At 66.6% G+C, this 57,671-nt stretch carries 39 protein-coding genes and 1 pseudogene (1 of these 40 running past the window's edge); 29 read left to right on the top strand and 11 right to left on the bottom strand.

Features of this window, described 5'->3' with window-relative positions:
- A protein-coding gene (locus DIE16_RS14770; protein WP_124892543.1) for a phosphocholine-specific phospholipase C crosses the window boundary here: on the bottom strand, positions 1–43 show its start. It extends 2,102 nt beyond the left edge of the window; the window shows 43 of its 2,145 coding nt (coding positions 1–43); its start codon is at positions 41–43; its stop codon lies beyond the left edge, outside the window.
- A 315-nt stretch (positions 44–358) separates the two neighbouring features.
- Complete coding sequence (gene pdxY / locus DIE16_RS14765) at positions 359–1,219, bottom strand: pyridoxal kinase PdxY (RefSeq protein ID WP_044849114.1); 861 nt, start codon at positions 1,217–1,219, stop codon at positions 359–361.
- 174 nt (positions 1,220–1,393) lie between these two features.
- On the opposite strand from pdxY, the gene DIE16_RS14760 reads away from it, so the two are divergent.
- On the top strand, positions 1,394–2,455 hold the full coding sequence (locus DIE16_RS14760) for an alpha/beta fold hydrolase (RefSeq protein ID WP_124487407.1): 1,062 nt from the start codon (positions 1,394–1,396) through the stop codon (positions 2,453–2,455).
- Positions 2,456–2,497: 42 nt separating this feature from the next.
- Here the strand turns inward: DIE16_RS14760 and DIE16_RS14755 are convergent, their stop codons facing one another.
- Complete coding sequence (locus tag DIE16_RS14755) at positions 2,498–3,496, bottom strand: LLM class flavin-dependent oxidoreductase (protein WP_124487406.1); 999 nt, start codon at positions 3,494–3,496, stop codon at positions 2,498–2,500.
- A gap of 658 nt (positions 3,497–4,154) precedes the next feature.
- Here DIE16_RS14755 and hpnI point away from each other — a divergent pair.
- The 16 genes from hpnI (at position 4,155) to DIE16_RS14665 (ending at position 22,377) form a co-directional block, all read left to right on the top strand.
- Entirely contained in the window at positions 4,155–5,330 is a 1,176-nt protein-coding gene (hpnI, locus tag DIE16_RS14750; protein WP_124521343.1) for a bacteriohopanetetrol glucosamine biosynthesis glycosyltransferase HpnI, read from the top strand.
- 167 nt (positions 5,331–5,497) lie between these two features.
- Positions 5,498–6,940, top strand: a complete 1,443-nt coding sequence (hpnJ, locus tag DIE16_RS14745) for a hopanoid biosynthesis associated radical SAM protein HpnJ (protein ID WP_308234889.1) — start codon at positions 5,498–5,500, stop codon at positions 6,938–6,940.
- Between the two features lie 3 nt (positions 6,941–6,943).
- The gene (gene hpnK / locus DIE16_RS14740; protein WP_124487405.1) at positions 6,944–7,828 is read left to right on the top strand and encodes a hopanoid biosynthesis-associated protein HpnK; all 885 of its coding nucleotides are present in this window, start codon (positions 6,944–6,946) and stop codon (positions 7,826–7,828) included.
- Complete coding sequence (locus DIE16_RS14735; RefSeq protein WP_124892541.1) at positions 7,825–8,865, top strand: lysylphosphatidylglycerol synthase domain-containing protein; 1,041 nt, start codon at positions 7,825–7,827, stop codon at positions 8,863–8,865. Before hpnK ends, DIE16_RS14735 begins: the two co-directional genes overlap by 4 nt.
- An 88-nt stretch (positions 8,866–8,953) precedes the next feature.
- Positions 8,954–9,511 carry a lipoprotein gene (locus DIE16_RS14730; protein ID WP_044849120.1) on the top strand — a complete coding sequence of 186 codons (558 nt, stop codon included), beginning with the start codon at positions 8,954–8,956 and terminating at the stop codon, positions 9,509–9,511.
- Between the two features lie 265 nt (positions 9,512–9,776).
- Positions 9,777–10,466, top strand: coding sequence for an ABC transporter permease (locus DIE16_RS14725; RefSeq protein WP_124892539.1), 690 nt, complete (start codon positions 9,777–9,779; stop codon positions 10,464–10,466).
- Positions 10,463–11,176, top strand: coding sequence for an ABC transporter permease (locus tag DIE16_RS14720; protein WP_044849122.1), 714 nt, complete (start codon positions 10,463–10,465; stop codon positions 11,174–11,176). The genes DIE16_RS14725 and DIE16_RS14720 overlap by 4 nt, the downstream gene beginning before the upstream one ends.
- Before the next feature lie 20 nt (positions 11,177–11,196).
- Positions 11,197–11,997: an ABC transporter ATP-binding protein gene (locus tag DIE16_RS14715; RefSeq protein WP_124487404.1), complete on the top strand. Its 801-nt coding sequence runs from the start codon at positions 11,197–11,199 to the stop codon at positions 11,995–11,997.
- Positions 11,998–12,016: 19 nt separating this feature from the next.
- On the top strand, positions 12,017–13,060 hold the full coding sequence (locus DIE16_RS14710; RefSeq protein ID WP_059815947.1) for a GlxA family transcriptional regulator: 1,044 nt from the start codon (positions 12,017–12,019) through the stop codon (positions 13,058–13,060).
- A gap of 954 nt (positions 13,061–14,014) precedes the next feature.
- A complete protein-coding gene (locus DIE16_RS14700) occupies positions 14,015–15,247 on the top strand; it encodes an aspartate aminotransferase family protein (RefSeq protein ID WP_044849125.1) in 1,233 nt (410 codons plus the stop codon).
- A 30-nt stretch (positions 15,248–15,277) separates the two neighbouring features.
- The gene (gene aruF, locus DIE16_RS14695; RefSeq protein ID WP_044849126.1) at positions 15,278–16,330 is read left to right on the top strand and encodes an arginine/ornithine succinyltransferase subunit alpha; all 1,053 of its coding nucleotides are present in this window, start codon (positions 15,278–15,280) and stop codon (positions 16,328–16,330) included.
- Positions 16,327–17,358 (top strand): arginine N-succinyltransferase, encoded by a 1,032-nt coding sequence (astA, locus tag DIE16_RS14690; RefSeq protein ID WP_124521337.1) that lies wholly within the window; start codon positions 16,327–16,329, stop codon positions 17,356–17,358. Before aruF ends, astA begins: the two co-directional genes overlap by 4 nt.
- A 7-nt stretch (positions 17,359–17,365) precedes the next feature.
- A complete protein-coding gene (astD, locus tag DIE16_RS14685) occupies positions 17,366–18,829 on the top strand; it encodes a succinylglutamate-semialdehyde dehydrogenase (protein ID WP_124892537.1) in 1,464 nt (487 codons plus the stop codon).
- Between the two features lie 14 nt (positions 18,830–18,843).
- Positions 18,844–20,184 carry an N-succinylarginine dihydrolase gene (astB, locus tag DIE16_RS14680; RefSeq protein WP_044849129.1) on the top strand — a complete coding sequence of 447 codons (1,341 nt, stop codon included), beginning with the start codon at positions 18,844–18,846 and terminating at the stop codon, positions 20,182–20,184.
- Complete coding sequence (astE, locus tag DIE16_RS14675; RefSeq protein ID WP_124892535.1) at positions 20,168–21,226, top strand: succinylglutamate desuccinylase; 1,059 nt, start codon at positions 20,168–20,170, stop codon at positions 21,224–21,226. The genes astB and astE overlap by 17 nt, the downstream gene beginning before the upstream one ends.
- A 356-nt stretch (positions 21,227–21,582) precedes the next feature.
- Entirely contained in the window at positions 21,583–22,377 is a 795-nt protein-coding gene (locus tag DIE16_RS14665) for an ABC transporter substrate-binding protein (RefSeq protein ID WP_124573255.1), read from the top strand.
- A gap of 78 nt (positions 22,378–22,455) precedes the next feature.
- Here DIE16_RS14665 and DIE16_RS14660 read toward each other — a convergent pair whose 3' ends face one another.
- Together DIE16_RS14660 and cdpA are read right to left on the bottom strand one after the other, a co-directional pair.
- Positions 22,456–23,967: an HDOD domain-containing protein gene (locus DIE16_RS14660; protein ID WP_124892533.1), complete on the bottom strand. Its 1,512-nt coding sequence runs from the start codon at positions 23,965–23,967 to the stop codon at positions 22,456–22,458.
- 27 nt (positions 23,968–23,994) lie between these two features.
- A complete protein-coding gene (gene cdpA / locus DIE16_RS14655) occupies positions 23,995–25,734 on the bottom strand; it encodes a cyclic di-GMP phosphodiesterase CdpA (RefSeq protein ID WP_193759872.1) in 1,740 nt (579 codons plus the stop codon).
- A gap of 279 nt (positions 25,735–26,013) precedes the next feature.
- Between cdpA and DIE16_RS14650 the strand changes: the two genes are divergently transcribed.
- The gene (locus tag DIE16_RS14650) at positions 26,014–26,565 is read left to right on the top strand and encodes a peroxiredoxin (protein ID WP_124487396.1); all 552 of its coding nucleotides are present in this window, start codon (positions 26,014–26,016) and stop codon (positions 26,563–26,565) included.
- A gap of 107 nt (positions 26,566–26,672) precedes the next feature.
- On the opposite strand, the gene DIE16_RS14645 is transcribed toward DIE16_RS14650, so the two are convergent.
- Positions 26,673–27,302 carry an SDR family oxidoreductase gene (locus DIE16_RS14645; RefSeq protein WP_124487395.1) on the bottom strand — a complete coding sequence of 210 codons (630 nt, stop codon included), beginning with the start codon at positions 27,300–27,302 and terminating at the stop codon, positions 26,673–26,675.
- A gap of 252 nt (positions 27,303–27,554) precedes the next feature.
- On the opposite strand from DIE16_RS14645, the gene DIE16_RS14640 reads away from it, so the two are divergent.
- On the top strand, positions 27,555–29,075 hold the full coding sequence (locus DIE16_RS14640; protein WP_124892531.1) for an NYN domain-containing protein: 1,521 nt from the start codon (positions 27,555–27,557) through the stop codon (positions 29,073–29,075).
- Between the two features lie 104 nt (positions 29,076–29,179).
- Here the strand turns inward: DIE16_RS14640 and DIE16_RS14635 are convergent, their stop codons facing one another.
- The 5 genes from DIE16_RS14635 to DIE16_RS14615 all read right to left on the bottom strand — a co-directional run bounded on the left by DIE16_RS14635 (position 29,180) and on the right by DIE16_RS14615 (position 38,691).
- Complete coding sequence (locus tag DIE16_RS14635) at positions 29,180–29,563, bottom strand: VOC family protein (protein WP_409362226.1); 384 nt, start codon at positions 29,561–29,563, stop codon at positions 29,180–29,182.
- A gap of 114 nt (positions 29,564–29,677) precedes the next feature.
- A complete protein-coding gene (locus DIE16_RS14630; protein WP_124892530.1) occupies positions 29,678–32,986 on the bottom strand; it encodes an efflux RND transporter permease subunit in 3,309 nt (1,102 codons plus the stop codon).
- Positions 32,987–33,090: 104 nt separating this feature from the next.
- Positions 33,091–36,210, bottom strand: a complete 3,120-nt coding sequence (locus tag DIE16_RS14625; protein WP_044848932.1) for an MdtB/MuxB family multidrug efflux RND transporter permease subunit — start codon at positions 36,208–36,210, stop codon at positions 33,091–33,093.
- A gap of 15 nt (positions 36,211–36,225) precedes the next feature.
- The gene (locus DIE16_RS14620) at positions 36,226–37,593 is read right to left on the bottom strand and encodes an MdtA/MuxA family multidrug efflux RND transporter periplasmic adaptor subunit (protein ID WP_124892528.1); all 1,368 of its coding nucleotides are present in this window, start codon (positions 37,591–37,593) and stop codon (positions 36,226–36,228) included.
- A gap of 273 nt (positions 37,594–37,866) precedes the next feature.
- Complete coding sequence (locus tag DIE16_RS14615; RefSeq protein WP_124487387.1) at positions 37,867–38,691, bottom strand: IclR family transcriptional regulator; 825 nt, start codon at positions 38,689–38,691, stop codon at positions 37,867–37,869.
- 728 nt (positions 38,692–39,419) lie between these two features.
- Here DIE16_RS14615 and DIE16_RS14610 point away from each other — a divergent pair.
- The 10 genes and pseudogenes from DIE16_RS14610 to DIE16_RS14565 all read left to right on the top strand — a co-directional run.
- Positions 39,420–40,988 carry a multicopper oxidase family protein gene (locus DIE16_RS14610; protein WP_124892526.1) on the top strand — a complete coding sequence of 523 codons (1,569 nt, stop codon included), beginning with the start codon at positions 39,420–39,422 and terminating at the stop codon, positions 40,986–40,988.
- A gap of 43 nt (positions 40,989–41,031) precedes the next feature.
- On the top strand, positions 41,032–42,606 hold the full coding sequence (locus tag DIE16_RS14605) for a multicopper oxidase family protein (RefSeq protein ID WP_124892592.1): 1,575 nt from the start codon (positions 41,032–41,034) through the stop codon (positions 42,604–42,606).
- A gap of 17 nt (positions 42,607–42,623) precedes the next feature.
- Complete coding sequence (locus DIE16_RS14600) at positions 42,624–51,017, top strand: Ig-like domain-containing protein (RefSeq protein ID WP_185735470.1); 8,394 nt, start codon at positions 42,624–42,626, stop codon at positions 51,015–51,017.
- On the top strand, positions 51,014–51,532 hold the full coding sequence (locus tag DIE16_RS14595; RefSeq protein WP_260434389.1) for a hypothetical protein: 519 nt from the start codon (positions 51,014–51,016) through the stop codon (positions 51,530–51,532). The genes DIE16_RS14600 and DIE16_RS14595 overlap by 4 nt, the downstream gene beginning before the upstream one ends.
- Before the next feature lie 42 nt (positions 51,533–51,574).
- A complete protein-coding gene (locus DIE16_RS14590; RefSeq protein WP_124892525.1) occupies positions 51,575–52,399 on the top strand; it encodes an outer membrane lipoprotein-sorting protein in 825 nt (274 codons plus the stop codon).
- Between the two features lie 27 nt (positions 52,400–52,426).
- Entirely contained in the window at positions 52,427–53,245 is an 819-nt protein-coding gene (locus DIE16_RS14585) for a hypothetical protein (protein ID WP_124892523.1), read from the top strand.
- On the top strand, positions 53,242–54,960 hold the full coding sequence (locus DIE16_RS14580; protein WP_185735469.1) for a c-type cytochrome: 1,719 nt from the start codon (positions 53,242–53,244) through the stop codon (positions 54,958–54,960). Before DIE16_RS14585 ends, DIE16_RS14580 begins: the two co-directional genes overlap by 4 nt.
- Before the next feature lie 154 nt (positions 54,961–55,114).
- Positions 55,115–56,500, top strand: a complete 1,386-nt coding sequence (locus DIE16_RS14575) for a cytochrome C (RefSeq protein ID WP_260434388.1) — start codon at positions 55,115–55,117, stop codon at positions 56,498–56,500.
- A gap of 43 nt (positions 56,501–56,543) precedes the next feature.
- Positions 56,544–57,224 (top strand): cytochrome c, encoded by a 681-nt coding sequence (locus DIE16_RS14570; RefSeq protein ID WP_124892521.1) that lies wholly within the window; start codon positions 56,544–56,546, stop codon positions 57,222–57,224.
- 183 nt (positions 57,225–57,407) lie between these two features.
- Positions 57,408–57,671, top strand: a pseudogene (locus DIE16_RS14565) (c-type cytochrome biogenesis protein CcsB); the annotation flags it as partial.

Raw genomic sequence — 57,671 nt, 5'->3', positions numbered from 1 at the left:
CGGCGGCGACGCGCAGGAAGTCACGACGGTTCGATCGGGTCATGGTCGTTATCGTGCGTTAAAGGGGGGAGCCGGTTGGCGGGACATGCGGAAAATGGACGCGCCCCGTGGCGCAGGATGCGGCTGCGCCGGGTCGTGCCGCCGCGAGCATAGCGAGAAATCGGTGTCATTCATGTGAAGTCCGGAAACGTTTGCAGGCGCGGCGTTGAACGGACAACGGCCGACGGTTGCGGTGCAACGGGCAGCGGGGACGCGGATAGCGGGATAGCGGACAGCGGGACAGCAGGACAGCAGGACAGCAGGACAGCAGGACAGCAGATGGCGCTTGACGCGCGCCGGCGATGCGGATGCAGCGGCGTCAGGCGTCCGTCACCCACGCGCCGAACCATTCGCTCGGGCGCGCGATTTCGTCCTGCGCGGCGACGAGTTCGAGCTCGTAGCGGCGTGCGTCGTAGGTTGCCTTCACGACCGCGTGCACCGCCGCGAGCGTGTGCTCGAACGCGGCGCGCACCGAGTCGCCGCGCAACCGGCGCGCGACGAAAATGGCGCTGGTGAGGTCGCCGACACCGACCGGATGGCGCGGAAACGCATACAGCGGGCGCTGGCCGATCCACGCTTCGGTCTCGGTGACGGCGAGCATGTTGAAGCGGTCGGCCGGGCTGCTGCGGTCGTGCAGGTGCTTGACGAGGATGATTTTCGGCCCGCGGCGGATCAGCGCGCGGCACGCGTCGACGGCTTCGGCGACGGTCTCGATGCGCCGCCCGGCGAGCTTCTGCAGCTCGGTGTGGTTCGGCGACATGCCGTCCGCGAGCGCCGGCATCTCCGCGACGATGAATTCCTCGACGCCGGGTTCGGGGCGGATGCCGCCCGTCTGGCCCATCGCCGGATCGCAGAAGTACCACGCGTTCGGGTTCATCGCCTTCACCGAGCGCACGATCTCGACCGTCGCGCGCGCCTGCGCCGGCGAGCCGACGAAGCCGGACAGTACCGCGTCGCAGCGCTTGAGGGCGCCGATCGCGGCGACGCCGTCGACCAGCTGCTCCATCTTCGCGGCGTCGATCGCGCTGCCGGCCCAGTGGCCGTACTGCATGTGATTCGACAGCTGGACGGTGTTGAGCGGCCAGACGTTGACGCCGAGGCGCTGCATCGGGAACACGGCCGCGCTGTTGCCGGCGTGTCCGTAGATGACGTGCGACTGAATGCTGAGGACGTTTTTCATGAGCGTTCGCCTGCAGGCGTTTCAGGGTCTCGTCACACGATACCCGAGTTCGTCGCGTGCGCGGAAGTCGCTCGGCCGACGAGTGTTGCGCGCCGTCGTCAGCCCGACCGCGTAGAATCGCGGGGCGTGAAGCCGCCCGGCTGACCGCGTGCATTTCCCATTACCGTGAGCGCCATGCCTTCGAATTGCAAGATGTTCTCCCTCGCGCGCGCGGCCGTGCTCGGCGCGGGCGTCGCCGCCGCATGCGCGACGTCGGTCGCGGTCGCCGTCCCGGCACCGGCCGGCAACGACGGGCCCGCGTACGGCCCTCGCCTGGAAGGCTTCGCCTATCCGGAGCCGGTGCATCGCTACGCGTTCGTGTCACAGCGCGACACCCTCGAGATGATGTACATGGACGTGCAGCCGGCGCACCCGAACGGCCGCACCGTCGTGCTGCTGCACGGGAAGAACTTCTGCGCGGCGACCTGGGAAGACACGATCGGCGTGCTGAGTCGCGCCGGCTATCGCGTGATCGCGCCGGACCAGATCGGCTTCTGCAAGTCGTCGAAGCCCGAGCGCTACCAGTACAGCTTCCAGCAGCTCGCGCGCAACACGCATGCGCTGCTCGAGTCGGTCGGCGTGAAATCGGCGACGATCGTCGGCCATTCGACGGGCGGGATGCTCGCGATGCGTTACGCGCTGATGTACCCGAAGGCGACCGAGCAGCTCGTGCTGGTGAACCCGATCGGCCTCGAGGACTGGAAGGCGCTCGGCGTGCCGCCGCTGTCGGTCGACTACTGGTACGCACGCGAGCAGAAGACGACGGCGGACGGCATCCGCCGTTACGAGCAGGCGACCTACTACGCGGGCAAGTGGGCGCCGTCCTACGAGCGCTGGGTGCAGATGCTCGCCGGCATGTATCGCGGCCCGGGCCGCGACGCGGTCGCGTGGAACTCGGCGCTGATCTACGACATGATCCTCACGCAGCCGGTGGTCTACGAACTCGGCGCGATACGCGTGCCGACGCTGCTGCTGATCGGCGACAAGGACACGACCGCGATCGGCAAGGACGTGGCGCCGCCGGACGTGCACGCGAAGCTCGGCCGTTACCCGGAACTCGCGAAACGCACGCAGGCGGCGATTCCCGGCGCGCAGCTCGTCGAATTCCCGGCGCTCGGGCACGCGCCACAGATCCAGGATCCGGACGCGTTCCACAAGGCGCTGCTCGACGGGATGGGGGCGGTGCACCCGCAGTGACGCGCAGGCGGGCGCACCCGCCTGGGTGGGCCGCCCGCCGGGTCAGCGGGTTTCGTTCGCGAGTTCGTCGCGGATCTGCGCGGCCAGCTCGAACGAGCGCACGCGCGCGGCGTGATCGTAGATCTGCGCGGTGATGATCACCTCGTTAGCGCCGGTTTGCGCGATCCGGTCGCGCAGCTTGTCGCGCACCGTGTCGCGCGAGCCGACGGCCGCGAACGACAGCGCATGCGCGACGTTCGCGAGTTCGAACTCGCTCGCCTCGAGCGCGTCGACGGGCGGCGGCAGCTTGCCGGGCGTGCCGCGGCGCAGGTTGATGAACTGCTGCTGCAGCGACGTGAAGAGGCGCCGCGCCTCGTCGTCGGTATCGGCCGCGAACACGTTGACGCCGACCATCGCATGCGGCTTCGGCCACGCGGCCGACGGCCGGTACTGCGCGCGATAGACTTCGAGCGCGCGCATCAGGTAGTCCGGCGCGAAGTGCGACGCGAACGCGAACGGCAGCCCGAGCATCGCGGCGAGTTGCGCGCTGAAGAGGCTCGAACCGAGCAGCCACACGGGCACGTCCAGCCCCGCGCCGGGCACCGCGCGCACGCGCTGGCCGGGCACCGGTTCCGCGAAGTAGCGCTGCAGCTCGGCGACGTCGTCCGGAAACGAGTCGGCGCTGCCGATCAGGTCGCGGCGCAGCGCACGCGACGTGGTCTGGTCGGTGCCGGGCGCGCGGCCGAGCCCGAGGTCGATGCGCCCCGGATACAGCGACGCGAGCGTGCCGAACTGCTCGGCGATCACGAGCGGCGCATGGTTCGGCAGCATGATCCCGCCCGAGCCGACGCGGATCGTCTTCGTCGCTCCCGCCACGTGGCCGATCACGACGGCCGTCGCCGCGCTCGCGATGCCGGGCATGTTGTGATGTTCGGCGAGCCAGTAGCGCCGGTAGCCGAGGCGCTCCGCGTGCTGCGCGAGATCGACGGTGTTGCGGAACGCCTGCGCGGCGTCTGCGCCGGCGGGAATGGGGGCGAGATCGAGTACGGAAAACGGAATCATCGGGTGGCCTTCGGAAGGGAGGGGCGCGGTGATGCGGATGCGCAACAGATGGCGATGATTTTGCCAAAGGGTTCCGGAACGCGCTGGCGTTCCGGAACGCGCTGGCGACGCGCGGATACCCATGCGCCTTTCAGGGGCGCAAGGTGGCGCGGGCAACTGTTGCAAAAATCAATCTAATCGCCGAATAATTACCGATCTTTACGGCGATTGGGCATGTCTTCGCATCGACATACAAATTTCCACGAAACGTTTGATTTTCAAGACTGCAATCCGCCTGCAAAGTGCTTACGCTAACGTGAACGAGGTGGCACCGGAATGGTTCCCCGGCCGCACAGCTTTGCCGAAATCGCAGTAGTCCGTTTCGCGTGGTGCCAAGCGCGGGGTGGCGCGGGCTGCTAAAATCCGGCGCCTGTCCATGTTGTGCCGACGGTAGCCATTAGAATCTTCCCGCATCCCGTCCGGGCATCGCGCGAGGATGTGCCACGCGATGCCGGGCATGGCCGCTTTCGGGGAAATGGGCCGTGCCTCCCCATTACACAGACGCTGCTGGAACAAGGAGTCGGGTCGTGCCCGCGTTCGTTGCTGTCGGAATACCCAATCACGTTCAACCCGGTTCGATCGGTCGGCAGGGCGCCCGCGTCGCCGGAGGGCGTCGCGCATGACCCCGACCGTCACGCTGCTCGACTGGCTCCTGACCGTGTTCACGCTGGCTGCGGCCGGCTATGCGTTCGTCGCGGCGTTCGCGCCGCGCCCGCGCACGCCGCGCACCGCCGCACGCGACGGTTTCGAGCCCGTCAGCGTGCTCAAGCCGCTGTGCGGCGCCGAGCCGCACCTGTACGAGAACCTCGCGACGTTCTGCGAACAGCGCCACCCGCGCCATGAAGTGCTGTTCGGGGTCGCGTCGGCATCCGATCCGGCGGTCGCCGTGGTCGAGCGGCTGCGCGCCGATTATCCGGAATGCGACATCACGCTCGTGATCGACGCGCGCGTGCACGGCAAGAACCTGAAGGTCAGCAACCTGATCAATCTCGCCGAACGCGCGAAGTACGGCCGCATCGTGATCGCGGACAGCGACATCGCGGTGAAGCCGGACTATCTGGAGCGCGTGACGGCGCCGCTCGCCGACGCGTCGGTCGGGGTCGTCACGTGCCTGTATCATGCGCGCAGCGTCGGCGGGTTCTGGACGCGGATCGGCGCGCAGTTCGTCGATGCGTGGTTCGCGCCGTCGGTACGGATCACGCACCTCGGCCGCTCGAGCCGCTTCGGCTTCGGCGCGACGCTGGCGCTCACGCGCGACACGCTCGAGCGGATCGGCGGTTTTCTCGCGTTGAAGGACGAGCTGGCCGACGACTTCTGGCTGGCCGAGCTGCCGCGCCGCCTCGGGCGGCGCACCGTGCTGTCCGAGGTCGAGGTCGCGACCGACGTGATCGAGCCGTCGTTCGGGCCGCTCTGGCACCGCGAGACGCGCTGGCTGCGCACGATCCGTTCGCTGAACCCGGCCGGCTTCGCGTTCCTGTTCATCACGTTTACCGCGCCGTGGCTCGCGATCGGCGCGGCGCTCGCGCTGCGTCTCGACGGCACCATCGCCGGCACGCTGGCGGGTGGCGCGGCCGTGGTGGGCGCGTTCGGGCGGCTGGTGCTGCACGCGCGCGGCGAGGACGGCTGGCGCGCGTTCTGGCGCGACCTGCCGCTCGTCGCGGTGCGCGACACGCTGCTCGCGCTCGAATGGCTCGCGGCCGTGTTCGGCACGCACGTCGTGTGGCGCGGCGCGCGGATGACGGTCGTCGGCGGCGAACGAGCGACGGTGATCGTGGAGGGCGGGGACGGCCGCTGACGTACGTTCCCCGAAGGGAACCGGCGATGCGCCCGGTCCCGATCGAACCCGGCCCGAAGGCCGAGACGCGTTGCGCGGCCACGCCGCGCGACGCGACATGACAGAGAGGCGGGCGCCGGCAGGGCGGCCCGCGGTTGATTGACTGAATCGTTGAAACGAATCGAACTATGCAGGCTACCGGAGCATTCATGAAAACGCTGTTCTTGCAGGCCCCTTCGTATGACGGCTTCGACGGCGGAGCCGGCTCGCGCTATCAGGCGAAGCGCGAAATCCGTTCCTTCTGGTACCCGACGTGGCTCGCGCAGCCGGCCGCGCTCGTGCCGGGCAGCCGCGTCGTCGACGCGCCGGCCGACGGCCTGTCGGTCGAGGAAACGCTGAAGATCGCCAACGACTACGATCTCGTGATCATCCACACGAGCACGCCGTCGTTCCCGACCGACGCGATGTTCGCGCAGGATCTGAAGAAGATGAAGCCGTCGATGCTGGTCGGCATGGTGGGCGCGAAGGTGATGGTCGATCCGCACAACTCGCTCACGGCGAGCGACGCGATCGACTTCGTGTGCCGCGAGGAATTCGACTACACCTGCAAGGAAATCGCCGAAGGCAAGCCGTTCCCCGAGATCAAGGGCTTGAGCTGGCGCGCGAAGGACGGCTCGATCGAGCACAACGAAGCGCGTCCGATCCTCGAGAACATGGACGAACTGCCGTTCGTCGCGCCCGTCTACAAGCGCGACCTGAAGATCGACAACTACTTCATCGGCTACCTGAACTACCCGTACGTGTCGATCTACACGGGCCGCGGCTGCAAGTCGCGCTGCACGTTCTGCCTGTGGCCGCAGACGGTCAGCGGCCATCGCTACCGCACGCGCTCGGTCGAGAACGTGCTCGCGGAAGCGAAGTGGATCCGCGACAACATGCCGGAAGTGAAGGAGCTGATGTTCGACGACGACACCTTCACCGACGACCTGCCGCGCGCCGAAGCGATCGCCATCGGCCTGGGCAAGCTCGGCATGACGTGGTCGTGCAACGCGAAGGCGAACGTGCCGTACAAGTCGCTGAAGATCATGAAGGAAAACGGCCTGCGCCTGCTGCTGGTCGGCTTCGAATCCGGCGACGACCAGATCCTCGTGAACATCAAGAAGGGCGTGCGCACCGATTTCGCGCGCCGCTTCAGCGCGGACTGCAAGAAGCTCGGGATCAAGATCCACGGCACCTTCATCCTCGGCCTGCCGGGCGAGACGCAGGACACCATCAAGAAGACGATCGAGTACGCGAAGGAAATCAATCCGCACACGATCCAGGTGTCGCTCGCCGCGCCGTATCCGGGCACGACGCTTTACAAGCAGGCCGTCGAGAACGGCTGGATGGAAGAGAACAAGACCATCAACCTGGTCAGCAAGGAAGGCGTGCAGCTCGCGGCGATCGGCTATCCGCACCTGTCGCGCGACGAGATCTATCACCATCTCGAGCAGTTCTATCGCCAGTTCTACTTCCGCCCGTCGAAGATCTGGGAGATCGTCCGCGAGATGCTGACGAGCTGGGACATGATGAAGCGTCGCTTGCGCGAAGGCGTCGAGTTCTTCCGCTTCCTGCGCGCGCACGAGGCCTGATTCGTGGCGACGCAGCGGGCGGCGCGGGCGCTGATCTTCACCGCGGACGACTTCGGGCTGCATCCGCGCGTCAACGCGGCGGTCGAGCGCGCGCATCGCGACGGCGTGCTGAACGCCGCGAGCCTGATGGTCGGTGCGCCCGCGGCGCAGGACGCGATCGAACGCGCGCGGCGCCTGCCGTCGCTCGCGGTCGGCCTGCATCTCGTCCTCGCGGACGGGCCGGCCACGCTGCCCGCACATGACATACCCGCGCTCGTCGGCCGCGACGGGCGCTTCGGCGATGCGATGGCGAAGGACGGCTGCCGCTTCTTCTTCCTGCCGCACGTGCGTGCGCAGCTGCGCCGCGAGATCCGCGCGCAGTTCGACGCGTTCGCGGCGAGCGGCCTGCCGCTCGACCACGTGAACGCGCACAAGCATTTCCACCTGCATCCGACCGTGCTGTCGATGATCATCGAGATCGGCCGCGACTACGGGCTGCGTGCGGTGCGGCTGCCGTACGAAACGCGCGCGCCCGCGCTGCTCAAGCCGTGGATCGCGCTGGTGCGCGCCCGGCTCGACCGTGCGGGGCTCGCGCACAACGACTACGTGGTCGGCATCGAGCATACGGGCGCGATGGACGAGCGCGTGCTGCTCGACGCGCTCGCGGCGCTGCCGCCCGGGGTCGGCGAGATCTACTGTCATCCGGCGGAAGCCGGCGACGGCCCGATCACGCCGACGATGGCCGCTTACCGGCCGGTCGACGAACTGGATGCGCTGCTGTCGCCGCGCGTCGCGGCCGCGCTGAAGGCCGCGGGCGTCGCGACCGGCGGTTTTGCCGACGTGTTCGGCCAGCCGGCGGCGCGGCGCGGCACGCACGCGTCGCGCGAAGCGGGGGCGCAGCCGTCATGACCAAGTGGATCAAATGGCTCGGCTGGCCGATCGGCATCGGGATCCTGCTCGCGCTCGGGCTGCACGAAGGCATCGGCGACGTGACGCGGATGCTCGAGCGCGCCGGCTTCGCGCTGCTGTGGCTCGTGCCGTTCCATGCGCTGCCGCTGCTGCTCGACGCGTATGCGTGGCACCAGCTGCTCGACCGGCGCGCGTCGCTGTCGTTCCTGTGGTGGGTCGCGACCGTGCGTGAAGCGGTGAACCGGCTGCTGCCGGTCGTCGGGATCGGCGGCGAGCTGGTCGGGATCCGGATGGCGCGCTGGCAGGTGCCCGACGCGAGCCGCGTGACCGCGTCGGTGATCGTCGAGGTGCTGGTGACGATCGTCGTCCAGTATGCGTTCGCGGCGCTCGGCCTCGTGCTGCTGCTCGCGACGACGCACGACATGGGCGGCGGCACGATCGGCCTCGCGCTGCTGCTGACCCTGCCGCTGCCGGTGCTCGGCGTCGTGCTGATGCGGCGCGGCGGGGTCTTCCATGCGATCGAGCGGTTCGCGGGGCGCCTGCTCGGCGATTCGCACCGGTTGCTGCAGGGCGTCGACGGCCGCCGCCTCGATGGCGACATCGACGCGCTGATGTCGCGCACGCCGCTGCTGTTCAGTGCGTTCTTCTGGCAGTTGTCGGGCTACGTGCTCGGCGCGCTCGAAATTTACTGGGCGCTCGCGCTGCTCGGTCATCCGGTCTCGATCGGCGGCGCGATCGCGATCGAGGCGATGACGCAGGCCGTGCGCCATGCGGCGTTCATGGTGCCGGGCGGGCTCGGCGTGCAGGAGGCGACCGTCGTGCTGCTCGCGCAGATGTTCGGCGTCGATCGCGAGACGGCGCTGTCGCTCGCGCTGGTCAAGCGCGGCCGCGAGGTGCTGTTCGGCTGTCTCGCGCTCGGGTCGTGGCAACTGGCCGAGCTGGTGCGCACGCGCCGCCGGATCAAGGCGGTGCCGGCCGGGCCGCGCGCCCCGCAAGCGGGCCGCGAGGCCCAGGTGCAAACCGAAACGACGCATTGATCACGAGACGGGCCGCGCGGTCCGTCTCGCGCTTTTGGCGTTGCGCGGGTATCCTTGCCGCGTGTTTTCTCGACGCGCATTTCTTCCGATGATCTTCCGTTTCCGGCTGCTTCCCGTCACGATGCTGGCCGCCGCGCTGGCGCTGACCGGCTGCGACGACAAGCAAGGCAATCTCGACGTGCAACGTATCAGGGACTTCTTCAACGCGATCAAGCCGGCGCCGCTGCTGCTCAAGGGGCTGAAGGCCGGCGTCTCGACCGAAGCCGACGTGCGCGCCACGATGGGCAAGCCCGAGACCGAGCGCGCGTTCACCGACGGCTCGAAGCGCCTGGAATACCCGCGTGGCCCGATGGGCAACCAGACCTGGTTCGTCGACCTCGACCCGGGCGGGTACTACACGGGCGCGACGCAGGTGCTGACCGCCGAGAACTTCGCGAAGGTGCGCCCGGGGATGACCGAGGACGAGGTGCGCCGCCTGCTCGGCAAGCCGGGCGACGTCGCGCAGTATCCGCTGAAGCCCGAGACCGTATGGAGCTGGCGCTGGCTCGAGGACGGCGTCAACACCGACGCGTTCTTCAACGTCCATTTCGGCCCGGACGGGCTTGTCTATACGACTTCGCGCTCCGACATCCTGAAAGGGCGCTGAACCCGCGTCCGGCGCTATATCGAAAAAGCGACCGGAAAATTGCAAAAAGTCCGCTTCCCTGCGTGTCATCCGACTGTCAGGAAGCGGCTTTTTTCCTTTTGAAACAGCGCGGTAGGCCGTGCCTGCAAATGGTGGGATGAATTGCTGCGACGCAGCAATCGCGCGCACGGTGATTTGAGGCAAACAATTTCGCTTGCGACTATCCGCGTCAGCCCGGCGCCGGACAGTGAGCGCGCCGGTGTTCACATCAACACTGGAGACGCGCGTGTTCCTTTACGGCTTTGGTCCTGTCCTCTGGGCCGGCACCGTGCAGACCATCGAGCTGTCGGTGCTGTCGCTCGCCGCTGCGGTGGCGCTGGGGCTGATCGGCGCGGTGGCGAAGCTGTCGCACAACCGGGTGCTGCGAGCGGTCGCGACCGGTTATACGACGCTGATCCGCTCGGTGCCCGATCTCGTCCTGATGCTGCTGTTGTTCTACAGCATCCAGATCTGGCTGAACCAGTTCACCGACCTCGTCGGCTGGGACCAGATCGACATCGACCCGTTCGTCGCCGGCGTGCTGACGCTCGGCTTCATCTACGGCGCGTACTTCACCGAGACGTTCCGCGGTGCGTTCCTGTCGGTGCCGCGCGGCCAGCTCGAGGCCGGCTCGGCGTACGGGATGAACGGGCTGCGCGTGTTCGTGCGGATCATGTTTCCGCAGATGATGCGCTTCGCGCTGCCTGGCATCGGCAACAACTGGCAGGTGCTCGTGAAGGCGACCGCGCTGGTGTCGATCATCGGTCTCGCGGACGTCGTGAAGGCGGCGCAGGACGCGGGCAAGAGCACGTTCAACATGTTCTTCTTCATCCTCGTTGCGGCGCTGATCTACCTCGCGATCACGACCGTTTCCAACCTCGTGCTGATCCAGCTCGAGAAACGTTATTCCACGGGCGTGCGCCACGCAGAACTATGATCGAGATCCTCCAGGAATTCGGCCAGGCGTTCCTTTACTGGGACGGCCAGCGCCTCTCCGGCCTTGCGGTGACGCTGTGGCTGCTCGTCGCGTCGATTTCGCTCGGCTTCGTGTGCGCGGTGCCGCTCGCGGTCGCACGCGTGTCGAAGAAGAAGTGGCTGTCGATGCCGGTGCGGTTCTACACGTACGTGTTCCGCGGCACGCCGCTCTACGTGCAGCTGCTGTTGCTGTACACGGGCATGTACAGCCTCGAGTTCGTGCGCTCGCACTCGCTGCTCGACGCGTTCTTCCGCAGCGGCTTCAACTGCGCGATCCTCGCGTTCGCGCTGAACACCTGCGCGTACACGACCGAGATCTTCGCGGGTGCGATTCGTGCGATTCCGCACGGCGAGGTCGAGGCGGCGCGTGCGTACGGGATGTCGCCGTTCACGATGTACCGCCGGGTGATCCTGCCGTCGGCGCTGCGCCGTGCGCTGCCGCTGTACAGCAACGAGGTGATCCTGATGCTGCACGCGACCACCGTTGCGTTCACGGCGACCGTGCCCGACATCCTGAAGGTCGCGCGTGACGCCAATTCCGCGACGTACATGGCGTTCCAGTCGTTCGGGATCGCCGCACTGATCTATCTTGCGGTATCGTTCGCACTCGTCGCGGCATTTCGCCGGGCGGAGCGCCACTGGCTCGCGTATCTCGCGGCCGGCCGTCATTGATTTCATTCGAGGAGAGCCAGATGGCCGAGATCACTCAAACGAGCGCGTCCGCTTCCACCAAGCTTGCCGCGGTCGACATTCACAAGCGCTATGGCGACAACGAGGTGCTCAAGGGCGTGTCGCTGAACGCGAAGGCCGGCGACGTCATCAGCATCATCGGCGCCAGCGGTTCGGGCAAGAGCACGTTCCTGCGCTGCATCAATTTTCTCGAGCGGCCGAATGCGGGGCAGATCGTCGTCGACGGCGAGGCCGTGCGCACCAGGACCGACCGCGCCGGTGCGCTCGAGGTGGCCGATCACAAGCAGCTGCAGCGCATCCGCACCAAGCTCGCGATGGTGTTCCAGCACTTCAATCTGTGGGCGCACATGAACGTGCTCGAGAACGTGATGGAAGCGCCGGTGCACGTGCTCGGCATTGCGAAGAAGGAAGCCGAGGAGCGTGCGCGCGAGTACCTGGAGAAGGTCGGTTTGCCGCCGCGCGTCGAGAAGCAGTATCCGTCGCATTTGTCGGGTGGCCAGCAGCAGCGTGTCGCGATCGCGCGGGCGCTGGCGATGCATCCGGACGTGATGCTGTTCGACGAGCCGACGTCGGCGCTCGATCCGGAGCTCGTCGGTGAGGTGCTGAAGGTGATGCAGAAGCTGGCCGAGGAGGGCCGCACGATGATCGTCGTCACGCACGAGATGGGTTTCGCGCGCAACGTGTCGAATCACGTGATGTTCCTGCATCAGGGGCGGACCGAGGAAGAGGGTGATCCGAAGGAGGTGCTGGTGCGTCCGCAGAGCGAGCGTCTGAAGCAGTTCCTGTCGGGTAGCCTCAAGTAACGCGAAGGGCGTTTCATACGTGGTACCGGTGTCTCGTCCCGCAGGCGCCACCCGCACGACGCAGGTGGCGATCGTTGCATTGCCGCCCGTGTCGATGTCGGGTGTGGGTCCGATCGTCGATGCGTTGCATCTCGCGAACGAGATCGACGGGCGCTTGCTGTATCGCTGGCAGGTGTGTTCGTGGGATGGGCGGCCGGTGCCGCTCGCCGGCGGCGCGCAGTGGCATGCCGATGCGGCGTTCAACGATGCGATCGCGTGCGACTGGCTGATCGTCGTGTCGGAGCGGTTTCAGCAGTTTGCCGACTATCGGTTGTTTCTCGCGAGTCTCGCGCGGGTGGGGCAGCGCACGCCGGTCGTCACGGGGATTCACCACGGCGTGTGGTGGCTCGCGATGGCCGGGCAGCTTTCCGGATATCGCGTGAGCGTGAACTGGGAGACGTATCAGCAGTTCGCCGAACAGTTCGAGCGGTCGATCGTCACGCAGCAGATCTTCGAGATCGATCGCGATCGGGCGACCTGTGCGGGCGGGCAGGCGACCGTCGATTTCATGCTGGCCATGATCGGCCGGGAACACGGGGCGGACCTGGGTGAGCGCATTGCCGACGCGCTCGGGGCCGGCACGCTGCGCAGCGGCGAGGAGCGGCAGCGGATTCCTTTTGTCACCGCGCCCGGTGAGCGGCATCCTCGGCTGAACGATGCGTTGCTTTTGATGGAAGCCAATGTCGAGGATCCTTTGACGACCGATGAGATCGCCGGGCTCGTCGGCGTGTCGCGGCGGCAGCTCGAGCGGCTCTTTCGGCAGTATCTCGGGGCGATGCCCTCCAAGTATTACCTCAATCTCCGGTTGCTCAAGGCTCGCACGCAGTTGCAGCGGACCAGCAAGTCGGTCGTTCAGGTGAGCCTCGCCTGTGGGTTTTCTTCTGCTGCGCACTTTTCTAATGCGTACCGCGAAAGGTTTGGGGTCACGCCTCGGGAGGATCGGAGAGCCTGGCTCGAGAAGCAGACCGGCGGTGGTAGTGAACCTCGCGGGGGCGCGCTTGTTGAGCGGGGTGCTAAGGATTGATTCTGTTTTTTTTATGGTGCGCTTGCGTTTGACGTGAAGCACCTGTGATCGTGTCGGTCTATTAGCGTCGCCCCTGCGCGGGGCGGCGGTTACTTTTCTTTGTCTTGCCAAAGAAAAGTAACCAAAAGAAAGGCGCCCGGATAACGCATGACTTCCCGGTGCCGTAGTCCACCAGGTGGCCCTCGCCTAAGTGTCCGCGCCAGTCGGGAACCCGGAGTGGTTCGAGCAATGGTTCTGACACCACTCCCTACGCAACGGAGCGGTATACCGCCCGCTAGCTCCATCCTCGCTATGCTCGGCTGCAAGGTTCTTCGGCCGCATTCATGCGCCCGCGCCACGCATGGACACCCACTGATCAGTTCCCCAAATCAGTGAGGGGCCGCTGTACCACAACGACGATTTCAATTTATTGAATTCATGCGTCGCTTGCCGCAATTGTGCAAATCAATCGACCGACAGCTTTGCGAAGCGGGACGTGTGGACCTATCGACCGAGCGAAGCGAGGGCGGAGCTAGCGGGCGGTATACCACTCCGCGGGGTGGTGAGTGGTGTCAGAACCATTGCTCGAACCACTCCGGGTTCCCGACTGGCGCGGACACTTAGGCGAGGGCCACCTGGTGGACTACGGCACCGGGAAGTCATGCGTTATCCGGGCGCCTTTCTTTTGGTTACTTTTCTTTGGCAAGACAAAGAAAAGTAACCGCCGCCCCGCGCAGGGGCGACGCTAATAGACCGACACGATCACAGGTGCTTCACGCCAAACGGCGAGCGCACCGCCAAAAAACCGCGAAACAGCAACCAAGCACAAAACGCCACGCCCCCCGCCGGGGACAGGCAAAATAAAGCGCCCTATCCGCTTCCGATAGAACCCGTCGCAATTCCGCAAGACGCTTGCGTCACCCTTACCTAAACTTGATCCTGTTGAACCCTCTTACGAAACCGAAAGGAACGACCATGACGACCTCGACCGTGACCCGCCAGACATTCGACGAAGTGATGGTGCCGGTATTCTCCCCCGCGCCGTTCGTGCCGGACCGTGCAGAGGGCTCGCGCGTGTGGGACACGGCCGGCCGCGAATACGTGGATTTCGCCTGCGGCATCGCCGTCACGTCGCTCGGCCACGGCCACCCGGAACTGCTGAAGGTCCTGGACGAACAAGGCCGCAAGCTCTGGCACATCGGCAACGGCTACACGAACGAGCCGGTGCTGCGCCTCGCGAAGCGCCTCGAAGCGCTGACCTTCGCCGACCGCGCATTCTTCGCGAACTCGGGCGCGGAAGCGAACGAAGCCGCCCTCAAGCTCGCGCGCCGCGTCGCATTCGACCGCCACGGCGCCGACAAGTACGAAATCGTGTCGTTCGTCCAGTCGTTCCACGGCCGTACGTTCTTCACGGTCAGCGTCGGCGGCCAGCCGAAATACTCGGAAGGCTTCGGCCCGGTGCCGGAAGGCATCAAGCACCTGCCGTTCAACGACATCGAAGCGGCCAAGGCCGCGATCGGCCCGCAAACCTGCGCGGTGATCGTCGAGCCGGTGCAGGGCGAAGGCGGCGTGATCCCGGCCGATCCGGCCTTCCTGAAGGCACTGCGCGAAGCGTGCGACGCCAACGACGCAGTGCTGATCTTCGACGAAGTGCAGACGGGCGTCGGCCGCACGGGCCAGTTCTACGCATACATGGACACGGGCGTCACGCCGGACATCCTCACGACCGCGAAGGCACTCGGCAACGGTTTCCCGATCGGCGCGATGCTGACGACGAACGAACTGGCCGCCCACTTCAAGGTCGGCGTGCACGGCACGACGTACGGCGGCAACCCGCTCGCGTCGGCGATCGCGGACAAGGTCGTCGAGCTGATCGGCGACCCGGCGCTGCTGGAAGGCGTGCGCGAACGCAGCGTGCGCCTGAAAGGCGCGCTGGAACGCATCAACGCACGCTTCGGCATCTTCAAGGACATTCGCGGCAAGGGCCTGCTGGTCGGCGCGGAACTCACCGCCGCATTCGACGGCCGCGCGAAGGACTTCGTCACCGCCGCCGCCGAGAACGGCCTGATCATGCTGATCGCGGGCCCGAACGTGCTGCGCTTCGTCCCGTCGCTCGTGATCCCGTTCGACCTGCTCGACGAAGGCGTTAAGCGCTTCGAGAAGGCAGTCGAGCAGGTGCTCGCGGCCCAGGAAGCCACCGCGCGCTGATCGGCGCGCCCATCGCAGACAGGAACGACGATGCTATTTGTTCGCCCCGGCAAACTCACGGATCTCGATGCGCTCGCGCACATGGCGCGCACCGCGCAGCCGGTCCTGCACTCGCTGCCGCACGATCGCGCGGCGCTCGAAGCGCGCGTGGCGCTCTCCGAGGATTCGTTTCGCGCGGACGTCGACTTCGCCGGCGAGGAGTTCTATCTCTTCGTGCTCGAGGATTCGTCGACGGGCAAGCTGCTCGGCACGGCGAGCATCGTGGCCGCGGCCGGCTACTCGGAACCGTTCTACGCATTCCGCAACGATGCACTGATCCACGCGTCGCGCGAGCTGCACGTGAACCGCAAGATCCACGCGCTCACGATGTCGCACGAGCTGACCGGCAAGAGCCGGCTGGCGGGCTTCTACGTCGATCCGTCGCTGCGCGGCGACGCGGCCGCGCACCTGATCTCGCGTGCGCGGATGATGTACATCGCCGCGAACCGCCGCCGCTTCACGCCGGAAGTGTTCACGCTGCTGCTCGGCGTGAGCGACAGCACGGGCGCATCGCCGTTCTGGGAAGCGGTGGGCCGCAAGTTCTTCGGCCGCAACTTCACCGACGTCGACATCGCGTCGGGCGGCCGCAGCCGCACGTTCATCGCGGAAGTGATGCCGGCGTATCCGCTCTACGTGCCGCTGCTGCCGGAAGCTGCGCAGCGCGTGCTCGGCGAGCCGAACGAAACGGCGCTGCTCGCGTACGACATCCATCTCGAGGAAGGCTTCGAGCCGGACCGCTTCGTCGACATCTTCGACGCGGGCCCCGTGCTGACCGCGCAGGTCGACCGCACCGCATGCGTGAAGCACGGCGCGGAGCGCACGGTGCGCGAAGCCGCGCATCAGCAGGGCGACGTCGCGTACATGGTGTCGACCGGCAGCGGCGAATCGTTCCGCTGCGTACTGGCCGACCTGCCGGGCGATACGGCCGACGCGCCGCTCGCCGGCGACGTGCGCGCGGCGCTCGATGTGAAGGATGGTGATGTCGTGCGCTGCGTGCCGCTGCACCGCCGCGACGATGAAGACATGAAGGGAGACGCAGCATGATCGTCGTTCGGGTCGTACAAACGGGCGACGTCGACGCGCTCGTGTCGCTCGCTAAGGAAACCGGGCCGGGCCTGACCACGTTCAAGCCCGATCGCGACGCGCTCGCCGCGCGCATCGAACGCACGCGCCGCACGCTCGACGGCGAGGCCGCGCCGGGCGAAGCCGGCTACTTCTTCGTGATGGAAGAATCGAAGACGGGCGACATCGCGGGCGTGTGCGGGATCGAGACGCAGGTCGGCCTCGAACAGCCGTTCTACAACTATCGCGTGAGCACGGTCGTGCACGCGAGCCAGGAGCTCGGCGTGTGGACACGGATGTCCGCGCTGAACATCTCGCACGACCTGACGGGCTACGCGGAAGTGTGCTCGTTGTTCCTGAGCCCGCGTTACCGCACGGGCGGCGTCGGCGGCCTGCTGTCGCGCTCGCGCTTCATGTTCATCGCGCAGTTCCGCGAACGCTTCCCGGAACGCATCTGCGCGGAACTGCGCGGCCACTTCGACGAGGACGGAACGTCGCCGTTCTGGCGCGCGGTCGGTTCGCACTTCTACCAGATCGATTTCAACGCGGCGGACTACCTCAGCTCGCACGGCCGCAAGTCGTTCCTCGCGGAACTGATGCCGCGCTATCCGGTGTACGTCGACCTGCTGCCGCAGGACGCGCAGGACGCGGTCGGCCTCACGCACCGCGACACGCTGCCGGCCCGCAAGATGCTCGAGGCCGAAGGGCTGCGCTACCAGAACCACGTCGACATCTTCGACGCGGGCCCGGTGCTCGAATGCCACATCAATGACCTGCGCACGGTGCGCGAGAGCGTCGTCGTGCCGGTCGCGATCGGCGTGCCCGACGTGCGGGAAGATATGCCGAAGTCGCTCGTATCGAACACGTCGCTCGGCGATTTCCGCGTCGGCGTCGCGCCGGGCGTGGTCGTGAACGGGTCGTTCGTGCTGTCGGCCGACGATGCCGCCGCGCTCGACGTGAAGGCTGGCGATCCGGTCCGCGTGCTGCCGCTCAAAGTCAAACAGGGATAAACGAATCATGACGGAACTCTTCATCGACGGCGCCTGGGTCGCAGGCTCGGGCCCCGTCTTCGCTTCGCGCAACCCGGGCACCGACGCGATTGCATGGCAGGGCGAAAGCGCGTCGGCGGCCGACGTCGACCGCGCGGTCGCGAGCGCGCGCCGCGCGTTCGCCGGCTGGTCGGCGCTCGACTTCGAAGCGCGCTGCGAAATCGTCAAGCGCTTCGCCGCGCTGCTCACCGAACGCAAGGAAGCGATCGCGACCGCGATCGGCCGCGAGACCGGCAAGCCGCTGTGGGAAGCCCGTACCGAAGTCGCGGCGATGGCCGCGAAGGTCGGCATCTCGATCCAGGCCTACCAGGAACGCACCGGCGAGAAGCGCCAGGACATGGCCGACGGCGTCGCGGTGCTGCGCCATCGCCCGCACGGCGTCGTCGCGGTGTTCGGCCCGTACAACTTTCCCGGCCACTTGCCGAACGGTCATATCGTGCCGGCGCTGATCGCGGGCAACACGGTCGTGTTCAAACCGTCGGAGCTCGCCCCGGGCGTCGCGCGCGCGACGGTCGAGGTGTGGCAGGAAGCCGGGTTGCCGGCCGGCGTGCTGAACCTCGTGCCGGGCGAGAAGGACACGGGCATCGCGCTCGCGAATCACCGGCAGATCGACGGGCTGTTCTTCACCGGCAGCTCGGATACCGGCACGCTGCTGCACAAGCAGTTCGGCGGCCGTCCGGAAATCGTGCTCGCGCTCGAGATGGGCGGCAACAACCCGCTCGTGATCGGCGAAGTCGAGGACGTCGACGCGGCCGTGCATCACACGATCCAGTCGGCGTTCCTGTCGGCCGGCCAGCGCTGCACGTGCGCACGCCGCATCTTCGTGCCGCAGGGCGCGTTCGGCGACCGCTTCCTCGCACGCTTCGCCGACGTCACGTCGAAGATCACGGCCGACGTGTTCGACGCCGATCCGCAGCCGTTCATGGGCGCGGTGATCTCGGCACGCGCGGCCGCCAAGCTCGTCGACGCGCAGTCGCGCCTGATCGCGCAGGGCGCGCAGCCGATCATCGCGATGACGCAGCGCGATCCGCGCCTGGGCTTCGTGAACGCGTCGATCATCGACGTGACCGGCGTGGCGAACCTGCCCGACGAAGAGCACTTCGGCCCGCTCGCGCAGATCGTCCGCTACGCGACGTTCGACGAAGCGATCGAGCGCGCGAACGACACGGCGTTCGGCCTGTCGGCCGGCCTGCTCGCCGACGACGCCAACGCATGGGACCACTTCCGCCGCACGATTCGTGCGGGGATCGTCAACTGGAACCGCCCGACCAACGGCGCATCGTCCGCCGCGCCGTTCGGCGGTACGGGCCGCTCGGGCAACCATCGGCCGAGCGCGTACTACGCGGCCGACTATTGCGCGTATCCGATGGCGTCGGTGGAAAGCACCCAACTGACCTTGCCCGCGAGCCTGTCGCCGGGCCTGCATTTCTGATCGAGGGAACGACGATGAACGCACAAGAAGCCAATTTCGACGGACTCGTCGGCCCGACCCACAACTACGCCGGGCTGTCGTTCGGCAACGTGGCGTCGCTCAACAACGAGAAGTCGGCCGCGAATCCGAAGGCCGCCGCGAAGCAGGGGTTGCGCAAGATGAAGCAGCTCGCGGATCTCGGCTTCGCGCAAGGCGTGCTGCCGCCGCAGGAGCGCCCGTCGCTGCGCCTGCTGCGCGAGCTCGGCTTCTCCGGCAAGGACGCGGACGTGATCGCGAAGGCCGCGAAGCAGGCGCCCGAGCTGCTCGCCGCGGCGAGCTCGGCGTCGGCGATGTGGACCGCGAACGCGGCGACCGTCAGCCCGTCGGCCGACACGAGCGACGGCCGCGTGCACTTCACGCCGGCCAACCTGTGCAGCAAGCTGCATCGCGCGATCGAGCACGAAGCGACGCGCCGCACGCTGTCGACGCTGTTCGCCGATCCCGCGCACTTCGCGGTGCACGAGGCGCTGACGGGCACGCCGGCACTCGGCGACGAGGGCGCGGCCAACCATACGCGCTTTTGCGCCGAATACGGCCTGCCCGGCGTCGAGTTCTTCGTGTACGGCCGCGCGGAATACCGCCGCGGCGTGGAGCCGAAGCGCTTCCCGGCGCGCCAGACCTTCGAGGCGAGCCGCGCGGTTGCGCATCGCCACGGTCTCGCCGAAACGGCGACGGTCTATGCGCAGCAGGATCCGGACGTGATCGATGCAGGCGTGTTCCACAATGACGTGATCTCGGTCGGCAACCGCGACACGCTGTTCACGCACGAGCGCGCGTTCGTCAACAAGCAGGCGATCTACGACACGCTGACGGCCACGCTCGACGCGCGCGGCGCGCGGCTGAACGTGATCGAGGTGCCCGATGCGGCCGTGAGCGTGAACGATGCGGTCACGTCGTACCTGTTCAACAGCCAGCTGCTGTCGCGCGCGGACGGCTCCCAGGTGCTCGTCGTGCCGCAGGAATGCCGCGAGAACGCGAACGTTGCCGCCTATCTCGACCAGCTCGCGGCCGGCAACGGCCCGATCCGCGACGTGCTCGTGTTCGACCTGCGCGAAAGCATGAAGAACGGCGGCGGCCCGGCTTGCCTGCGCCTGCGCGTCGTGCTGAACGACGCCGAGCGTGCGGCCGTCACGTCGAACGTGTGGATCAACGACACGCTGTTCGCGTCGCTCGACGCGTGGATCGAAAAGCACTACCGCGACCGTCTCGCACCGGAAGACCTCGCCGATCCGACGCTGCTCGACGAATCGCGCACGGCGCTCGACGAGCTCACGCAGATCCTGCGCGTCGGGTCGCTGTATGACTTCCAGCGCTGAGTCCCGCGTGCCGGCCGCCGTGCTGCTCGACGACTTCCTCGCGTTCACGCTCGCGGGCGACGCGCCGGCCGTGAAGGTCGGCACGTGCGCGAACGGCGCGGTGCGCTGGCATTGGCTCGGCGACGGGCTGCTCGCGCTCGAGCCGGTAGCGGATGAAGCGGGCGCTGCGGCGCGTGCGAGCGTGCTGGTGTCGGCCGGCGTGCATGGCGACGAGACCGCGCCGATCGAGCTGCTGTCGATGCTCGTGCGCGATCTCGCGGCGGGCACGTTGCCGCTCGCGTGCCGCCTGCTCGTCGTGCTCGGCAACGTGCCGGCGATGCGCGCGGGCGCACGCTATCTCGACGACGACCTGAACCGCCTGTTCAGCGGCCGTCACGCACAAGTGCCCGCGAGCCGCGAAGCGCCGCGCGCGGTGCAGCTCGAAGCGGCGGCCGCCGCGTTCTTCGCGGCCGCGCCGGCCGGCAGCGCGCGCTGGCACGTCGACATGCACACGGCGATCCGCGCATCGGTGTTCGAACAGTTCGCGCTGCTGCCGCACACGGGCACGCCGCCTGCCCGCAAGATGGTCGAATGGCTCGGCGATGCGCGCATCGCGGCCGTGCTGCTGCATACCGCGAAGGGCAACACGTATTCGCATTACACGGCCGAGCACTGCGGCGCGCTCGCGTGCACGCTCGAACTCGGCAAGGTGCGGCCGTTCGGCCAGAACGACCTGTCGCGCTTCGCGCCGGCGGACCGTGCGGTGCGCAGGCTCGTGTCGGGTGCGCCGCGCGACGTCGACGCCGCGTTGCCGCGCGTGTTCACCGTGATCGACCAGATCACGAAGCAGAGCGATGCGCTCGAGCTGTTCGTCGCGGCCGACGTCGCGAATTTCACCGCGTTCGCGCGCGGCACGGTACTCGCGCAGGACGGCGACTACCGCTACACGGTGCAGCACGACGAGGAGCGCATCGTGTTTCCGAATCCGGCCGTGAAGCCGGGCCTGCGCGCGGGCCTGCTCGTGGTCGATACGACGCGCGAGACGCTGGCCGCACTCGTCTGATCCAAGGCCGGTGGCGCGTGGCTGCGGGGGCCGCGGCACGCGCATCGTCCGGCCACATTTCCCTTTTTTGCAATCGACGCCCGCATGCCGCGCGGATGGCCCGTGCGGCGCGCTTGCGTATTTGCGACATCGTCTTGCAAGTTCGACGGCGCATCCTGCCGTCATCGTGCACGCAGCGCAGCATCGCGGGCCGGCGGCCGCTTTGCCGTGCCGGGCCGCGCGGATTGGTACAATCGCGGCCTTGCGGCTGTTGCGCCGCATCAAGGCGCGGCATCGGCATTGGCGTCGTCATCCGACCCTGCGATGATGCATGCGCCCGTAGTTCCGGAACATTCGAGTATCGAGGAGAACACCTGATGAAGTTGGATTGGCGTAAAGTGGCCGCGCACGCGGTAGTGGCGGCATCGGCCGTGGCGGCAGGCAGCGCGATGGCAGCGGATCTGAAGGAGATCCGGTTCGGCGTCGAGGCCTCGTACGCGCCGTTCGAATACAAGACGCCCGACGGCAAGCTGACCGGCTTCGACATCGACATCGGCAACGCGGTGTGCGCGAAGCTGAAGACGAAGTGCGTGTGGGTCGAGAACGACTTCGACGGCCTGATCCCCGCGCTGCAGGCGCGCAAGTTCGACGCGATCAACTCGGACATGACGATCACCGACCAGCGCAAGCACGCGATCGCGTTCACCGATTCGATCTACACGATCCCGAACCAGCTGATCGCGAAGCAGGGCAGCGGCCTGCAGCCGACCCCGCAAGCACTGAAGGGCAAGCGAGTCGGCGTGCTGCAGGGCACGATCCAGGAAGCGTACGCGAAGAAGAAGTGGGCGCCGGCCGGCGTCGAAGTCGTGCCGTACCAGACGCAGGATCTGGCCTACGCCGACCTGAAGTCGGGCCGTCTCGACGCGGCGTTCCAGGATTCGGAGGCGGGCTCGAAGGGCTTCCTGTCGAAGCCGCAAGGCCAGGGCTTCGGCTTCGCCGGCGGCACGGTCAGCGATGCCGAGATCCTCGGTTCGGGCGTCGGCTTCGGTCTGCGCAAGAACGACGCGGCGCTGAAGACCGCGCTCGATCAGGCGCTGAAGGAACTGAAGGCCGACGGCACGATCGACAACCTCGCGAAGAAGTACTTCAGCGTGCCGGTCACGCTCAAGTAAGCATTTCGATCCGTCTTGCATGCAGCCGGCCGCTTTTGCGGCCGGTTTGCTTTTGGGGCGCCGCCCGCATCACGCTGATTACGCTGGAAAGAACCGCCCCAGTTCGCGCGCGAGTTCGTTGAGCACGCTCATCTCCTGCTGCGTGATCTTGCGCGCCGGCTGCGCGCCGGCCCAGTCGCCGTACAGCAGGCCGACCGTTTTCGCGCCGACGCGCACCGGCAGCAGCACGAACGCGCGCGTGTCCGGAAGCGCGTCGAGATACCACGCGGGCAGGCGCTTCACCATCTTCGGGTCCTGCGCCTGCTCGATGAAGATGCCGACCGAGTTCGTGATCGCGAGATGGAATACGTCCGGCTCGAAGCGCTCGTCGAAGCACAGCCGGTCGAGCGCCGCATCGACGCCCGGGCCGAAGCCGAGACGCGCGGCGAACGCGCCGTCTTCCCGGCGCACGAACATCACGGTGCGCGTGAACGCGAGGCCCGCGAGCAGGCTTTCCGACGCGAGCGCGAGCACCGGCGTCAGCACGTGCTCGGACGGCAGCGCGCGCAGGTCCGCGAGACCGGCCTCGAGGCATGCCTCGGGATCGGGCTGCGCCCGCGCGATCGCGTCGGCGTTCGCGCGCAGCTCGACGATCTCGCGCATCACGGTGTCGCTCGCTTCCTCGGATGCGAGCCGCTCGGCGATCGCCACCAGCGCGTCGGCGTCGATGTCCAGCTCCTGGCTGTAGTGCTGCGCGAGCACCGCGATGTGCGCGTCGCGCTGCGGCCCCGCGGGCATCGCGAGCGCACCGGCGACATCGGTCGAGCAGCGGCTCACCGCGCGCAGCCAGCGTACGCGGCCGGGGCTGTCGTCGGCGCACGCGTCGCGGGAGCGCTGGCGGTCGGGGTCGTCCTCGTCCTCGTCGAGGCTCGCGGCATGCGCGGTACTGCCGTCGCCGTCGGCCATCCCGGCGCGGATCACGTCGGGCAGCCGCCAGTTCGCGGCGGCCTCGAGACCGATCTCGTCGAAGCCGACGCCGAGCACGTCGATGCACGCGGCCGCATCGTCGCCGTCCAGCTCGGCGGCGCGACGGCGGATCCGGTCCCATTCGCTGTCGAGATAGCAGACCACCAGCAGCTTGCCGACCTGGCGCATCAGCGTGCAGACGACGGCTTCCTCGCCGCCGCGCAGCTCCGCATGCTCGGTGAGCTTGCGGGCGACGCAGCCGGACAGCAGCGCGCGGTTCAGCTCGAGCTTCGCGTCGATGCGGCGCGGCGTGCTGTGGTGGAAGTGGTCGACGAGCTTCAGCCCGACGACCAGATGGCCGACCGTGTCCATGCCGAGCACCATCAGCGCCCGCGTGACGGTCGTGATGTTGCCGCCGAACGCCATGTACATCGCGGAATTGGCGAGCCGCAGGACTTTCTGCGTGAGCGCGAAATCCGACAGCACGACGCGCACGAGCGCGGTGAAGTCGAGGTCGTCGTTCTTCATCGCGGCCATCGTCGCGCGCAGCGACTCCGACAGCAGCGGGAAGTCGCCCCGTTCGTTCATCCGGGCCCACAGCTTGTCGAGCAGCGCCGTGCGGGGCAGGTGTGCGGTGATTGACATACGGATCTATCCGGTTCGCCGCGCGCGTCAGGCGGCGTGCAGGCGCAGCTGCTGCGCCTCGAAGCGCCGTGCGAGTTCCTCGGACGGCAGCGCCTGGCACACGAGCCAGCCCTGGATGTGGTTGCAGCCCATCTCGGTCAGCAGTTCGCGTTGCGCCTCGGTCTCGACGCCTTCCGCGACGAGCTCGAGATCGAGCGTCTGCGCGAGGCCGACCACCGCCGACACGATCGCGCGGTCGTTGCGCGACGTCAGCAGGTTCTCGACGAAGCTGCGGTCGATCTTCAGCTTCGCGAGCGGGAAGCGCTGCAGGTAGGCGAGGCTCGAATAGCCGGTGCCGAAATCGTCGATCGCGAAGCGGATGCCGAGCTCGGTCAGCTCCTCGAGCAGCCCCTTTGCCTGCACGGGGTCGTGCATCAGCAGGCTTTCGGTGATTTCCAGCACGATGCGGCGCGGATCGATGCCCGTCAGCGCGATCGCCTCGCGCACGCTCTGCGTGAAGCGCGGGTCGCGGAACTGCTGCGGCGACACGTTGACCGCCACGTACTGCAGCGCGAGCCCCTGGCGATCCCAGGCGACGAGCTGCATGCACGCGGCCTTGAGCACCCAGTTGCCGAGATAGTTGATCAGGCCGATCGATTCGGCGAGCGGAATGAAGGTCGCCGGCGGCACGAGGCCGTGCACCGGATGACGCCAGCGGATCAGCGCCTCGACGCCGTCCACCGCCCCCGACTGGCTGCGCGTGATCGGCTGGAAGTGGAGCGAGAACTCGCCGTTGCGCACGCCGTCGTACAGGTCGGCTTCGAGCTTGAGCCGCTCGGCGTCGGCCGGATCGTCGACCGGCGCGTGAAACGCGAGCGCGTTGCCGCCCGATGCCTTCGCCTGCGCGAGCGCGTGGTCGGCGCGGCGCAGCAGCGGGCTGTGATGCTGCGCGCGATGGGGCGCAGCCCGTTCGTCCGGGTACACGGCGATGCCGATGCTCGCGGACAGGTGGACGGTCTGCCCCTGGTACGCGTAAGGTTCGCGCACCGCGGCCTGCAGGCGGCGCGCGAGCGCGTCCGCGGCATTGCTCGCGTGTGCGCGGTCCGGTGCGGTGAGCACGACCGCGAACTTGTCGCTCGCGACACGCGCGAGCTGCTCGCCGGGCGCGACGAGCGCCTGCAGCCGCTGCGCGGTGTCGCGCAACAGCGTGTCGCCGGCGTCGTAGCCGAGCGCGCGGTTGATGCGCTGGTAGTCGTCGAGGTCGAGCAGCAGCAGGGCGGCACAGGTGCCGCTTTCGTCGGCGGCCTGCTGGGCGCGCATCAGCGCCGGCACGAGTGCGGACAGGTTGCCGAGCCCCGTCATCGGGTCGTGGTGCATCTCGTACGTCAGGCGGGCCTCGAGCGCACGCCAGGCCGACACGTCGAACGCCGCGATCGCGAAGCCGTCGACGCCGTGGTGGCGGCTCTTGAACGCGCGGACCTCGACGTCGAGCGGATAGGTGAGCGACTTGACGATGCACATCGTCGCCTTCTCGACCTGGCCGGAGCGCGCGGCGCGTGCAAGCAGGCCTTCGAGCGTCGCGGTATCCTGTTCCGCGATCAGGTCGCGCAGCGTCAGCGTGTGCAGGTAGTCGCGGTGATAGCCGATGAAGCGCAGGCTCGCATCGGACACGTACAGGAAACGCAGCTCGCGGTCGACATGGGCGAGGAAGTCCACCGTGCCGACCGTCTGTTCCAGCCAGTTGCGCACGGTGTCGTCGCGGCGCGGCGCGCCGGCGCGCGCAGGCATCAGCGCGCCGCCCGACCAGGCGAAGCGGCGCAGCGTATGCAAGGCATTGCGCCAGGAGCCCTTGCGTGGCGTCTGTTTCCTGTTGGCTTCCATGTGTCTCGCTGACGTGAAGGGCTGGAACTGGTTGTCCGGAAGAAATAACGGCAGGCTGCGCGAAATCTTTAACCGGCCGGCCGCGGCTGGCACGGCCGCTGGACCGGGTCGCGCACATCGGCGTTCGACAGGCGAACGCCGATACGGCCTACATCGAGGCTGACTTTATAAGAAATGAGGACGCAGATGAAGCGAAAACTATGGGTGGGCGCCGCGGCGGCGCTGCTGGTGGCCGGCCATGCGCGGGTCGCGCTGGCGGAACTGAAGCCGGGCGACGCGGCGCCCCCTTTCACGACGCAGGCGTCGCTGGGCGGCAAGACTTACACGTACTCGCTGGCCGATGCGCTGAAGCACGGACCGGTCGTGCTGTACTTCTACCCGGCCGCGTTCACGAAGGGCTGCACCATCGAGGCGCATGCGTTCGCGGATGCGGTCGATCGTTACAAGGCTTACGGCGCGACGGTGATCGGCGTATCCGCGGACAACATCGACACGCTGACGAAGTTCTCGGTGAGCGAGTGCCGCAGCAAGTTCCCGGTCGCGGCCGATCCGGACGCGAAGATCATCCGCGAATACGACGCGAAGCTGCCCGCGCTCGATCGCGCGAACCGCGTGTCCTACGTGATTTCGCCGGAAGGGAAGGTGTTGTACGAATATACGAGCCTATCGCCCGACAAGCATGTCGAGAACACGCTCGGCGCGGTGAAGGCGTGGGCCGACGCGCATCCGAAGCCGTAAGCAGCCACGAGCAGGCGGTCAGCCCGCCGTAAAGCGGCCCGCTTCGCGGGCCGCAGGCGCGATGACACGCGGCCGCCCCGTGGCGGCGCGGGCAGGCCGGGCAAGCGTCAGGCGCGCAATGCCTGTTCGATCGGCACGCTGCCGCCGACGAAGCCGATGACCTTGCGCGAAATGCCCAGCTTGATCGCTTCGATCGCGGCCCACGCGACATCCTGGCGCGACACCGGCGGCGCTGCGTCGAGCGGCTCCTCGGTCAGCGCGATCTTGCCGACGCCCGGGCCGTCCGCGAGCGGGCCGGGGCGCAGGATCACGTAATCGATGCCCGACGCGATCACGCGGTCGTCGCCTTCGCGCTTCATCTGCGAGTAGTGGCGCAGCGCGTCGCCGCTGCGCTCCGGCCAGTACGCGGTCAGCGAACTGATCACGACCAGCTTCTGCACGTTGTAGGCGAGCGCATGCTCGGCCGCGCGCGCGACCGCGTCGCGGTCGATCTGCTCCTCTTCGGCGGCGCCTTCCGATTCCGCCGAGCCGGCCGCGTAGATCACGTGCGTGATGCCCTGGAACGCGTGCGAGAAATCGCCCGTCAGATCGGCCTCGACGACCTTCGCGCCCGGCAGCGCATAGCCGTGCCGGCGCACCAGCGCAGTCACCTCGAATTCCGGCTGCTCCAGCAGCAGATCCGCGCAGGCCCGGCCGGTGCGGCCGGTCGCGCCAATCAGCAATACCTTCGTCGTCATGAAACCGCTCCTTGCTCGATGCGTCGTCCTTCCAGATAGGGACGGACGACCGATACTCAAGTGTATGTCGATCGGGGCGGCGGCGCTCGGGTAATTGGGGCTGTACCGCACCGAAACGGCCGGCGCGGCGCCCCGTCTGCGCGCGCTCGCGCGCACGGATCGCGGAATCGCCCCGCCGACCGGCTATCATGTGCGCGATGCATTTTTCGCCGCCAGGCAATACAACGCGGCGACCAACCGGTTGGAGTACACATGGCATTACCCCTGGACAACGTCAGCATGGCCGTATTCTGCGACTTCGAGAACGTCGCGCTCGGCGTGCGCGACGCGAAGTACGAGAAATTCGACATCAAGCCCGTGCTGGAGCGGCTGCTGCTGAAGGGCAGCATCGTCGTGAAGAAGGCGTATTGCGACTGGGAGCGCTACAAGGGCTTCAAGGCCTCGATGCACGAGGCGAGCTTCGAGCTGATCGAGATTCCGCACGTGCGCCAGTCGGGCAAGAATTCGGCCGACATCCGGCTCGTCGTGGACGCGCTCGATCTCTGCTACACGAAGTCGCACGTCGATACGTTCGTGATCATCAGCGGCGACTCGGATTTCTCGCCGCTCGTGTCGAAGCTGCGCGAGAACGCGAAGAAGGTGATCGGGGTCGGCGTGAAGAAGTCGACGTCGGACCTGCTGGTCGCGAACTGCGACGAATTCATCTTCTACGACGACCTGGTGCGCGAGCAGCAGCGCGCGCTGGCGAAGCGCGAACAGCAGCGCACCGGCAACGGCGGCGCGAAGCGCACCGACGAGCCGTCGCGCAAGCCGGAACTGGAAGTGCGCCGCAGCGAGGCGATCGCGCTCGCGGTCGAGACGTTCGATGCGCTGGCGTCGGAGCGCGACGACGTCGGCAAGATCTGGGCGTCGGTGCTCAAGAGCGCGATCAAGCGCCGCAAGCCGGACTTCAACGAGTCGTATTACGGTTTCCGCGCATTCGGCAACCTGCTCGACGAAGCGCAGGCGCGCGGCCTGCTCGAGGTGGGACGCGACGACAAGTCGGGCGCGTTCGTGTCGCGGCCGCGCCAGTCCGCGGCGGCGGCCGAGCCGGTGGCGGCGGCGCGCGATACGGGCGGCGCGCAGCACGGTCACGGCGGGCGCCACGGGGAAGCCGCAACGGCCGAGCGCGAGCCGCGGCGCCGCGGGCAGCGGGCGGAAGCGGCTGTCGGCGAAAGCGTGCGGGCCGATGTCGACGAGGCGGACGTCGTCGACGTCGTGAACGAAGCGGCGCTCGTGCCGGCCGCGACGGCCGACGCGAATGAAGCGACCGACACGCACGGTGACGCAAAGGATGGGCGCAAGCGCGCGCGCAAGACCGCGGCGAAGAAGGCAGGGGCGAAGAAGGCCGGCGTGAAGCAGGCGGGCGATGCGAAGGGGGCCGGCCGTCACACGGCGGCGAATCCGGACGAGGCCGCGCACGGCGGTGCGAAGCACGGTGGCGACAAGCATGCGGAAGGCAAGCACACCGAAGGCAAGCAGGCAGTAGCGACGCATCGCGACGCGGAGCACGGCGAGGACCGGCACGTCGCGGCGCAGCACGCGGCGCCGACGGCCGGCGAGTACGGTGCCTCGGCGGCTGCCGCGCAGCCGTCGCACGAAGCCGCACCGGCCGCCGAATCGACCGTTGAAGCGGCCGCCGACGCAGCAGCCGGCGCCAAGCCGAAGAAGCCGGCCCGCAAGACGGCGACCCGCGCGCGCCGTCCGCGCAAGACGGCTGCCGCCGCCGAGTAACGGAGTCAGCGGGCGTCAGAGGGCGTCCGGGCGGGACGGCGTCCGACCGAGGGCGCTGCCCGTGCCGCCGCGTCGGCCGGTGCAACACCGGCCGACGCGCTTCGTTATCCGTTCAGCACGTACGGCCGCGTCATCACCTCGAGGAAGTGACCGTCCGGATCGTCGAAATACACACCACGCCCGCCGTCATGGCGGTAGATCTCACCGGGCTGCCGCTTCGCCGGATCGGCCCAGTGCGGCAGGCCGCGCGCGCGAATGCGCGCGAACACGCGGTCGAAGCCGGCCTCGTCGGTCAGGAACGCGTAGTGCTGGGCCGTGATCTCCCCCTCTTTTTCATAAAAATCGAGCGACACGCCGTTGTCGAGCCGGACGACCAGCATCGCGCCGAACGGCGTCGGCGGCGGCAGTTCCAGAAGCTCGGTCAGGAAGCGGCTCGATGCGTGCTTGTCGCGGCACCAGACGATCGTATGGTTCAGCTGGACGTTCATGGCGGGTCCCCGGGACGGGGCGCGAGGGTGGGCATGGACACACGATAGCCGATCGCCGCCGGCGTGCAAGCCTGTCAGGCGGCCGCGTGGCGCGGCCGCCTGCCCGTGGTCCGCTTACTCCCCGGCCACCGCCGGTCCGCCCGAATTGCCGCGGCGGTTGCGGCGCTTTTCGCCCCACACGCGGAACCGGTCCATGTACAGATAGACGACCGGCGTCGTATAGAGCGTCAGCACCTGCGACATGATCAGGCCGCCGGCGATCGCGATCCCGAGCGGCGCGCGCAGCTCGGCGCCGTCGCCGTGGCCGAACGCGAGCGGCAGCGCGCCGAGGAGTGCCGCCATCGTGGTCATCATGATCGGCCGGAAGCGCAGCAGGCACGCCTCGTGGATCGCATCGAACGACGATTTGTTGCCGTTGCGCGTCTGGTCGATCGCGAAGTCGACCATCATGATCGCGTTCTTCTTCACGATACCGATCAGCAGGATCACGCCGATCAGCGCGATGATGCTGAACTCGGTCTTGAACAGCAGCAGCGCGAGGAGGGCGCCGACGCCGGCCGACGGCAGCGTCGACAGGATCGTGATCGGGTGGATGTAGCTCTCGTACAGGATCCCGAGCACGATGTAGACGGCCAGCAGCGCCGCGAGAATCAGGATCGGCTGGTTGTTCAGCGACTGCTGGAACGCCTGCGCGGTGCCCTGGAAGCTGCCGACGATCGTCGGCGGCACGCCGATCTGCGCCATCGTCTGGTAGATCACCTGGGTCGCCTGCGACAGCGACACGCCCGGCGGCAGGTTGAACGAGATCGTCGTCGCGACGAACAGCCCCTGGTGGTTGACCGACAGCGGCGTCGTGCTCGGGCCGAAGGTCGCGATCGCGGACAGCGGAATCATCGTCGACTTCGACGTCGACACCGCCGCGCCCGACGACGCGCTCGACTTGCCGCTCGACGCGATCGAGTTCAGCGCCTGGTTGCGCGCGGAATCGGACGCGATCGCCGCGGCGCTCGTCGCGGCCGTGCCGGCGCTCGACGTGCCGGCCGAGGTCGCGACGAAGGTGCCGGCCGCCGCGTTGGTGGTCTGCGAGCCGTTCGCGCTGCCGCCCGACGTGCTGATCCACACCTGGTTCAGCATCTCCGGGCTCTGCCAGTATTTCGGCGCGACCTCCATCACGACGTGGTACTGGTTCAGCGGGTTGTAGATCGTCGAGACCTGGCGCTGGCCGAACGCGTCGTACAGCGTGTTGTCGATCTGCGCGGGCTTGATGCCGAGCCGCGCGGCGCTCGCGCGGTCGATCGTCACCATCGCCTCGAGGCCGCCTTGCTGCTGGTCGGAGTTCACGTCGGTCAGCTCGGCGCGCTTCTGCAGCGCCTCGGTCAGGAGCGGCGCCCACTTGTACAGCTCGGCGCTCGAATCGCCGAGCAGCGTGAACTGGTACTGCGCGCTGCTTTGCCGGCCGCCGACGCGGATGTCCTGCGCGGCCTGCAGGAACGTGCGCGCGCCCGCGACGTCCGACAGCGGCCTGCGCAGCTGCTGGATCACCTGGTCGGCCGACAGCTTGCGCTCGGTGCGGTCCTTCAGCGTGACGAACATGAAGCCCGAGTTGGTCTGCGTGCCGCCGGTGAAGCCCGCGACGCTCTTCACGTTCGGGTTCGCCTGCACGATCCGCATCATCTCGGCGAACTTCAGCTTCATCGCCTGGAACGAGGTCGACTGGTCGGCCTGGATGCCGCCGATCATCAGCCCGGTGTCCTGCTGCGGGAAGAAGCCCTTCGGCACGATGATGTACAGGTAGACGTTCAGCCCGATCGTCGCGAACAGGATCAGCAGCACCAGCAGCGGGCGGCGCAGCGCCCACGACAGCGTGCGTTCGTAGCCGCGCTGCATCCGCGTGAAGAAGCGCTCGAGGAAGCGGCCGAGGCGGCCTTCCTCCTGCACCTCGTGCGCTTCGCGCAGCAGCCGCGCGCACATCATCGGCGTGACGGTGAGCGACACCGCGAGCGACACGCCGATCGCGAGCGACAGCGTCAGCGCGAACTCGCGGAACAGCCGCCCGACGATGCCGCCCATCAGCAGGATCGGCAGGAACACCGCGACGAGCGAGATGCTCATCGACAGCACCGTGAAGCCGACCTCGCGCGCGCCGTCGAACGCGGCCTGCAACCTCGGCTTGCCGTTCTCGATGTGGCGCGTGATGTTCTCGAGCACGACGATCGCATCGTCGACGACGAAGCCGGTCGCGACGATCAGCGCCATCAGCGACAGGTTGTCGATCGAGAAGCCGAGCAGGTACATCGCGCCGAACGTGCCGACGATCGAGATCGGCACCGCGACGCTCGGGATCAGCGTCGCGCGCCAGTTGCGCAGGAACAGGAACACGACCATCACGACCAGGCTGACCGCGATCAGCAGCGTGTGCTCGGTGTCCTTCAGCGACGCACGGATCGTCGTCGAACGGTCGAGCACCGGCGTGACCGTGATGTCGGCCGGCAGCGACGCGGTGAGCTGCGGCAGCGCCGCGCGCACGCGGTCGATCGTCTCGATGATGTTCGCGCCGGGCGAGCGGTAGAGGATCACGAGCACCGCGCGCTTGCCGTTCGACAAACCGAGGTTGCGCAGGTCCTCGACGCCGTCCACGACCTCGGACAGGTCGGACAGCCGCACGGCCGCGCCTTTGCGGTAAGCGACGACGAGGTCGCTGTACTGCGACGCCTGCGACGCCTGGTCGTTCGTATAGAGCTGGTAGTGCTTCGGGCCGAACTCGATCGCGCCCTTCGGGCTGTTCGCGTTCGCGGACGCGAGCGCGGCCCGCACGTCCTCGAGGCCGATCCCGTAGTGGAACAGCGCGTGCGGCTCGAGCTCGACGCGCACGGCCGGGTTCGCGGAGCCGCTCACCGATACCTGGCCGATCCCGTCGATCTGTGACAGCGACTGCTGCAGCACCGTCGATGCGGCGTCGTACAGTTTCGCGGGCGACGACGTTTCCGACGTGAGCGACACGATCATGATCGGCGAGTCGGCCGGGTTGACCTTGCGATACGTCGGGTTGCTCCTGAGCGACGCGGGCAGGTCGGCGCGCGCCGCGTTGATCGCGGCCTGCACGTCGCGCGCGGCGCCGTCGATGTCGCGGTTCAGCCCGAACTGCAGGGTGATCCGCGCGTTGCCGACGGTACTGGTCGACGTCATTTCGCTGACGTCGGCGATCGAGCCGAGGTGCCGCTCGAGCGGGCTCGTCACGCTGGTCGCGACCGTCTCGGGGCTCGCGCCGGGCAGCGACGCCTGCACCGAGATGGTCGGGAAGTCGACCTGCGGCAGTGGCGACACCGGCAGCCTGATGAACGCGAACAGGCCCGCGAGCGCGACGCCGAGCGCGAGCAGCGTCGTCGCGACGGGGCGGGTGATGAAGGGGCGCGACAGGTTCATGTTGGCACTCGCTGGGCGGCCGCGTGTTCCGACGGATGCGTTTTCGGGAGATGGGGGGGCTGCGCCCCCCCACGCGAACGAAGTGAGCGTGGGGGGCGGTTCATTTACGCACCCGTGTGCTTGCCGGCATCGGCGCCGGGGCCGTGCCGCTCGAACCAGCCGCGCACGCGGCGCGCGAGGCTGTCGAAGCCGAGGTAGATCACCGGCGTCGTGAACAGCGTCAGCACCTGCGAGACGATCAGGCCGCCCGCGATCGCGATCCCGAGCGGCTGGCGCAGCTCGGAGCCCGCACCCGCGCCGACGATCAGCGGCACCGCGCCGAGCAGCGCGGCGAGCGTCGTCATCAGGATCGGCCGGAAGCGCAGCAGGCACGCCTGGTAGATCGCCTCGCGCGGCGGCTTGCCTTCGACCCGCTCGGCTTCGAGCGCGAAGTCGATCATCATGATCGCGTTCTTCTTCACGATGCCGATCAGCAGCACGATCCCGATGATCCCGATGATGTCGAGGTCGTGCCCGGTGATCATCAGCGCAAGCAGCGCGCCGACGCCGGCCGACGGCAGCGTCGACAGGATCGTGATCGGGTGGATGTAGCTCTCGTACAGCACGCCGAGCACGATGTACATCGTGACGACCGCCGCGAGGATCAGGAACAGCTGGTTCGACAGCGACGCCTGGAACGCGAGCGCGGCGCCCTGGAAGCGCGTCTGGAACGATCCGGGCAGGCCGATGTCCTGCTCGGCGGCGCCGATCGCCTTCACGGCCTCGCCGAGCGACGCGCCCGGCGCGAGGTTGAACGAGATCGTCGTCGACGGGAACTGCGACAGGTGCGCGACGAGCAGCGGCGACGGCCGCTCGTGGAACGACGCGATCGACGACAGCGGCACCTGGCCGCCGCCCGCGGATGGCAGGTAGATGTCGCTCAGCGATTCGGCGTAATGCTGCTCCTTCGGCTCCGACTCGAGAATCACGCGATACTGGTTCGACTGCGTGAAGATGGTCGACACGATGCGCTGGCCGAACGCGTCGTACAGCGCGTTGTCGACGGTCGCCGGCGTGATGCCGAAGCGCGCGGCGCTCGCGCGGTCGATCTCGATGTAGACCGACTGGCCGTTGCTCTGCAGGTCGGTCGCGACGTCGGCGAGCGACGGCTCCTTCTGCAGCCGCGTGACGAGCTTCGGCACCCAGGTCGCGAACTCGTCCGGGTTCGGGCTCGTCAGCATGAACTGGTACTGCGTCGGGCTCACGGTCGAGTCGATCGTCAGGTCCTGTACCGACTGCATGAACAGCGAGATGCCGGTCACGTTCGCGACGCGCTGCTGCAGGTCGCGGATGATCTGCGCGGACGATTCGGAGCGGGCGTCGCGCGCCTTCAGGTTGATCAGCATCCGGCCGCTGTTCAGCGTGATGTTGCTGCCGTCGACGCCGATGAACGACGTGAGGCTCGCGACGTTCGGATCCTTCAGGATCTCGGCCGCGAGCGCCTGCTGGCGTTCGGCCATCGCGCCGTACGAGATCGACTGCGGCGCCTGCGTGATCGCCTGGATCACGCCGGTGTCCTGCGCGGGGAAGAAGCCCTTCGGTATGAACACGTAGAGCAGGCCGGTCAGCACGAGCGTCAGCACCGCGACGACGAGCGTCGAGCGCTGGCGGTTCAGCACCCATTCGAGCGCGACCCCGTAGCGTGCGATCACCCAGTCGATCGCGCGGTGCACTCGCGCCTCGAAGCGGTGGCTCTCCGGCGGCGGCGAATGGCGCAGCAGCTTCGCGCACATCATCGGCACGAGCGTGAGCGACACGATCGCCGAGATCACGATCGTCACCGCGAGCGTGATCGCGAACTCGTGGAACAGGCGGCCGACCACGTCGCCCATGAACAGCAGCGGGATCAGCACCGCGATCAGCGACACCGTCAGCGAGATGATCGTGAAGCCGATCTGTCTCGAGCCCTTCAGCGCGGCCTCGAGGCCCGTGTCGCCTTCCTCGACGTAGCGCGCGATGTTCTCGATCATCACGATCGCGTCGTCGACGACGAAGCCGGTCGCGATGGTGAGCGCCATCAGCGACAGGTTGTTCAGCGAGAAGCCGGCCATGTACATCACCGCGAGCGTGCCGATCAGCGACAGCGGCACCGACAGGCTCGGGATGATGGTCGCGTAGACGTTCGCGAGGAACAGGTACATCACCAGCACGACCAGCGCGACCGCGAGCAGCAGCTCGAACTGCACGTCGCGCACGGCGGCGCGGATCATCGTCGTGCGGTCGGTGACGATCTGCACGTCGAGCGCGGCGGGCAGCGTCTCCTGCAGCTTCGGCAGCTGCGCCTTGATCGCGTCGACGGTCGCGATCACGTTCGCGCCCGGCTGGCGCTGCACGTTCAGGATGATCGCGGGCTCCGCATTGACCCACGCACCGAGCTTGGTGTTCTCGGAACCGGCGACGATCTTCGCGACGTCGGTCAGCATCACCGGGCGGCCGCTCTTGTAGGCGACGACCGCGTCGTTGTATTGATCGGCGCTGGTGAGCTGGTCGTTCGCGTTGATCGTGTACGCGCGCGTCGGGCCGTCGAAGTTGCCCTTCGGCGTGTTCACGTTCAGGTTCGAGATCGTCGTGCGCAGGTCGTCGAGGTTCATCCCGTACTGCGCGAGCGCGGTCGGGTTCGCCTGGATCCGCACGGCCGGCCGGTTGCCGCCCGACAGGCTGACGAGGCCGACGCCCGCGATCTGCGAGATCTTCATCGCGAGACGCGTGTCGGTCAGGTCCTGCACCTGAGTGAGCGGCAGGGTCTTCGACGTGATCGCGAGGGTCAGCACCGGCGCGTCGGCCGGGTTGACCTTCGCGTAGATCGGCGGGGCCGGGAGGTCGGACGGCAGCAGGTTGCCGGCCGCGTTGATCGCGGCCTGCACTTCCTGTTCGGCGATGTCGAGCGGCAGGTCGAGCGAGAACTGCAGCGTGATCACCGACGCGCCGGCCGAGCTTTGCGACGACATCTGGTTCAGCGACGGCATCTGGCCGAACTGCCGCTCCAGCGGCGCGGTGACCGCCGACGTCATCACCTCCGGGCTCGCGCCCGGATAGAAGGTCTGGACCTGGATCGTCGGGTAGTCGACCTCGGGCAGGGCGGCGAGCGGCAGGAAGCGCAGCGCGACGAGACCGGCCAGCATGATCGCCGCCATCAGGAGGGCGGTGCCGACCGGCCGGAGAATGAAGAGGCGGGATGGATTCATCGAGCGGCCCGCGCGTTACTGGGCCGCGGGGGCCGCTGCCTGCGACGCGCCGTGCTTGTGTCCGCCGCGGCGGGCGGCCGCGCCCGATGCGCCGGACGCCGCGCCGGCGCCGTGCGCGCCCGACGCGCCTTTCGGCTTGTCGGCCGGGATCGTGATCTTCGCGCCTTCGCGCAGCCGGTCGGAGCCGTCGGTGACCACGCGCTCGCCGAGCGCGACGCCGCTGACGATGCTCGTGCGCTCGCCGTCGACCGGGCCGATCGTGACCTTGCGCACCGTCACCGTGTTGTCGGGCTTCACGATGTACACGAACTGGCCGATCGAGCCCGTCAGCACGGCGGCCGTCGGCACGATCGTCGCATCGCGCATCACGTCGACCAGCAGCCGCGCGTTCACGAACTGATTCGGGAACAGCAGCCCTTCCTTGTTATCGAAGGTCGCGCGCAGCTTGACCGTGCCGGTGCTGGTGTCGATCTGGTTGTCGAGCGTGGCGAGCGAACCCGTCTCGAGCGGCACCGTGTTGTTGCGGTTGTACGCGGTGACCGACAGTTTCCGGCCCGCGTTCACCTGCTTGACGATCTGCGGCAGGTTGTCTTCCGAAGTCGTGAAGATCACGCTCATCGGCTGCAGCTGCGTGATCACGACGATCCCGTTCGTGTCGCCCGGCGTCACGTAGTTGCCGGGGTCGACCTGGCGCAGGCCGACGCGGCCCGACACCGGCGCCGTGATGCGCGCGTACGCGAGGTTCAGCTTCGCGGAATCGATCGCCGCCTGGTCGGTCTTCACCGTTCCTTCATATTGCTTGACGAGCGATGCCTGGGTGTCGACCGTCTGCGACGCGATCGAATCCTGCGACAGCAGCGTCTGGTAGCGCTTCAGGTCGAGGCGGGCCGTCGCGAGCAGTGCCGAGTCGCGCGCGTGCGTGCCTTCGGCGTTCTCGAGCGCGACCTGGTACGGGCGCGGGTCGATCTGCGCGAGCAGGTCGCCCTTCCTGACGATCTGGCCTTCCTGGAACGCGACCGACTGCAGGTAGCCCGACAGCTGCGTCTTGACCGTCACGCTCGCGAGCGGCGTCACGGTGCCGAGCGCGGACAGCACGATCGGCATCTCGCCCTGCGTCGCGGTCGCGACCGATACCGGTTGCGGAACGTTCGCCATCGCGGCGGGGCCGCCGCGGCCGCGATGGCCGCCGCCGGCGCTCGCGCCGGAGGCTGCGCTGGCGGCCGCCTGCGCGTCGGCCTGCGTGCGGTTCCACGGGTGCCACCACAGCAGGCCGCCGATGACGACGACCGCGAGCGACCCGATCACCAGCGTGCGGCGCGGACGGCGCGCGACGGGGGAGGCGGGATCCTTCGAAGGGGGCGTGGGCTTTTGTTGATTGTCCATCGGGTTCTGTCAGGAAGACGGCTCGGCAGGCCGGGAAACGGGCTCGAAACCGGGCTGGAAAACAGGCCTGGGCGGCGCAGGGGCATGCGGTGCCGGAAGGCCGGCTCGGTCCGGGCCCTTCCGGTCTGCGCGGAAAAAGAAAAGAGCGGTGCGCGCCGCGAATGCGGCGCGACGATGGGCATGATCCTACGTCCCGTCCCCGTTACAGTCCAGTCGTCGATCTTTCAACGGGTTACGGTCGTTACAGAACGCGACGGGGCGATGACGGATCGATTACACGGCGCTGCGCCGGGCCGGCGCGCCGCCGATCTCGCGGGTGATTTTCGCGATGCACTCGTGCAGCGCGGGCACCACGTGTTCCTGCAGCCATTCGGGCGGGCACTGACTCGATGCGCCGCCGCAGTTCACCGAATAGCGCTGGCCCGACGGGCCGACGAACCCGGCCGCGACCGCATTCAGCCCTTCGCGCCATTCGCCGATCGCGATCGCGTGGCCGGCGCGCATCGCGTCCTCGAGGCCGGGGGTCAGGCGCGCCGATACGTGCGGCCAGTCGTCGCCGGCCGTCGCGCGCAGCGCGTCGAGCAGCGTGCGGCGCTCGTCGTCCTCCAGCGCCGCGAGATACGCTCGGCCGACCGCGGTGCGCGCGATGTCCATCCGCGAGCCGATCTCGAGGCGCGTGACGAGCACGGCCGAGCGCGGCCGGATCACGTCGATCGCGACCATGTCGAGCCGGTCGCGCACCGCGAGGTGCACCGACAGCGACGTGCGCTCGGCGAGTTCGATCATGAACGGCCGCGAGCGCGCGCGGATGTCGAAGTTGCGCAGGAAGCCGTGGCTCAGCTCCAGCACCGACGCGGTCAGCACGAAGCGCTCGCTGTCGGGCAGCTGGAACAGGAAGCCGGCGCTGACGAGCGTCGCCGTGATGCGCGACACGGTCGGTTTCGGGATGCCCGTCAATTCGGTCAGCTCGCGGTTGCTGACCGGGGCGTCGGCGGCCGCGATGCGGCGCAGCACGGCGAGGCCGCGGGCGAGCGCGGTGATCTCGTCCGGCGACGATTCGCGGTCTCGGGGCGCGGGAGGCGTTACAGATGTCGACACGAGGGATTCTCTCTATTTCCGAAACTCGATTTCATTTTGTTGGTATTGTAGGATGATTGTCAAAAGATGCATGTTCCATGGGTGAATCGTTCATCGGATGAGATTTTACGGGTTCACCCTTGGTTTATTAGGAAAGTGCTCAAATGAGCATTGCCGGAAAGTGAACAAACCGGTGCAAATACCGCTTGACTTGTCGGGCGGAAACGGAAAGAATGTCTCACGTTTTCGAAACATCGTTTCAGGAGTTTAACCGGCAACGGTGTTTCGCGCAGTCTCTCAGGTTCTAGCACGGCCCTCGGAATGGCTAGAACTTTTTTAGCGCCACGGTCTCCGTGGCGCTTTTTTTTGCCCGTCGTTTCCCGTTGCAGCCCGGCAAGCCCGCCATCAGGGCCTGAACGCCGCGGTTTCGCCACAGCGAAGTCTACCGCGTCGCCAGCCATCCTCCCCCGAATCGCCGCGTCGTTCGGCGCCGGACCCTCGTTTCCGTCATTTCGATCATCGGCTGGCCGCGCCGCCGGCATGCCCGCGCGGTGTGGGCCGATCGTGCGGCAAACGATGCCCCCGTTCGCCGGGGACCCCCTATGCAAAAGTAGGAGGGTGACCCATCCCGGCCTTGCGCGCGCGTCCGCAGAATGCCGGTACGGGCCGTGAAAGCTTCGCGGCCCGCGTCTGCAGCAGAGCATGACGTCCAGCGCGTGTCGCTGGCGGACCCCTTGGATGGAGGTCATATGTTCAGTACCCGCGCGTGTTGCAGCAGTGTGGCGGCACTGTTGCTCCTGATGTGCGCCGTTCCCTCGTTTGCCCAGTCGTTTCGCGTTCAATGTCCGTTCACCACGCCGTCGCATCCGACGGCACTGCCGGCCGGTGGTGCGGAGCCCGCCTACATCGGACCGTCCTTCACCGGGCCGAACTCCACGCCGACCGGTATCGTCAACGGCGCCATCAAGTGTCAGCAGATCTCGGGCGGCGACGGGTATGCCACGATGGCCGACGGCACGCAGACGTACCTGTTTGCCTTCGGCCCGTTGTCCGGCATTGCCGACATCCAGGCCGGCCGCGCCGGTACGGAATTCGCGGCAGTGTTCAACACGGTCGGCGATCCGAGAACCGACGCGACCTACAACGGAGCGGTCGGCCTCGTGCCCGACCCGGAATCGTCGCCCCCGGGCCAGTTGACCGGCCACGTGGATCCGCGTCCGATCATGGATATCGGCGTAATGAACGGCAACATGCCGGCGCCCGAGATGGCGATCGACGAGGACGACGAGTTCTTCCTGACGCTCACGAACGTCGGCATGATCATGCGCCCCGACCTGTTCGAGCAGCACACGGTGCACTTCCACGGTTATCCGAATGCGTCGTCGTTCTATGACGGCGTGCCGGATGCGTCGGTGGCGATCAACATCGGCGGCAGCTTTACCTATTACTATCTCGCGCCCGATGCCGGCACCTACTTCTGGCACTGCCACATCACGCCGCCGGAGCACCTCCAGATGGGAATGGTCGGCCAGATCTTCGTGCGGCCGCGCCAGAACCGGGTGCCGTCCGGCAAGTCGCTGTACGCCGCGCTGGTAGCGCAGCAAGACGATCTTCGCACCCGGTGCGGCAACGACATTCTGTGCTCGACGCCGCTGCCGCCTTCGAATGGCGTGCTGCACGTCAACGACAAGAGCGGCAAGCCGACGCTCTACGCGTACAACGACGGCGACGGTTCGACTGCGTACGACGTCGAGTATCCGGTGCAGATACACGGCTTCGATCCGAACTTCCATTTCGTGGGGATGACGTTCAATCCGGAACCGTTCACCGACATGAAGGACAAGTACTTCATGCTGAACGGGCGCAGCTATCCGGACACGGTGACCCAGGGGCCGATGCAGACCCCGGTGGCCGACGGCACGGCCCATGTTTCCCAGCCGCTGCCGACCATCATCAATATCCCGGCAGGCGGCCGCGCGCTGCTCAGGATTTCCGATCTCGACGTCACCGAATTCCAGACGCTCGCGTCGCTGGGCGTGAGGATGCACGTGATCGGCGTCAACGCGCGGTTGCTGCGCGACATGGCCGGCAACGACATGACGTACTACACGAACTCGATCACGCTCGGCGGCGGCGAATCCATCGACGTGATTCTCGATGCCAGTGACACGACGACGTACGCGCCGGGGTCGGTCTACTACCTCTACACGCCGAATCTCGATCACCTGTCGAACGACGCCGAGAACTTCGGAGGGCTGATGACGGAGGTCCGCATCTGCCCCGCCGCGCTCGATCCGGCTACGAAGTCCTGCATCTAGGAGAAATATCGTGGGCCACTTCACTCATGACATCCGGACCGCAATGCGCACGGGTGCCGGACGGCTCGTACGGCTCGCCGTGGCGATGCTTGCCGCATTGCTCTGCGGGCCGGTTCTGGCCGCCGCGCCGGGCATCACCGGCACGCATTTCGACCTGAGCGCGGAAGCGAGCCGGATCAGTCAGCCGGACGGCTCGAGCGTCTATTCGTGGGGCTACGGCTGCCGCACGGCGCCGGCGGGATTCTCGCCGGCGGGCATCACGGGTGCGAGCTGCCCGAGCATGCAGATTCCCGGGCCGACACTGATCGTGCGGCAGGGCGACGTGATCACGGTGACGCTCACGAACAACCTGCCCGCGGCCGCGGGCAACACGTCGATCCTGTTTCAGGGGTTCCAGGTGTGCGCGGCGGCGCTCAATCCCGACGGCTCGTGTCCGGCCGCGCTCACCGGCGTGCCCGGGCTGCTCACGCGCGAGGCGGCGCACGGCAACACGGTCACCTACAGTTTCGTCGCGGCGACGCCCGGCACGCATGCCTACTACAGCGGCACACGGGGCGACCTGCAGATCGAGATGGGCCTCTATGGCGCGATCATCGTATTGCCGACGTCGGCGCCGAGCGTGCTTGCCGTGCCGGCGGGGTGCCGCGCAGTCGCCGCGACGCTGCCCGACGGCCAGCCGGACTACCGCAACGCGGCGGCCGCATACAACCATGTATCGGCGTGCTACGACCGTGAGTATCTTTTTCAGTTCTCCGAAATGGATCCGCGCATCCATGCGCAGGCCGAGCAGGAGGCCGCGAAGACGTGCACGCTGCCGACGGGCTGCATGACCGTCGAGACCGAGCCTTATCATCCCGCGTACTTCATGATCAACGGCCGCTCGATGCCGGACGACATGGATCCGAACTATGCGATGCAGTATCCGCATCAGCCCTACAACGGCAATCCGCACATGCACCCCGGCGAGCTGGTGCTGTTGCGAATCATCGGCACGGGCCGCTGGCAGCATCCGTTCCACGAGCACGGCAACCACGTCCGCGTGCTCGCGCGCGACGGGAACCTGCTGCTGTCCCAGTCGGACGCGACCAAGGTCGCGGGCCCGCTGCTGTTCACCACGACCACGACGCCGGGCCAAACCCTGGACGGCATCTTCTACTGGACCGGCAAGGGGCTCAACTGGGACGTCTACGGGCACAAGCCCGGCGACGGCAGCGTCTGCATTCCCGATGCGAACGGCTACTACACCGCGGACCCGACGGCGCCGAACTACTACGAATGGTGCGCGGACCACAACAAGGCGCTCGAAGCGCATCCGTTCGGCAACGTCGGCAGCGGCGGACCGGTCACGCTGCCCGACTCGCACATCCTGACGAACGGTGCGTGGTATGGCGGCAGTCCCTATCTCGGACCGGATGCGACGATCCGCGGGACCTCGCCGACCGGCACGACACCGCCGAGCGGCACGATCGCGAATCCGCCGGGAAGCGAAGCGGGCTTTGCATTCATGTGGCATTCGCACAATGAACGCGAGATCACCACGAACAACATCTTCCCGGGCGGAATGATGATGATGATGCTCGTCGATCCACAAGTCTTCGTGATCAACGAAGGCAACTAGAGGCGGGGAGAATTGCAATGAGATCCACTCAGTTCAAGGCGATGCTCTCCGACCTGCTCAAGGCAGGCGCCGCGGCGACTGTTCTGCTGGCGGCCAGTGGGGCATCTTTCGCGCAAAACGTCACGCTGACAGCGAAGACCTCGACCGCTGTATTGCCCGACGGGCAGACAGTGCCGATGTGGGGTTACACCTGCTCCGCGGCTGCGGTGGCGCCCGCCACCTGCGCGGCGGCGAATCCCGGCGCCGGCGCAAACTGGTCGCCAATCGTGATCACCGTGCCGCCCGGACCGCTGACGATCAATCTCACCAATAGCCTGCCCGGCTCGGTGCCGACCTCGCTCGTCATCGTCGGCCAGCTGGGCGGCGGTCTGGGCACGACGGCGACGAATACGGCGAGCCCGCCGCATCCGACGCAGACTGCGACGACCTGGCCGATTGCCGGCACTGGAAGCGGCGCAACGTTCACGCCGCCCAAGCAAGCCCCCCGTGTCCAGTCGTTTTCGACCGAGGTGGCCAAGGGAAGCACAAGGGTGCTGACCTGGCAGAACCTGAGGCCCGGCACCTATCTGATCGAATCGGGCACGCATCCGTCAATCCAGGGGCCGATGGGGCTCTACGGCGTGCTGGTGGTCCGGACGCCGGCTAACGGTGCGACCCGTGCGCTCGCTTATCCGGGTGTTAGCTACGATGCCGATGTGCCGCTCGTGCTCAGTGAAATCGATCCGTTGCAGAATGTCGCGGTCGCGGCGGCCGTGACGACCTCTGGCTTCAGCGAAACCAAAGTCTGGTCGGGTCTGTCGGGCGGGTGCGGCGATCCGCACTCCGCTTCGTTCGGCACCTGCTATCCGCCAGTGGTGAACTACGATCCGCGCTACTACCTGATCAACGGCGTCGCCTTCGATAGCACGCATCCGAACCTGTCGTCGTTCCCCGCGAGTGCGCCCGCGTCGACCGGCCAGGTGCTTCTGCGGTTCGTGAACGCCGGGCTTCGGATGCACATTCCGTCGATAGTGGGCTCGCAAACTGGCAGCCCCGCGGTGTCAGGCGTATCGCTGGTTGCCGAGGACGGCAATTTGCTGCCAGGCAATCGGCGCGTGCAGTCGACCGTGTTCATGGCGGCCGGCAAGACCAACGACGTGATGATCAACGCGCCGGCCACGGGCGCGCTCGCACTGCCGGTGTTCGACCGGCAATTGAGCCTGTCCACCAATAACCAGCGCGACGGCGGCATGCAGGCCTATGTCAGCGTCAACGGTGGCGCGTTGCCGTCGGCGGGAGGCGGCGGTCAGAATGCGGTCGCCAATCCTGACAAGTATTTCCTCGTCGCGGGCAATCAGCTGACCGTGACAGATCCATCGCGCGGACTGATCGCCAATGACGTCGGCGTGTACGGCGTGCAGATCAAGACGCCGCCTTCCGGCGGCACGGTGACACTGAACGCAAACGGCACGTTCAACTATGTGCCGAACAGCGGCACGACGTCCGACAGCTTCGTGTATCAGGCGAACGGCAATCCCGCGATCAGCGCGACCGTGACGCTCGCAGCCTGCACCTCTGCGGCCGGCTGCCTGAGTGGCGCGCCCACGGCCAACAATGCAAGCTTCACCAGCAACGTCGCGTCCCGGCTGCAGGTCGGCCCAACGGGCGTGTTGGCGTACGCAAGCGACCCTTCAGGCCTGCCACTTACCGCGGCTCTTGCCGGCGGTCCTACAGGCGGCACAGTCACGTTGAACGCGGATGGGTCCTTTACGGCAGCCCCGACCACTGCGCCCGTTGGTGCGTCTACCGCCACGGTGACCTTTCAATATAAGGCAGTCAACTCGCAGAACACCGCGAGTGCCCCTGCAACCGTGACGGTGACGTTCCAAGGCGGCAGCGGATTGGCCGTTTCGGTGAAGGATCCAAAAAATGGAGCAGCGATTACCGACTATCGCTGGATCATCGAGGAAGACCGTACCTTCCAGATCGATCCGCGCTGCCAGGTGAACACGACGCCGCGCCCGGCCGGTTGTCCGGCGGCGCCGCAGCCGGTGCCGAGCCTCGGCACCAACTTCCATACCAGCTCCATGCCCGTGGTTGCTGCAGGCTGCGTCGGCACGGTGGCCTGCGAGTCCGGGCAGACTGTCCTGAACCAGCCAGCCGTGTGTGACGTCGGTAACGGCGTGTGCCGCACGAGCGCCGCGCAACAGGTGCCGGTCAACCCGAGCCAGGTCGCCCTCGACCCGACGAAGCGCTATTACATCTCGATCCTGCCGGGCGATGCAGGCAACTCGTTCACTGCCGGCGCAGGCGCTCCGGTGGATCTGGGCGGCGGCAAATCAAGGCCCTTCAACATCGATGTGGACTGCGGACCCTATAGCTCCACCAGTTCAAACTGGGCTCCCGGAAGCGGTACCTGCGGCCACACGATGGGCGGCGCACCAATCCCGGCCGGGAGCGGGGCGAAGGCCGTCACCGTGGCGCCGCAGGAGACGCCTCTGCCGACAGCGAAGATAGCGGTGTTTGTATTTCAGGATGACTTCCCGCTCAACGGCGAAAACGACGCTGGCGGCGGAGCTGACACAACCGTGGCAACCCAGGAGCCTGGGCTCGGAGGGTTCGCGATTACGCTCCTTGACCAAGCGGGCGGATTTGGTGATTCGACCGGACAGCCAACCTATGACATGTTCAACATGCCGTTGTCGAATAGCCTGGCAGGCACAAAGGATCCACGCACCGGACTGGATGCGTGCCCGATTTCAACAAATCCGGACGGGCTGGTGGGCATGATCGTCACCTGTCCGCATTTTGAGTCGGACGGCAAAACGGTTTCGCCACTCGAAGGTCAGGCGGTCATTGCCAACCTGTACCCCGGCCTCTACGAAGTGGTGGCCACGCCTGGCGCCGACCGGATTGCGCGTGGCGAAGAGTGGCTCCAGACCAACACCCTGGATGGTACGAAGAGTCACGAGGCTTTCATCAAGGCCGGCGAGCCCGCGTACTTCCAGGAGTTCGGGCCGGCCGGATATCACGTCTCCATCGGCTTTGCCAACCCGAAAATCATCAATGCCCGGAAGGCTGATGTCTGCGCCAGTGCAACGGCTCATTGCACCAATACGGTCAAGGGTAAAGTCACGATGGCGCGCATAAGCCGGTCACCAGACGAGAGGCTCTATAGCAGCGGTTCGAACGATGCCTATGGTTTCACGCAGTGCTACGTGAGCCTGGGTGACCCCGATGCCGAAGATTTCGCGTTCACCAAGTGCAACAGCGATGGGACCTTTACGCTGACGGGCATTCCCGATGGTTCCTGGAGAGTCACTGTTTTCGACCAGTGGAACGACCTTCTCGTCGATGGCCTTTCGGTGCCAGTAGCGGTGTCGGGCGGCAATGTCGACATGGGAGACGTTCCGATGCAGCAGTGGCGCACGAATTTCTACACCCGGACCTTCATCGACCTCCACGGGGACGGCGTGTCGCACGACGACGATCCTGGGCTCGCCCTGGTTCCGACCAACATCCGTTTCCGCGACGGCAGCTATTCGAACTTCAACAACACGGATCTGAACGGTTTCGCTGGCTTTAACGAGATCTTTCCGTACTTCAACTGGCTTACGCTCGAGGCTGACACCACACGTTTCAAACAGACGGGTGTTCACGTGGTCTATGACGCCGGCGGGCCCGCGGACGGGCATGGCGGGGGTACCTCCGCCATCGCCAGCGGCCTTGCAAACACGCTGGAAACCAACCATCTTCCCGCCAATCTGCGGATTCCTGGCGCCGTGTACTGTGACAACGCCGACTGCAGCGGCTTTTCGATCCAGAATGGCCCGGGCAGCAGTGCCGCCAGTCCTTCCACCGGCCGCATTGATCCTCCATGGGTGACCACCGAGGGCTGGCAAGGCTTTATCGGCAACGCCGAGTTTGTGGAGTTTGGCAAGAAACCCTTCGCTGCTGGCGAGAACGGTGGCATCAAGGGTGAGGTAGTCTATGCCTCGACGCGCCCATTCGACGATCCCGCGCTGCTGCTCCACTTGAGCTGGACGCCGAATGTGCCGAACGTCACGGTCAACCTCTATAAGGAGGGCACGGCTGCCGATGGAACCACCAGCCTGACGCTGGTGGACACTACCCAGACCAGCAGTTGGGACCGTTGGGCGCAAGGCTTCCGTTCCGACGGCATTCCCAACATGAACTGCCCGGGCCAGGACGCCACCAGTCCCTTCTTCTTTACGTTGAAGGGCAGCAGGCAGTGGCTCAATCCTGACACTGCGCTGCCGAACGACAGCCAGTTCAAGTGCTATGACGGCATGCACGCGTTCAATCAGGTACAGCCGGCGCCGTTCGACGGCATGTACCAGTTTCCGAGCATCATTGGCCGGGATCCGCACAGCGGAGCACCCACGGGCGCCGGATCAGTCAACGGCACGCCCGGATCGCGCCCAGGCTCGAACTGCACGATTTGTGTGGCGAACCCGGACGACGGCACGCCGATGCTGCCTTCGGGCAAGTACGTGGTCGAAGTGGTGGTGCCGCCGGGCTATGAGCTCGTGAAGGAAGAAGACAAGAACATCCTGATTGGCGACAACTACATCGCGCCGGTGACGCAGCAGTTCGGCGGTCTGGGTAACATCTTCATCCTGCCTGATCAGGCAGCGATGAACGCGACCTTCAACTCGTACAACGCGCAGAATTCGACCACGGATCTCGGCTCTTCGCCTCGTCACGAAGGTGACACGGGTAGTGTCGAATCATTCTGGCCTTGCGTCGGGGCGCTGCGCGTCGTGCCCGATTACATCAGCCTATTCCCGGGCTCTCATGAAGTGGCGCCGTTCGCGGGAGCTTCGCGGCACCTGTGCGATCGCAAGGAAGTCACCCTCGCGGACCAGACGTCGGCGTTGGCCAAGTTCTACGTCTTCAGCTCGACGCATGTGGCAGCCCATTTCACCGGCATTATCACGAACGACTTCGCTTCGGAGTTCGATCCATTTTCGCCAGCATTCGGTGAGAAATTTGCCGTCCCCAACCTGCCGGTCTCATTCAAGGATTTCAACGGAAACGAAGTTGCACGCTTCTATTCGGACCAGTGGGGATTCTTCAACGGCTTGAATTATTCGAGCTGGGAGGTCAACCCACCCAACCCGACGGGATACGCGCCGACGATGATGATCACCTGCATGAACGACCCGGGCCCGATTCCCGATCCACTGCATCCTGGCCAGACGATGACCGATCCTCTGTACAACACGAACTACAGCCAGTTCTGCTATGAATGGGCGTTCATGCCGGGTCAGACAGCGTACATGGATACGCCGGTGATACCCACTGCGGCCTTCGCGGACAGCTATACCGCGCCGGACTGCAAGTACCCGGATGCAACGCCGGCCGTCGCCAAAGTGATCGGCAACGATACGATTGGTGCGGTTGCGGGAGCCAGTGGCACAGGGCCTTGGGTGAGCGGGGCCGGTGCTGGGCACACATTGACGATCACGGCGCGAGGTGATGATACGAACGTGCCCAATCCCGCCTACTCCGGGCCAGCGGCTACGTCCGCTCCGTTTAACCAGAAGTTCATTACACGGCACTACGGATTCGGGCAACAGTGCACCAGCGTAGGCGGAAGCTGCGCGGCGGTTTCGAGCGTAACCATCGGTAACGTACCTGCGCCGATTACTGCGTGGAGCGACACGTCGATCACGGTTATCGTGCCTCAACTGACCTTGCCGCAGTCGAGCTGTACGCTGCCGCAAAGCGGCGTGACCGGTCTGGCGGCGGCCAACTACCGCTGCGGCGAACTGGTGGTCACCGCCGGCAACGGCAAGCGGTCGATCGACACGGTCACCGTGACGGTCGCGGGCAAGCCTCCGACGTATGTAACGCCAACCTCCATCGTGAACAGCTCCGGCGGCGCGGTGAGCGGGGTGTCTGCCGACAACGCGATCCAGCTTGCCATCGACAAGGCCGCCTCGGGTGATCTGATCATCGTCGGCCCGGGCACATACAACGAAATGTTGCTCATGTGGAAGCCCGTGAGGCTGCAAGGCGTCGGCGCGTCTTCTGTGACGGTGAACGCGAATGCCCATCCGGCGGGCAAGCTGGATTTCTGGCGTCGTCAGGTCAACTGTCTGTTTGGCCTGTCGTTGAACGGCGGGTTCATCAGCAGCACGAATCCGTATGATCCGGCCGGCAATTTCTCGTGTTCCGCAACGATGCAAGGGAAGGCGGATCCGATCCCGCTCGAGCCCCTGGTCGGCTGGGACCCCGCCCTCAATGGCAATCTTGCGGAACTGTTGCAGGAGCCCACGCTGATGGGAGCCTATGAAGGCGCGGCCATCACGGTCCTGGGCAAAGGGCTCAGGAACGGGAATACGCCAGGCGTCTGCGACGCGTTGGATGCCAATGGCTGTATCCAGCTCAACGCGACCAGCGACTGTCGCCCAACTTCACCGTTCTTCGGGAGCAATTTCCTCTGCAATCCGTCGCGCATCGATGGCATGAGCTTCACCAACAGCTCCGCGGGTGGTGGCGGCGTCTTCCTTCACGCGTGGAATCATTTCACAGAGGTTTCCAACAACCGGATCTACGCAAATTCGGGGACTTTGTCGGGCGGCATCACCGTCGGCCAAATGGAAACCCCAGATGCGACCATTGACGCAAACGGGAATGAGGTGCCGTTCGGGTTCAACAGGAACGTGAGCCTCCATCACAACGCCATCACGCAGAACTCCTCCATTGGAGATGAACTGAATTCAGTCACGCCGGAGGCGGCTGGTGGCGTCACCATGTGCACCGGGGCCGACAGCTACCGGTTCAATTACAACTGGGTCTGCGGCAATATGAGCGGTGGCGACGGCGGTGGTTTCGCCCACTTCGGGTTTAGCGCCAACGCCAATATCTCGAACAACTGGTTCCTCTTCAACCAGAGTTTCAACCCGACCATCCCGACTCATGGTGGTGGGTTGTCGATCATGGGCTCACCACCCGACGGATCGGTTTGTGAAAACTCGGCTGTGGATATTGATTGTCCGCCGATGCTTAGCGATGGCATCGGGCCCAACCTCGTGATCGACTCGAACCTGATCATGGGTAACAGCGCCGAGAGCGGCAGCGGCGGCGGCCTGCGGATGCAGAGCATCAATGGCACCGAAGTGGCCCGTAACGCCACCTCACCCGCCAAATGGTATGGCGTGTCCGTCACCAACAACATCATCGCGAATAACGTTGCAGGCTGGGATGGCGGCGGGGTCTCGCTCCAGGATGCGTTGCGGGTGAGCTTCATCAACAACACGGTCGTTTCCAACGATACGACTGCTTCGTCGGGAGTGCTCTTCAACACGCTCGGAGCCGCCAGTACCAACACGCCACCACCTGCTGCCGGAAGCGGGAACGGCTCCAGCTGCACACCGAACCCGGACCCGACCCAACCTCAGAATCCAAGTTGCGTGAACCCGGTCACGACATCGACGCCTCAGGCGGCAGGACTGGTTGCGATGAGACATACCTCGAACCTGATCGCGTCGTTGCCCGCGACGGTAACCTGCCCCGCAGGCTATCCGACTGCTACGGCCTGCAGACAGATTTCCTATCCGATTCTGAAGAACGACCTTTTCTGGCAAAACCGCACGTTCAACATTACGGTGGGTGATTTCGGTCCCAATCTGCTGAACCAGCAGCACCTCGTCACACTGGTTCCGACCTTGAATCAAACCTCCACGGGTAACTGCCCAAGTGGGGCGAACTATTGGGACATCGGTATCCGTGGCGACACGGGACCGACCAACCATAACTCAGGGTTCACACTCCACCCGGTGAATTCGATCCTGACGAGCTTCAGCGGTAGTTACGCCGGCAATGGGAACTTGGCACCGAGTGACCCTGCCTTTGTCAACAAGTACTGCAACGGTTCACGAGTGCCACCGGAAAACGGAGGGTTAGGCTACAACGTGGCTCCAGGCATCTCGGACGCGACACTACCCAACCCCGTGTTCAACCTGACTCCGGCGGCGACGGTGGATGAAGGCAACAACTGGGTCAACATGGCTTACGGTCCGCTGTCGCTGAACAATGCCGCTGCTTACTCGAGCGGAGGGACGCTAATGCCTTTGCTGGGGAACTATCAAATCACGGCGAACTCGCCTGCTGTCAATACCGCCGCGTCAGCTGGCGCACCGAACCATGACATTTTCGGTACGCCGAGGCCTCAACTTAGGCCGGGAGGCAGCGGATTTGACATCGGCGCGGTCGAATTCACTTCGAACCCTGTGCTCAAGGCGTTTCTGACCGACCCCATCGGGCTGGGGAACCCATTGCTGCTCCTGCTGCACGGCTCGCCGCTGACTGTGACGCCGTTCGCCGCGACGCCGCTCGCCGTCCCCGCGATGACAATTGCACCGTTGGCGATACCCGCTACGGTGACTGGAGTAGCACCATGAGACATCCACGTTCCTTGACGCAGCAGGCGGCGCTGTGCGCAGGCGCCGCGTGCCTCGCCGCAGCGCTGGCCCAGTCTGCCGCGGCCCAACAGGGCGCGCCGGCGGCTCACCGGGGGGGGCAGCCGGCGCCTGCCAACCACTCGCCGTATCGGCCGGTGAAGCTGCCGCAGCACGCAAAGACCTACTACCAGGCGACGCGCGGCATCGACAACATGCGGGTGCGTCATACCGCGTCGGACAACCTGATTCGCTTCAGCTATCGCGTGACTGATCCGATGGCAGCGAAGGGGCTCGGCGACAAGAACGCGATGCCGCACCTGTATGGGCAAACGAGCCACGCGCTGCTCGACATTCCGGTGATGGACAAGATCGGCCCGCTGCGGCAGAGCGGTCCGCCGCAGGCCGGCCAGGAGTACTGGATGGTGTTCTCGAACAAGGGCAACCTGATCAAGCCCGGCGAGCGCGTCAACGTGTTGATCGGGTCGTTCCATATCGACGGGCTGGTGGTCGAATGACCGCGCGGCAGCGTTGCTCGACATAGTAAGAGGAGATCACTCATGACACGGTATCTTTTGATGGCGATTTCGGTGGCTTCGGCCGTGGGCCTTCTGGTATCGGCTCCCGATTCGTTCGCGGCCTCGACCGCGGGGACGGCCCAGGCCAAGGCCGCGTTTGCGGCGCACATGAGCGCGCCGCAGATCGTCGAGCGCAACGTGGCGGCGCGCGGCGGGCTGCAAGCGTGGCGCACGGTCAGCACGCTGACCATGTCGGGGCTGATGGAGGCCGGCGGCAAGAAGAACACCGCGCTGCCGTTCGTGATGACGATGAAGCGTCCGCACAAGAGTCGCTTCGAAGTCCGCTTCAACGGGCAGACGGCGTTCCAGGTCTATGACGGTGCGCAGGGCTGGAAAGTCCGGCCGTTCCTCGGCCGTGACGAAGTCGAGCCCTATACGCCGGCCGAGGCGAAATCGGCGGCGCAGTCCGCGGAACTGGACGGGCCGCTCGTCGATTACGCGAGCAAGGGCAGCACGGTTCAGCTGATCGGCTCGGAAACGGTGGAAGGGCATCGCGCCTACGTGTTGAAAGTGACGACGAAAGAGCGCGCGGAGCGTCGCGTCTGGATCGATGCGGCCACGTTCCTCGAGCTGAAGATCGACGGCGAGCCGCGCGTGCTCGACGGCAGGACGCACGGCGTCTCCGTGTTCTTCCGCGACTTCCGCAAGGAGGGGGGAATCGTCGTGCCGCACACGCTCGAGACGGCCGTTGCCGGCGTGAAGGGCACGCACAAGTTGACGATCGATCACGTGGCGGTGAATCAGCCGGTGGACGATGCGTCGTTCGGCAAGCCGCAGCTCGGGGCGGCCAGGGTGTCGAGCCGCTAGCCGGACGATCGGGCGAGGACCGAGGCCATGAAGCGAATCGAATCGTGGGTGCTCGCCGGCTGCATGGCGGCAGCCTTGTGCGCGTGCAAGCAAGTACCGGGGCAGGGTCTCACCGCGGACCAGATCGTCGAGAAGAATGTCGCCGCGCGGGGCGGGCTCGACGCATGGCGCAAGGTCCGGACGATGGTCTGGTTCGGCCATGTCGACAGCGCGAACGCCCCCGTGCGGGACATGCCGTTCGTCCTCGCGATGAAGCGGCCGAACAAGACGCGCTTCGAGCTGACGGTATTGAACGAGAAGAGTGTGCGTGTCTTCGACGGCAGGGAAGGCTGGAAGCTGGGCGCGAGTCCGCGGCCGTATTCGAGCGACGAGATCAGGTCGGCGCGTGACGAGCAGGTGATCGACGGGCCGCTGATCGATCACGACGCGAAGGGCGTCGGCGTGGCGCTGGAAGGGGTCGACCAGATCGGCGGCCACGATGCATACCGCCTCGCGGTGACGCTGCCTTCCGGCGCGGTTCGCCATGTGTGGATCGATGGCCGCACGTTCCTGGACGTGAAGTTCGACCGTCAGTTGCGCGGCCCGCGCGGCCCGGTCACCGTCGAAGTGAGCTACAGCGATTTCAAGGCCATCGACGGCCTGCAGATCCCGCTCAGGATCGAAAGCCATACGGCGGCTTCCCCGAACAGGGACACGCTGGTCATCGACAAGGTGTCGCTGAATCCGCCGCTCGACGATGCGATCTTCACCCGGCCCGCGTCGCCGGGCGGACGCCGTTCGGTCGCGATCGATGCGAGCGTGTCGCCGGCGCCGCCGCGTGCCGGCCTGCCGACGGCGCGGCCATGAACGGCATCCGGCAGCGGCTGCGCGCCCTCGTGGCGGCGCGTCCGCTTGCCGTGAGCCGGAGGCTGGCGCGCTGGATGTTGCTGGCCGCGCTGTGCGCGCCCGCCGGTTACGCGCGCTGCGACGAGGTGGTGGCCGCCGAGCCTGTCGCGCCGGTCGCGCCCGTGCCCGTTGCGCGGGCGGACGCGGGCGAGGCGATCTACCAGCGCGGCGTCCTCGGTTCGGGCGCGCCGCTCGAAGCCGTGCATCCGGACGGCGTGCGCCTGCGCGGCGCGGCGGCCGCCTGCATCAATTGCCACCGGCGCAGCGGCCTCGGTTCGAAGGAAGGCAACAATACGGTCCCGCCGATCACGTGGCGCTATCTGGCGCATCCGCGCGCGCAAACCGCCGAGGATCTCGACATCCCGTACGTTGCCGGCATGCGCACCGATCGCGAACCGTACACGGAGGAACGGCTCGCGCGGGCCGTGCGCGACGGGACCGCCCCGGATGGCCAGCCGCTCGGCAGGCTGATGCCGCAGTACGCGCTCGGCGATGCCGACATGGCTGCGCTGACGGCCTATCTGAAGCGCCTCGATCGCCGCCGGCCGTCGGGCGTGACCGACACGGTGCTGCATTTCGCGACGATCGTCACGCCCGATGCGGACCCGGTGAAGCGGGCGGGCATGCTCGACGTCCTGCAGCACTACTTCGCGGACAAGAACGCGTTTCCGATCGGCGCGACGCCGCCGCTGCGCTCGACGCGAAAAATGATGTTCATGGTCAATCGGCGCTGGGAGCTTCATGTGTGGTCGCTCACCGGCCCGCCCGACACGTGGCATGAGCAGCTCAGGCAGTATTTCGCGCGACAGCCGGTGCTGGCCGTCGTGTCGGGGCTCGGCGGCAGGAACTGGGCGCCCGTTCACGACTTCTGCGAACAGCAGGCCGTGCCGTGCCTGTTTCCGAACGTCGAGGTGCCGGTCGAGACCGATCACGATTTCTATTCCGTGTACTTCTCGCGCGGCGTGCTGCTCGAGTCGGACCTGATCGCGAAGCGCATCCTGGATGAAGCGGGTGCGCGGCCGGCGAAGACGGTCAAGCAGGTCTATCGCGCGGGCGACAACGGCGAGCGGGGCGCACAGGCGCTGGCCGCCGCGCTGAAGGCGCACGGCATCGCGGTGTCGAATCGCGCGCTTGCGCCTCACGAGGATGTCGCACATGCGTTGCACGGGATGCCGCGCGACGATGCGCTCGTGCTGTGGCTGCGGCCGCCCGACCTCGCGGCGCTCGCGCATGTGCCGCCCGCGTCGGACACGGTGTTCATGTCGGGGCTGCTCGGCGGGCTCGACAGCACGCCGCTGCCGACGCGCTGGCGCGGCGTGACGCGCGTCGCCTATCCGTTCGACCTGCCCGAGGGGCGGCGCGTGCGCGTCGACTACGCATTCGGCTGGTTCACGATCCGGCACATCCCGATGGTCGCGCCGCAGGTGCAGGCCGACACGTATCTCGCATGCGGCCTGCTCGCCGAGACGCTGAAGCATCTGGTCGATGCGTTCGTGGGCGAGTATCTCGTCGAGCGCATCGAGGACATGCTCGAACGTCGCATCCTGACCGGCTACTACCCGCGCCTGACGCTCGCGCCCGGGCAGCGCTTCGCATCGAAGGGCGGCTATATCGCGCGGTTCGCCGGGCCGGATCGCGCGACGCTTGCCGCCGATGGAGGCTGGATCGTTCCCTGAGCGGAGCGCGCACGTCGAGATGGATGGAGTAGGAATCAGACCGCGTATGGAGGAAGTCTCCCCATGCCGGTTTTCGCGGACGCTTCGCACAATGGAGACATCGCGCGACGTTCCGGCGCAGCGCGGGCCACACGGCGTGAGGAGGGAAACCGCCATGACAACGTTTCTTGTCGGGCATGACACGCGTCATCGCTGGGCGCATCGCGGCGGGATGATCGTGATCGCGGCGCTCGCGCTGCTGCAGGCGTCCGTCGGGCACGCGCTGCCGATCTTCGCGCGCCAGACCGGACAAAGTTGCGTCGCGTGCCATGCCGGCGGCCAGTTTCCCGAACTGACGCCGTACGGGCGCATGTTCAAGCTGAACGGTTATACGTTGGGCGAGCGCACGATTCCGCTCGCGGCGATGGCCGTCGCCGACATGAGCAAGACGCGAGCCAACAGCGACGCCAGCGGCAATCCGGTCACGCCGAAGAACGGCCTGCCGATCTTCGACTTCGCGAGCGTGTTCCTCGCCGGGAAGATCACCGACCATCTCGGCGGCTTCGCGCAGTTCACCTATGCGAACTACGATCATCAGGATGCCAACGGAAAATGGAAAGGCTGGTGGGCATCGGACAACACCGACTTTCGCTTCGTCGACCGGATCATGTCACCCGCCAACGATCTGATCCTCGGCCTGACGCTGCACAACAACCCGACCGTGCAGGACGTCTTCAATACCGCGCCGGCCTGGAGCTATCCGTACATCGGCTCGGCGATCAGCCCGGTGGCCGGCGTTCCGGTCACGCCGATCATCGAGGGCGGTCTCGAGATGCAGGTCGTCGGCATGGGCGGCTACCTGTACTGGAACAAGACGGTCTATGCGGAGCTGACCGCCTACAGCACGGCCGACGGCATCTGGTCGTTCCTGAGCAAAGGCAACCACGCGGGCAACCCGGATCACCCGCAGGTCTATCTGCGCGGCTACAACCCGTATGCGCGCATCGCGCTGACGCGCGAATGGGGGCCGCACAGCCTGATGGTCGGCGCGTTCGGGCTGAGCGTCAACGTCTATCCGAACGACCCGAACAGTTTCCCGATCTTCGGCACGGGCGTGACGCGCTATCGCGACTACGGTTTCGACACGCAGTACCAGTACCTGCTGGAGCCGCACACGATCACCGCGCAAGCGCGCTACGTGCGCGAGAACATTCACGATCCCAACAACTTCGTCGTGAGCGACAACACGGCGGCGAACCTGAATTCGTTGCGGCTCAAGGCGTCGTACATCTACCAGGCCAAGTATGGCGTCAGCCTGTCGTTCTTCAATACGACGGGGACCGCGGACAGCGCCGCCTACGCGGCGAGCGCGAACTTCCATCCGAATACGCAGGGATGGACGCCGGAAATATTCTGGATACCTGATCAGCGCGTGCGCATCGGTATCCAGTACACGCATTTCACCAAGTTCCTCGGTGCGACGACCAACTACGACGGCAACGGACGCAATGCAAGGGACAACGACACGCTGTTCATCTATCTATGGCTCGCTTCGTTCTGACATCCGGCGGGGCGACGGACATTGCGGCAGGGAGAGCGCTGACATGAACAAGGTGACCCATTTCGCTTGGCTTGCGCTGGTGCTGGCGGCATCGGGTTGTCACGACCTGGAGCGGTCGCGGGAAGTCGACAATCCGGCCGTGTCGGGCAAGACCATTGCATTGCAGGTGTGCTCGAACTGCCATGGCGCGACCGGCGTGTCGGTATCGCCGATGTTTCCGAAGCTCGCCGGGCAACGCAAGGAATACCTCGTCGATCAGTTGACCGACTTCAAGCATCACGCGCGCGCCGATCCGAATGCGAAGCGCTACATGTGGGGCTTCACGCATCTGACCGATGCGCAGATCGAGCAGCTCGCCGATTATTTCTCGAGCCAGCCGGCGGTGCTCGGCGAGGTCGGCGATCGCTTGCTGCTCGACACGGGCAAGGCGATCTTCGTGTCGGGACTGCCGGACAAGGGTGTATCGGCCTGTGTCGGATGTCATGGCCAGCATGGCGAGGGCATGACCGGGTTCCCCCGGCTCGCCGGCCAGCACGCGGACTACGTGCTGAAGCAGCTGAGGGTTTTCCGGGAAACCGACACGCGCCCACGCGGTGCGGTGATGAAGGGGGTGTGCGCGAACATGACCGAGCAGGAAATGCGCGCGGTCGCGGCCTATGTCGAGGCCTTTCCGCCGGAAGCCGACGCTCCGGCGAGCCCGGCGAGCCCGTCGGTCGAGCAATGAGCCGCCGGCGCCGAACCGGCGTCACATGCGGCAGGTGCCGCGGGGCGGGCAGACGAGCGGCGCCGGCGGCGATCGTTTAGGTGTCTCGTCTCCCCCGGGGCGGGGCGCCTCTTTTTATTTGCATCCGATGGTTCCATCCTGGTGACGCTCATGAAAGCCATTCAATCGTCACGCGGCGGCATGATGTCCGTTGCCGCGTCACTGTATCGGCTGCCTCGACGACTTCGCGCGCCGGCCGCGGTTCGCGCGTGCGGGCCGGGCGACGACCGTCCGTTCCTCGCACGCCGGTCGGTCATCGACTGGCTGTTCGCCCTGGCACTCGTGGCGGGCGCAGGCCATGCGTTCGTGCATTACAACGAACACATGAATGACTACGACAAGGCGGTGATGATCGGCACCGTGCCGGCGCTCGTCGTGCTCGGCTGGCGCTGGAAGCCCGCGCGGCTG

The organism is Burkholderia sp. Bp9090 (assembly GCF_003857985.1).
Classification (GTDB): domain Bacteria; phylum Pseudomonadota; class Gammaproteobacteria; order Burkholderiales; family Burkholderiaceae; genus Burkholderia.
This window is presented reverse-complemented; position numbering and strand designations above follow the sequence as displayed.

Excerpts from the sequence above, each read along its gene's own strand:
- DIE16_RS14600 (WP_185735470.1), top strand. The coding sequence starts at position 42,624 with ATGAGATCCACTCAGTTCAAGGCGATGCTCTCCGACCTGCTCAAGGCA.
- DIE16_RS14720 (WP_044849122.1), top strand. The coding sequence starts at position 10,463 with ATGATCGAGATCCTCCAGGAATTCGGCCAGGCGTTCCTTTACTGGGAC.
- DIE16_RS14590 (WP_124892525.1), top strand. The coding sequence starts at position 51,575 with ATGACACGGTATCTTTTGATGGCGATTTCGGTGGCTTCGGCCGTGGGC.
- DIE16_RS14570 (WP_124892521.1), top strand. The coding sequence starts at position 56,544 with ATGAACAAGGTGACCCATTTCGCTTGGCTTGCGCTGGTGCTGGCGGCA.
- hpnI (WP_124521343.1), top strand. The coding sequence starts at position 4,155 with ATGACCCCGACCGTCACGCTGCTCGACTGGCTCCTGACCGTGTTCACG.
- DIE16_RS14595 (WP_260434389.1), top strand. The coding sequence starts at position 51,014 with ATGAGACATCCACGTTCCTTGACGCAGCAGGCGGCGCTGTGCGCAGGC.
- DIE16_RS14635 (WP_409362226.1), bottom strand. The coding sequence starts at position 29,563 with ATGAACGTCCAGCTGAACCATACGATCGTCTGGTGCCGCGACAAGCAC.
- DIE16_RS14715 (WP_124487404.1), top strand. The coding sequence starts at position 11,197 with ATGGCCGAGATCACTCAAACGAGCGCGTCCGCTTCCACCAAGCTTGCC.
- DIE16_RS14760 (WP_124487407.1), top strand. The coding sequence starts at position 1,394 with ATGCCTTCGAATTGCAAGATGTTCTCCCTCGCGCGCGCGGCCGTGCTC.
- astA (WP_124521337.1), top strand. The coding sequence starts at position 16,327 with ATGATCGTCGTTCGGGTCGTACAAACGGGCGACGTCGACGCGCTCGTG.
- astB (WP_044849129.1), top strand. The coding sequence starts at position 18,844 with ATGAACGCACAAGAAGCCAATTTCGACGGACTCGTCGGCCCGACCCAC.
- DIE16_RS14730 (WP_044849120.1), top strand. The coding sequence starts at position 8,954 with ATGATCTTCCGTTTCCGGCTGCTTCCCGTCACGATGCTGGCCGCCGCG.
- DIE16_RS14610 (WP_124892526.1), top strand. The coding sequence starts at position 39,420 with ATGTTCAGTACCCGCGCGTGTTGCAGCAGTGTGGCGGCACTGTTGCTC.
- DIE16_RS14700 (WP_044849125.1), top strand. The coding sequence starts at position 14,015 with ATGACGACCTCGACCGTGACCCGCCAGACATTCGACGAAGTGATGGTG.
- pdxY (WP_044849114.1), bottom strand. The coding sequence starts at position 1,219 with ATGAAAAACGTCCTCAGCATTCAGTCGCACGTCATCTACGGACACGCC.
- DIE16_RS14665 (WP_124573255.1), top strand. The coding sequence starts at position 21,583 with ATGAAGTTGGATTGGCGTAAAGTGGCCGCGCACGCGGTAGTGGCGGCA.
- DIE16_RS14605 (WP_124892592.1), top strand. The coding sequence starts at position 41,032 with ATGCGCACGGGTGCCGGACGGCTCGTACGGCTCGCCGTGGCGATGCTT.
- DIE16_RS14575 (WP_260434388.1), top strand. The coding sequence starts at position 55,115 with ATGACAACGTTTCTTGTCGGGCATGACACGCGTCATCGCTGGGCGCAT.
- DIE16_RS14630 (WP_124892530.1), bottom strand. The coding sequence starts at position 32,986 with ATGAACCTGTCGCGCCCCTTCATCACCCGCCCCGTCGCGACGACGCTG.
- cdpA (WP_193759872.1), bottom strand. The coding sequence starts at position 25,734 with ATGCCTGCGCGCGCCGGCGCGCCGCGCCGCGACGACACCGTGCGCAAC.
- DIE16_RS14735 (WP_124892541.1), top strand. The coding sequence starts at position 7,825 with ATGACCAAGTGGATCAAATGGCTCGGCTGGCCGATCGGCATCGGGATC.
- DIE16_RS14640 (WP_124892531.1), top strand. The coding sequence starts at position 27,555 with ATGGCATTACCCCTGGACAACGTCAGCATGGCCGTATTCTGCGACTTC.
- DIE16_RS14660 (WP_124892533.1), bottom strand. The coding sequence starts at position 23,967 with ATGTCAATCACCGCACACCTGCCCCGCACGGCGCTGCTCGACAAGCTG.
- DIE16_RS14645 (WP_124487395.1), bottom strand. The coding sequence starts at position 27,302 with ATGACGACGAAGGTATTGCTGATTGGCGCGACCGGCCGCACCGGCCGG.
- DIE16_RS14650 (WP_124487396.1), top strand. The coding sequence starts at position 26,014 with ATGAAGCGAAAACTATGGGTGGGCGCCGCGGCGGCGCTGCTGGTGGCC.
- astD (WP_124892537.1), top strand. The coding sequence starts at position 17,366 with ATGACGGAACTCTTCATCGACGGCGCCTGGGTCGCAGGCTCGGGCCCC.
- astE (WP_124892535.1), top strand. The coding sequence starts at position 20,168 with ATGACTTCCAGCGCTGAGTCCCGCGTGCCGGCCGCCGTGCTGCTCGAC.
- aruF (WP_044849126.1), top strand. The coding sequence starts at position 15,278 with ATGCTATTTGTTCGCCCCGGCAAACTCACGGATCTCGATGCGCTCGCG.
- DIE16_RS14625 (WP_044848932.1), bottom strand. The coding sequence starts at position 36,210 with ATGAATCCATCCCGCCTCTTCATTCTCCGGCCGGTCGGCACCGCCCTC.
- DIE16_RS14620 (WP_124892528.1), bottom strand. The coding sequence starts at position 37,593 with ATGGACAATCAACAAAAGCCCACGCCCCCTTCGAAGGATCCCGCCTCC.
- DIE16_RS14585 (WP_124892523.1), top strand. The coding sequence starts at position 52,427 with ATGAAGCGAATCGAATCGTGGGTGCTCGCCGGCTGCATGGCGGCAGCC.
- hpnJ (WP_308234889.1), top strand. The coding sequence starts at position 5,498 with ATGCAGGCTACCGGAGCATTCATGAAAACGCTGTTCTTGCAGGCCCCT.
- DIE16_RS14580 (WP_185735469.1), top strand. The coding sequence starts at position 53,242 with ATGAACGGCATCCGGCAGCGGCTGCGCGCCCTCGTGGCGGCGCGTCCG.
- DIE16_RS14755 (WP_124487406.1), bottom strand. The coding sequence starts at position 3,496 with ATGATTCCGTTTTCCGTACTCGATCTCGCCCCCATTCCCGCCGGCGCA.